Source organism: Pseudoalteromonas sp. SWN29 (assembly GCF_015864465.1).
Classification (GTDB): Bacteria; Pseudomonadota; Gammaproteobacteria; order Enterobacterales; family Alteromonadaceae; genus Pseudoalteromonas.
This window is the reverse complement of the sequence record NZ_JADYXE010000039.1, coordinates 1-48924: the sequence shown is the minus strand read 5'-3', so window position 1 is coordinate 48924 and position 48924 is coordinate 1. Positions and strand designations below refer to the sequence as shown.

The window sequence follows — 48924 nt, the reverse complement described above, 5'->3', positions numbered from 1 at the left end:
TCTCCCTTTGATTATTGTAACTACTTTAATCATGGCACATAGATGCCGTATAGGGAGGAGACCATTACATCAGGTTAAACACTTAAACTTTAAAGTAGCTAATATACTTTTTAAGCGTGTTTGAAAGGTCAGCTAATGCAACCGCTTCTTGTGCGTTACTGTTAAGCGACATACTGGTTTCTTTAGACATACTGGCAATTTCTTCAACGCCGGTACTAATTTGCGCCACAGTGGCTACTTGGTTTGATGTTGATTCAACAATTTCAAGCACGTTACTTAATGAGTCGTTAGCTTGTTGCTGTATTTGATGCAGTAGCTGGTTTGCCTCGTGAGTAAGCGTTAAGCCATTTTCTACTTGTGGTACTGTGGTTTCCATTGCTGTAACCGACGCTTGCGTGTTTTCTTGTACTTGCAAAATCATCTTTTCAATATCGCCAGTTGCATCACCGGTACGTTGGGCAAGTTGCCTTACCTCGTCAGCAACTACTGCAAAACCTCGACCTGTTTCGCCTGCTCTTGCAGCTTCTATTGCCGCATTGAGTGCAAGCAAATTTGTTTGATCAGAAATACTGCGGATCACACTTAAAATATCGCCAATGTGTTTTACATGTTCTTGCAATACGTTTACTTGGGTAACCGTTGCTTTTACCGTTACTGAAATTTGCTCAATTTCGGCCGCTACTTTTTGCACTGCAATACTACCTTGCTGCGATAATTGCGCGGTTATTTTTGAGTTATCTTCTGTTTGCCTAACCGAGTCAGCTACAGCATGAATACTGCGGCTCATATCCTCTAGGCTGCTTACAGCAGAGTTTGTATAAGTTACTTGTGCGTCAGCGGCACTAAGTGCTTGTTGCGAGCCAGACGCTACGCTTGCAGAGTGCGTAGAAAGCTCTTCAGATGAGTTAATAATGCTATCTACAATAGTTTTTAATTTAGATTGCATAACCCCTACAGAAGCCATCATGCTATTTGGGCAACACGATTGTACATCACCTCTTAAATCGCCTTGGGCTATAAGGGCAATAACTTCGGCGGCTTCTTGTGGTTCGCCACCTACTGAATTTCTGATCAGTTGGCTAATAACATACGCAACGCTTGTGCCTATTAAAACAGCAATTACAGTAAGCGCAATCATCCAGATTTTAAACGAGCTAGCTACTTCGCGGGTATTAATTGTTGTTATTTGGTTTGCTTGCTCTTGCAGGTTTATAAATTGGTTTATAACATTTAGCCACTGGGTAAACGCAGGGCGTGCATCAGTTAATAAAATGCGTTCTGCTTCGTTTAGGTTCCCAGTACTTTTAGTGTTTATAACACCTTGAATAAAAGGCTGAGTGCGTTGCTCTATTTGATTAATTTTATTAAGTAAGGATTGCTCTTCACTCGACATTTTGTCGGTAAGGTCGCGCATTGCGCGGCTAGATGTTTGGTAAAAAGCATCTAGCTCTTTTATGTCATTTAAAACAGTGCGTAAATTGTTTTGGTCGGTAATTAAAACTACATCGCGCACGGCTATGGCTCTGTCGTGTACGCTGCCTCTAAAGTTAATAGCGTAACGCTGCTTTACCGAGTTTACGTCGGTCATGTGGGTAATGTTATTATTAATAAGGCTAACGCGCGAAATACCAATGATGGTTAATATAAGCATCATTGATAAAATTACGCCAAAACCGGTCGCTAAACGCATGTTTATTGTCATGGATGGTCCCAAGTTTGAATTAATACCAGTAAGGGGAGCCAGTATTATTAGTGATTATTCTAAAATAATAGCAGCATTATGCCTTATTAATTAAAGTTTTATTAGCAATAAGGGGTTGTTTGTTAATTTAGTTTACAAGCGTAACTTTAGTGGGGTTGTTTTACAGGCATATTTTACAGACATGTTTACAGGCATAAAAAAGGGGCTAAATGCCCCTTAGTGTTACATAAAAAGATTATATAAAAAGATTATATAAAAGTAGTTAGTCGTACTTTGCTTCTAGCTCATTAGCTGTATGAAACTTCTCATGACTTTGTAATTGCTCGTCGTATTTAACGAGGTTTTTAAAGTGCGCTAATTGACCTGAGTTTTTAACAATTTCAACAATAAACGACATCATAAAATCAGCGCCCGTTAGGGTATCGCCCACTAAATAACGTTTACCTTCAAGGCGGTCGTTAAAGTAGCTAATTACTTTAACTGTTTCAGCGTCGGCATAGCCTTCTAAAAACTGGGTTTTAGCGCCGTCTTTTAGTACAAACATTTTAAGTAAAAGCGGTAAAATTGCTGAGCTTTCTGCAAAGTGTAGCCATTGCTGGTAATCAACGTATTCAGCTGTATCTACTTTTGGTGCAAATTTACCGTTACCATATTTAGTAATAAGGTAGTCGGTAATCGCGCCTGATTCGGCAATAATTAGGCCGCCGTCTTCAATCACTGGCGACTTACCAAGTTGATGAATATGCTTTAGTTCGTCAGGAGCTAGGAAGGTGTCTTTATTGCGCTGGTAAGCCACAATTTCGTAATCAACATTTAGCTCTTCTAAAAGCCAAATTACGCGTTTTGAGCGTGACTTATTTAAATGGTGTAGTTTGATCATGTCAGTCCTTTTGAGCTTATAAGGGCTAAGCCCTTATAAGCTATTTAAATTAAAGAGGGTTATTAATTTTAACCACTGTTTTACCAAAGTTTTTACCGCATATCATATCGTTGAACGCGCCTACTGTATTTTCGATGCCTTCTACCATGTGCTCACGGTATTGAATTTTGCCCTCTTGTAGCCATTTTTGCATGTCTTGAGCAAACTCGTCGTAACGGTCGCCGTAATCATCAAAAATGATAAAGCCTTGCATTTTAATACGCTTAGTAAGCAACTGACCCATTAGCATACCTAAACGGTCTGGGCCTTCTGGCAAGCTAGTGGCGTTATATTGCGATACTAAACCACACAGTGGTACGCGTGCTGCGGTATTTAGTAGTGGTAATACGGCGTCGAATACTTTACCGCCCACATTTTCGTAGTAAACATCAATGCCTTTATCACAGGCTTTTTCTAGCTGTTCTTCAAAGTCATCAGCTTTGTGATCAATACAGGCATCAAAGCCTAGCTTTTCAACTGCATGTGCGCATTTTTCACTACCACCAGCAACACCGACTACTTTACAGCCTTTAATTTTAGCTATTTGACCAACCGTTGCGCCCACCGGGCCTGTTGCGGCTGCAACTACAACTGTTTCACCTTCTTTTGGTGCGCCAATATCAAGTAAACCCATGTAAGCGGTAAAGCCAGGCATACCCATAATACCTAATGCGTAAGAAGGATTAGCAGGCTCTTTACCTAACTGCATTAAGCCTTCGCCATTGGTAATGGCGTAGTCTTGCCAACCTGTGTAGGCGAGTACCCACTCACCCTTGCTAAACTTATCGTTTTTAGACTCTTCTACTTGGCACACTGTAGCGCCAACCATTACATCACCAATGTTAACTGGGTCAGCGTACGACTTAGCATCGTTCATACGACCACGCATGTATGGGTCTAGTGATAGGTAAATAGTACGTAGTAGTACTTCGCCATCTTTTAATGCAGGAAGCTCTACTGTTTTAAGTTCAAAGTCTTTTTCGGTTGGAGCACCGTGTGGGCGTGATGCTAACGTAAGTTGACGACTAGTTGCAGACATAAAAATCTCCTCTTTAGGGTGAATCTACTTACCGAATGTTTACGCTTTTAAAATCGTGATCAGCTAAACAATAATGCGCGCTAAGTAGTATAAGTATGTACAAATTTGTACCTTATAACAGGAGTTTTGGGCGAGGGACTGGTAATTCAACCCTTATAGGCAGAGTATTTATTCTAAATACTTTATTTAAGCTTGCTAAAAATGTGACTACTGTAAAATTCTCCATTTTTATAAATAGCTTGTTTTAGGATGGCTTCTTGCTCAAAACCACTTTTAGTAAGTGCTTTTATAGAGCCGGTATTACCAGCAAACACAGTGCCAAAAATTCTATTTAGGTTAGATTGGGCAAACGCTTCTTCGCAAATAAGTGCAATAGCGCGAGTAATAATGCCTTGTCCCCAGTAGGTTTTATTTAGCCAATAACCAATTTCGCCACTGCGGCTGTATTCAAACTCTCCTGGGGTTATGCCAATACAGCCTGCAAATTGCTCATTTACTACAATGGCCTTAACCGTTGCATCAATTACGTCATTTTTAGAACCTTGGTTTATCCACCAATCAGCGTCGGCTTGCGTATACGGAAATGGAATTTTTGACGATAAATACCGTGTTACCTGCTCATCGTTTAAGGTTTCAATAATGTGTGGCGCATCGTGCGGTTGAAAATCTCTGAGCGTGATCATAGCGATAGTTAATTATTAGTTGAATACACACTAACTTAGCAATCATTTAAACCTTGTACAATCATTAAGATTAAACGGTTTACGGCTATTACTTTGTTTTAAAGTACTCTAATATAAGCAAAATATTACACCTGTTTAGATGCCATTATGCACCCACATATAGCCGCCCTTTATAATAGTGCCCAAAAGCCAAGCCGTTTAATTATTGGTTTAATGAGCGGTACCTCGTTAGATGGGCTCGATGTTGCACTCTGCAAAGTAACGGGCGCAGGCTTAAATACACACATTGAGGTTTTAAATTTTACCACCGTTGACTACAACGACGACTACAAAACCAAAATAAAGCAGGTATTTGCTAAGCGAAAATGCGATTTAGAGCTAGTTACCTTACTGCACCCTTGGGTAGGTAAGCTGCACGGTAATATGGTTAATCAGTGCTTAGCTAAGTGGAATATAAACCCAGCAAATATTGATGTAATAGCAAGCCACGGGCAAACCATTTACCACTGCCCGCAGTCGCAGCATAACCACAAAAGCTTTACTAATGGCACCTTACAAATTGGCGATAGCGACCAAATAGCCGTTACTACCGGTATTACTACCATTGGTGATTTTAGGCAAAAACACATAGCCGCAGGAGGCGAGGGCGCACCACTGGCGGTGTATGGCGATTATTTATATTTTTCAAGCGCTGCTGAGAACCGTATTTTATTAAACATGGGTGGCATTGCTAATTTAACGTTTTTACCTAAAAGCGGTGATGCAAGCAGTGTATTTAGCTCCGACATTGGCCCCGGTAATACCATTATGGATGCCTACGTACAGCAACACTTTGCAGGGCTACATTATGACGACGGTGCAAAAATAGCAAAAGCAGGCAAGATAAATACGCCATTATTGAATGCATTATGTAATAACGCATTTTTTAAACTCCCAATGCCTAAAACAACTGGCCCTGAGGTATTCAACTTAGCGTATTTAAACGCCGCACAGCAGCAAACACATACTCAGCATTTAAGCCATGAAGATGTTATGGCTACCTTAAATACCTTTACAGCCACAGTAATAGCAAATGCATTAAATGAGTGTGCGGAGCGCGCACAAAATTGTGTGGTGTATGCAAGTGGTGGCGGTATTCATAACCCGTTACTAATGGCGCAACTTAAAGCGCTTTGCCCACGTATTAAGGCTTTTAAAAACACCGACGATTTAGGTATAAATCCCGACGCAAAAGAGGCTGTGTTATTTGCTATTTTAGCAAACGAATGCCTAGCAGGAGAGCAGCAACACCTAAGTAATACTGCACAAGGTATTGCGGGAGTTACTATGGGTAAAGTAAGTTTTGCTGATTAAGGTTTTATAAGTAGCGTCGCGTAATTTAAGTACAGCCAGCACTAAAACAGTGATAAAAACGTAGATCCCATACTCGCAAAGTAACCACGAATACCTTGAGGCTTAGCATGTTCAGTTGTTATGTGCTCAGGAATATAGCCTTGCTCAAATGCTTTAATGTACACATCGAGTTGTTGGGTTTCTTTTAAGGTCGTGTTTTTTCCGTGCAGCATCATTTGCACTACAAAACACTGGCTTTGTGTAATGTTACTTAAAGTTAGGTTTACAGTACCTGATTCAAGGTCTGCATTGCTCAGCGTTTTTTCAGTAAAATACTGCGCCCCACGGGCACTGGGTTGCGTAGCACTTAGTGAAATAACATCGCTCTCATTTGCGCCATCAGGCAACACACATTGCAGCGTAACATTATGCGCAGCACAGGCTTTTAGTGATAGTTTTTCATATTCCATAGCGTGGCTCATCGCCGCAGACATAGAATCATCAAATGATTGCTGTGCAAATGTTAGTTGCACTAGTGGTGTACTCATTTTACTTAGTCTTCTTGATTATAAAAAATACAGTTCGAGTTTGAATTATCATCTATTTTGATTGCACTTTTATGACAAATTGCACTTAATCGGATAATCACTGTTTTTTGATCAAAAAAGATCGCTATAAGCAAAGCTGTTTTAGTAACTTATGAGGAACAAGAGAATTGTATCGAGCGGTTTCAATAGCGATTACTTTATATAAAACAAAGCAGTCATTAAAACAGTTAAGAAGTATTTAGCTGCTTAGAAATAATATTTAAAAGCTCTTCAGCATCACTATATTCAATTTGAACTGCTCTGCTTATATCTAGTACTAAATTGTCTACTTTGGACTCAACATTGAACAATTTTTCATTAATGAACGAAAGAACTTCTGCGTTAGCGATGTTGCAAGCATCAGTGGCTAGTTTCATTGTGCTCGCTTTATGTTCATCATAGTCTTGTGCGTCCATAAAATCATCTTCATAAAGTGAGTCTGCGATAGTAGGTATTTTTGAGTAGTGCCTAGTAAGATAAAAAATATCCATTGCGTCTTTACGTCTAACGCCATGCTCCCTTTCTAGCCATGAGATTAACTTCAACAGTAGCATTCCAGCAGGCGATGCAACTTTAATATTAAGGCTGGGGCTATTGGCAATTTTTACGTCAAGTGCATGTTTAAATGCCTCGTTAAAGCCTGTTACTGACATTCCAATATCGTGCTGTGGCGGCCAAGTAATAGAGTTACCATCACCAGCAATATTTCCAAATGGAATAATATCAATTTCCCACTTTTCACCGCTAGGAACGGTAGTTACTAGTTGGTGTACTTTTGTTTTATCAGGTGTAAAACCATTTTTTAAGAGATGCTCCTTTAACTGTTCAAACTGATCCCAGTTTTGGACTTGTATACCAAAATCAATATCTCTTGTACCTCGCTCAATTGCAGCACCGTAACCATGATGGAGTATAATGTCTCTGGCGGTAGCACCTATGACTAGGTAAGGGATCCCTAATGCTTCAGTTTGGACGTTTATTTTTTGATAAAGGCCAACTAACCCTTGTGGTAATTTACCAACGACATTAAGCGATGTGCTTTTCATAAAACCTCGTTGCGGCATCTATGTTTCTTGCATCTCTACTAGCTAATAAATTGGCATAGATTAAATACGGGTGTACTAAATTAACCTTTGGGCCGACAAGTTTTTCTATGCCTAAAAATGGCTCCACTAAAACTACTTTTGTTAGTGCATCGTTTATATCATCTTCTGCTTTTACTTTTCGTAATCGTGCGGTTTTTAAAATGACTTTTTTATGTTCAGGGTTTACGTAAATTAGATAATTTTTTGCATTTAAATAATTGTCATATTGTTGAACAGCATATTCGCCTCCCCACATCGCTTTTACATTATTTAGTTTAAGTTTTTGTAGTAGCTCTGTGTTATCAGTGGTGAAGATTTCTTGTTTTAATTTAGCTTCAACAGTTACAGGGTAAGCGTCTAACCACTTATCTAGTAAAGCTTTTGAATTGTAGATTATTTTAGTGTGTTGGTCTTTTTGAACTATAAACTCTTGATATATTAAATCGTCAATTACTTGTTTAACCGTTCCCAGTGCAACTTCGGCCACCTTTGCAATTGTGCGCATGGGTTTATTTACTAGCTCCGGCTGCACTAAAAACATAAATACTACTTTCATGCCCTTAGGTTGAAATGCCTTACCTAATTGTTTAGCCAAGGCTATTTTATTATGGGCTTTTTCGGGCTTATTTCCCTGAATATCAATATAAATTGGAGGGCAATTAATATACGTGTTACCAACACAGTCTATAAAAGATATTTTTTGCTCTTTTAATAAGGCTGCTTGATTTGGATTGATGTACTCAGTAATTAATAGGGCATCGGTTATCTGATTCTTTATTTTGAATTCAGCAATATACTTTTGTAAGGTGGTTGTATGTAGGTGTTTTTTGCATTTAATAATTAAATTGCTTTTAACATTAGGCAAAGTGAGTTCGCCCTCAACACACTCTTTTTTAAAAGTTTTATACTCTGCGCCTAAACCTGTTTGCAAGTTTAGTTTTTCAATAGTTGCCTGTATTAGCTCTTGGTTTATCATTTGTTCACTAAATTAGACTGTTCATTATTTATGAACATAGGTAAAAATTGAACGATAGTCAAGTTTTGTTCACTAAACTAATATGTTCATTATTATTGAACAACTACTTTTAATGAACTCGGAGTATGGTAAGTTCTATTGTTTATAAAAGCTCAATATAAATAGCCCCGTGTTAAACGTAAAAAAGCAGATACCTAATTAGCATCTGCTTTTATATTTAAAAACCACAGTGCTAAGCGCTGTGGTTTTTAATTTTTAACGAAGAATATTTACTTAAGCTTGAGGTTTAATTAAGTACTTCTCGCCGGTAGCTTGTTTAGAATAAGCGGCAATTGACTGTAAATGTAATACCTCAGCTAATGACACTTCGTGCGTGTAATTGCTCGCAAATGTTGTGGTGATTTCGTCTGCAATACGTTTGCGCATTTTTATTACTGTATCTGTGCCTAATTTACCTAAGGCATTAAATAACAAGAATCCGTTTACACCCCATGCAAAACCAAAGTTACGGTTTATTGTGATAGGGCCTCGGTTTAATGCACCATAAATATACACTTGTTTGTAAGTGTCTGAGCCATAAACGCTGTGCTCTTTCATATCGCGTGCAGCTGTAACTTCCATACAGTTAAGAATATCACTTGTTAGTTGGCCGCCACCGATTGGGTCGAACGCTATAGTTGCACCCGTTTCAATTATTGCAGCTGTTAGATCAGCAAGAAAAGTGTCGTTGCTTGAGTTAACAATATATTTTGCACCCATATCGCGCAGTAACTTTTCTTGTTCTGGTTTGCGAACAATATTAATTAAATCAACGCCATCAGCAATACAAATACGGTTTAGCATTTGGCCAAGATTAGAGGCTGCAGCCGCGTGAATAATAGCTTTATGGCCTTCAGCGCGCATGGTTTCTACCATTGCTAGTGCGGTAAGTGGGTTAACAAAAGATGATGCACCTTCTTTAGCGGTAGTCCCTTCTTTTAGCTCTAGGCAACTTTGTACATTGGCACAAATAAATTGACGATACGTACCACCGCCAATTACAGCAACGGTTTTACCCATTAATGCTTGTGCGGCTGGTGATGAACCTGCTGCTACAACGGTGCCTGCGCCTTCATTACCTACTTGTGTGGCTTTACCTACGCGTGTTTTAAGTGATGGCATAAATTGAGCTGGAACATCGGCAGTAATTACTGGGTTTTCATCAGTACCCGATTGCTCTGCAGTAGACATATCAGCTGCGCTGAATAAAACGCCTAAGTCTGATGGGTTTAATGGTGCAGCTTCAATACGAATAACCACTTCATCGGCATTCGGCTTTGGCATCTCGATGTTTTTTAAGGCAAGTGTTAGTTTATTGTCTTCGCTGATAGTTGAAGTAAGTTGGATATTTTTATCTGTCATTATGTTTGCTCCTACAAAAATGAGTATTGATTACTGTTATAGCTAAGGGCTGTTATAGCTAAGGGCTATTTAGCGCTTGCTGCTTGAATTTGAGCTTTCACTTTTTGCATAAAGTCAGCCATATTTGCTTGGCGGTCGGCCTCTATGCTTTGTGCAATGGTTAATTGACTCATTGATTCGTTCCACTCTTTCATGCCAGGAACTTGTGCTAGTACATCCCAATCAAGCTGGCTTGAGCCAAAGGCGCTAACAATGGTGTTTACGTAATAAACGTAAATGTCTGCCATAGTGAATTGCTCGCCTGCAATCCAAGGTGAAAACTTACCTAGTTTGCTTAATGCAGTAACGCCGCGAGTTAATACTTGGCGTACTTCTGTTTTAAGAGCCTCAGGAACTTCATTACCCGAAAATACATAAGGGATGAATCGTCTGCTTGGCAGTTCAAAATAAAGCTCTGCTATTTTCATAATTTGACGAACAACTGCGCGCTCACCTGCACCTTTAGGGTATAGCGGAGTTTGTGGGTACGACTCTTCTATAAAGTCGCAAATAACACTCGACTCAGAAATATTAAGGCCATTAGCTGTTGTGATTGCAGGCACTTTGCCCGCAGGGCTGATTGCTAGTAACTCTTTACTACCGCCGTAAACAAGGTGTTCTTTAAATGGCAGTCGTTTGTGTAAAAGTACATGTTTAACTAGGTTGTAATAATTGCTAGCAGCAAAACCGTGCAAAGTAATCATAAGTCAGCTTTCCATTATTAACGTGAGGATACGCATTGCCAAATAATGCAATTTTGGTCCCCGTGTTTAAGTTGAACCTATTATTACTTGTTTTAATTTGCTTATATATAAGGGAAAATGCGAATCACTTTTGTCTTTAAGACAATAAAGAATTTTATTTAGTGGAGAAGCGACTTGGATCAACTAAAAGCCATACGGTATTTTATTAAAGTGGTTGAAACGGGCAGTTTTACCAAAGCCGCAAAAGCATTTGGTGTGCCGCCTTCGTCGTTGTCGAGGCGAGTTGCCGATTTAGAAAAAAGCTTAGGAGCAACACTTTTAAAACGCTCAACCCGCATAGTTAAGCTGACCGAAGTAGGACAAATTTACTACAGCGATGTACAAAAAATAGTGAACCAGCTTGAACAAAGCCACGAAACTGTACGCAGTTACCAAACAACCCCAAAGGGGCGTTTATCTATAAGTTGTATGGTAGGTTTTGGCGATAAAATGCTCATGCCGCTGCTTGATGAATTGAGCGCGCTATACCCTGAAATAATACTCGATGTAAGCTTAAGCGATGAGCTATCGACACTTGGCCGTGACGATGTTGATATTGCTATTCGTGGTGGTTATGCACCCAATGAGCGCGTGATAGCAATAAAACTTATGGATAATGGTTTTATACCTGTGGCGTCGCCCTGCTATTTACAAAAACACGGAGTGCCAAGTAACGCCATGGAATTAAAGCACCATAATGGGCTTTATTTTAAAACGCCTTCAGGGCCAACGCCGTGGTTATGTAAAGTAGATGAGCAATGGCATGACGTTTCTGGGCCTGCGGTCGCTATTTCAAATAACGGATCGTGGCTTGCTAAAAAAGCATGTAACGGGGAAGGTATTTTAATGTCAACTCGATGGGCACTGGCTTCATACCTTGAGTTGGGTGAGTTACAAGAGCTTAAGTTTGAGCATGAGGTGGCAATAACTCAAAATTCTAATATGGCTGTTTATTTGTTGTATCAAAAACAACGTTATTTGGTACCAAAGGTAAAAGCGGCGGTCGATTTTTTAGTACAAAGAATAAAAGAAACAGGTGAAGGTAGTAAGCAAATAAAATAGCCCTTAAGAGTAAGGCCGATTATTTGTATAAATAATAGGTAAAAAATGCGCCTTTAGACTAAAGCTTTTAACTAAGCGCCCGATAAGTTACTTAATAGGGTTTAGCGATTAAGGATAATCATGGTTAATAATATATTAGGGAGTCAGGCTAATCTAAGCACTATGATTGCCCAATCAGTTAATAACGCCAACCAAACATCTGCGACACCTTCACTGCATAGCAGTGGCGACCCTCAAGCTATTAATGATTTACAAACTAACGCGGCTAAAATAACCGACGAGTTATTAAGCCAGCTAAATGATGAAACGATTTACGAAACAATAAGTAGCAATCAAAAAGTAGGGGATATTTTACAGCAACAACTTACCTCGCTATTTACTATTTAAAGCACGCCTAGCACGCTTAACTATAAACTCTCCGATGAAGAACTTGCCCTGCGCACCGTAATAAGCTCTCAGCATGAGGGATTATTAAAAAACGAAAACAGCACCCAATTAACTGAGCGATTAAATACATCCGTTAAAAATATTCAGGGTGCTTATGCTAATACCAGCGATATTTTATCAAGCTTGGGGCAACTTGGGCATGAGCAAAAAACGTTTTTAGCCTCAAGCCAGCAACGTGTTGAGCGCACGCTTAATCCATACATGGAAAGTGCTAATCGTAGCAAGTACGAGGATGACGATAATTATTTATTTGAGCTCTCGGTAAAAACCAAAGAGGGTGATGTAATAAATATCACTTTTAATTCGTCACAAGGCTTTGATGAAAAAACGGGTGAAGCCGTTGATGGCTTTGGCATAAGTTACGAAGTAAATGGTGATTTATCTGAGGCTGAACATGCGGCTTTAACGCAGGTTATGGCGGGTGTTGGCGAAATGGCCGATGAGTTTTTTAAAGCGAGTGAAAACTCATTTAATCCTATTATAGTGCCAAACCAAACAGATATGAGTTTAGATTTTTTATCAGGCTTTAATAGTGAGCAGCTAGCGGGTTTTAATGTGTCGTTTTCAACAACGCAAAATGATGCGCTTGATACAGGCGAAAACACGCTTGATTTAAGTTACTCAATAGATGAAGCGACAAATCAACAAGCACTTGTGTTTAAGGCTGAGAATGGGAAAAACGAAATCGACTTTGCACTCGATATATCGACCATTGGCGCTAAAGACACACAGCAAATGCAGCAGTATTTAGCGTCGCTCGATCAAAGCTTAGAAGATAGCCGAGTAAACAGTACCGAGGATAGTAAAGACTCGGCATTTGGTCGTAAAGGGGATGAGACAATGCAGCAAGGTTTTGCATTATTTAAAGGCGCTTTTACAAGTATGTCGTCAGCGGCAGAGCGTTATAGCAATATTGAGTCGCTTGCAGATAAGCAATTTAATGACGGGCGCGCTATGGTTGCCGATTTAGTTGATAACATGGTCGCAAACGATCCCCGTTACCAAGGGCTTGGTAATAAAGCACCCAATACATTGGGGGCGGGTGTGTCTAAGCTCGCTGATTTTGATGCTACCTTTTCGTATGCACTGGATAGCGGTGACTATCAGCCTAAAAGTACCATTGAGCTAAGCCAAGCGACTGAGCAAACCCAATTAGGGGATCTTAGCGGTTTAACACAAAGTAAAAACGTAAGTAGTCACTTTGATTATCAATACAGTCGCCTCGACTACTACGACAAAGAAGAGAGTTATAACGTAGGTACCGCAGTTAAAAATAAAGAACTTGTGGGGCTTGATCAGTCTCACGAAGTTGATGTTGATACAAAAATGTATGCGTTTAACCCTCAAACAAATCAATACGAGCTGCAAATGGCGATGCAAGAGCAAACCATTAGTAAAAGTGACATTCGCTTAATTGACGATATTTGGCTTGAAGAAAACGAAAACAGCTACAGCATGAATAAAAAAGAGCGTGTTGAGAGCGACGAAAAGCAAGACGACTTTAAAACAACCAGCAGTCATTCTCATAATAAGTTAGTTACCTTAATTGGTGACTTAGATAAGCTAGCTGAGAATAAAGACGTAAGGCGAGAATATTTAACTAACTTATCGCAAGTTAACTTTTTTATGGATAAAAAGTAACGGTCTTGAGTTGTTCACTCCACGCTCAATATTGGGTATAGTCATTTAATACCAAAATTAATACCTAAATTAAGAGTAACCTTATGTTTAAACAATTAATTTTACTGTGCGCTTTAAGCATGCCGCTTGTAAGCTGCGCTGCTGATGCACCGTTTTCGGGCGGAATTACCACTGATGTACTGCTAAGCGACTACGACAAGTTTAACGAACAATACAAAGCGTTTACGCCAACAGCACAAGACATTGCCCTAATGCAAAAACTAGAAGGCAAAGAGCTAATTGTATTATTTGGAACGTGGTGCCACGACAGTGAGCGCGAAGTTCCAAAACTCATTAAGTTAATTGATGCATCGAAAGTACAACTTACAAGCATTGAATATGTGGCCGTAGGTTACAACAAGCAAGACGATGCAGGCATTGCAGAAGCTAACGATTTACAATACACACCTACGTTTATTGTTAAACAAAATGGCAAAGAGTTAGTACGCGTAATTGAAAAGCCAACGGGTACATTGGCACAAGATTTAACGCAGGGTTTGTAAATAGAGCTTGTTCGTATTTGGGGTTAACGATTTAGCAAATAGGTTTATAAGTTAGCAGGTGTGCTGCTATGAGTAGCCCATGAATACTTTAATGTGTGAAGTCGAGGTTTGGTTTTTTCCATGATGGGTGTGATCTCGCGAACATAAGTGAAGTATATCAGGCGCCGCTTGGAAATTTGCTCACTGGCGTCGTAGTGCGCTACATCAGATGCCTCATGGCATGATATGTAGCGTATTGGTAATATTTAAAGTAAAATAGAATTATAAAACATTATTTTGGGGGCGTTATGAAAGCTTTGTTAGGTAGTTTAGCTAAGAAAATTAAAGGCGATCCTTTAGGAAGCGAGCAGTTAAGGGCTTTTATTTCTAGTAGTTCAAAAGATAGTGAAGTTATTACTTTGTCAAATGGCAAGAAGTACCGTGTTTCTACTTCTCCTAAAGAGAAAGCAGTTGCATGAATATAGCTTTTCCTGCTTTTTTTATTTTAGTACTAATAATTCCAGGTTTTATATTCCAAAATTCTTATGAAAAAGTAGAAAATACTAGCATAGAAAAAAAGCCATTTGATGTATCTTCATCCTTGGCTTTTTTTTATGCCTTAATTTTACATACTTTCTTAATTTATATTTTAGTACCTTTATTAGGCAACGAAATTAACTATGAAATTTGTCTAAAATTACTAACTGGTTCTAAATCTGTGTCGGAATCTGATTTAGAAATTGTAAGTGCTAGTATCCCTAAAATCATTTTATATTTTTCTAGTTCATTTTTACTTGCATATATTTTGGGAAAAATATTTCAAAAGCTAATTTTTCACTTTAATCCATATAAATCTTCCAGATATGCCTTCGATACGCCATGGTACTATGAGCTTACTGGAAAATTATCTGAAACTCAGGACGCAGAGTTAATCAAGTTATCTTGTTTAGTGGAGTCTAAAAATGTTTCCTTCTTATATTATGGTGTACTTGAAGATTTTTATCTTGATTCTAGTGGACAGCTAGATCGTGTTGTTTTATCCGATGCCATGAGAAGACCTATAGAGTCAGACAAATCTTCATCTACAGCTTCCCCAACTACGCGTTTTTACGAGATTAAAGGAGATAGGCTTATTCTCAAGTATGAAGACATTAAAAATATAAATATTGAATATCTTTATATTATTGAAGAAGAATAGGCAACCAACAAAACGTGTAGTAGCGCTGCTCCTTATTGGAGCACAAATGCGATTTATATATCGCGTATATACTTACTCATATAAACGTTATTCACAAAACAAACTTTTTTCGAATGCTTGCGCGGCATGTGAAGAGGGTCTGTCTTTATAGTGTAATTGGTATAATGGTCTTGATAACTCGACGTTATTTGGCTGTTCTAGCCGTGTTAATTTACCTAGCTGTACTAAATCCTCAGTGACTACGTTTGGCAATAAAGCGACCCCCATACCTTGTGCTACCGCCCTTGCTATCGCTTCATTACTTCCGAGCTGCATATTATTTTTTGCTGTAATGCCATGTTGCTGTAGTAATTTAACCGAGACCTCTAAAGTGCCCGAGCCTGGTTCGCGCAGTAGCCAAAACTGTTTGTTTAACCATGGTTTTAAGTCTTTCGTGGGCTTAAAGTTACTGGGTATAACTACACTCATTAAATCGTTTTGCCAGTGCTTACTTATAATATGTGGCTCGGTTGGTGTGCCCTCAACCAGTGCTAAATCGATGGTGCATTCAAGTAGTGCGTGCTCAATTTGCGCAGTATTAGCCACTTGTACTTCTACTTTTATATGTGGGTACTGCGCGCAAAATTTAGCTAAGTAAGGAGGCAGCCAATAGCTGGCAATGGTGGTGCTGGTGCCTATAACCAATGTGCCGCGCTTAAGCCCTGTGCGCGATTTAATATCTTCAATGGCGGCTTTTTCTATGGCAAAAATACTACGCGCATGTTCAAAAAGCGCTTGCCCGCCTTCACTTAAAGTGAGTTTTTTGCCTTTAGATGCACGTTCAATAAGTTGAATATTTAGTTGATACTCAAGCTCTTTTAAAGCCTTTGATACCGCAGGTTGGCTTATAAAAAGCGCCTCGGCTGCGCCTGAAAAACTACCAAGCTTTGCTACCGTATAAAACACCCTAAGTGCATGTAAATTCATTGCGCCTCTCAAATTACATAACCTTAAGTTATCGAATCATGATTTTAATATATTGGAGTTATATTTTGGCCTTTATTAAAATGAAGTCAACTAATTAGAGTTGTTTGATTGAGGGAATATTATGCTTAGCGCTATTAAAAATGGGTTACAGCCTTTAGGTGTTAACACTAAACAGTATGGTGACTCTCGCTGGTGGATTGGCATGTTACTGGTTATTGTACTTGCGGGCGTTTCTGTTGCGCTTAGTAAACTACCAATAATGCAAACTGCGCAATTTAGCTCACTCACCATTGGTATTGTGGTTGGTATTATTGTGGGTAACAGTATTTTTTCGCGTATAGCGACTCATACCGATGTGGGTGTTGATTACGCTAAAAGTATTTTGCTCAAAGCGGGCGTTGTGTTGTTTGGTTTTAGAATAACCTTTACGCAAGTCGCTGGCGTTGGTTGGAGTGGCTTACTAACCGACATTGTTATGCTTGTTGGTACATTTATATTAGCAATTCAACTAGGCAAACGTGTATTTAAGCTTGATGAGCAAACAACTATATTAATTGGCGCGGGTAGCTCTATTTGTGGCGCTGCAGCGGTGATGGCAACCGAGCCTGTTATAAAAGCACAGGCGCATAAAGTATCAGTAGCGGTAGCAACGGTGGTGGTGTTTGGTACGCTAAGCATGTTTGCCTACCCAATAATGTTTGAGTACATGGGATTGAGCGAGCACGCGTACGGTATTTTTGTAGGGTCAACCATTCATGAAGTAGCGCAAGTGGTTGCGGCGGGCACTGCGGTAAGCGCTAACGCGGCTGACACCGCAGTAATAGAAAAAATGCTAAGAGTGATGATGCTTGCGCCATTTTTAGTAGGTTTATCGTTTTGGCAAAGTAAAAAAAGAGCAAAAGCAGGTGATGCAGCAAGCAGTGAGGGCGATAAATCAGGTATTACTATCCCTTGGTTTGCGGTGTTATTTATAGTGGCAAGTGGTGTGCATTCACTCTCTATTATTCCTCAAGTGACTACAAACGCAGTTGTTTGGTTTGATAATATATTACTCACTATTGCGATGGTAGCTTTGGGTTTACGTACACATGTTGGGGCAATTCGCCAAGCGGGTATTAAACCGCTGTTACTGGCGCTGTGTTTATTTTTATTTTTAACGTTAGGCGGCTTTGCCATTAATATAGGTATTGCTGAGCTGTTTTAAACGTTATTTGGTAAAAGTTGATTGGCGGCTTAAATTGGCCAATCAACTTCGTTTAAGTTATCGAGTTGTGTACTTGTGTTTTTATTACCTTGCCACTTATTCGTGTAAATACCGTGCGGATCAAACTGCGCGGTTTGTTTTTGTATATTAAAATGCCTACCGCCACGCGGATCTACACCTACGCCCACTATGTATTGCCAGTTGCCCCAATTTGCGGCTACGTCGTAATCAATCAGTTGCTGTTCAAAATAAGCCGCGCCATAGCGCCAATCAAGGCAAAGTTCGTTAACTAAGCAGCTCGCTGCAACTTGCCTTGCTCGGTTTGATATATAACCAGTGGCATTAAGCTCATTCATAATGGCATTGACCAATGGGAAGGGTGTTGAGCCATTACACCATGCAGCAAATCGGTTTGGCATAAACGTTGTTAGGGGTTTGGTTTGCTTTTGACCTTTAAAGCTAAACAGCCTGTTGCCCGCATTGAGTGCATGCCATTTAAAATACTCTCGCCATAGCAATTCAAACTTAATCCAATAAGTAGATTCGTTTGCGATATGTTTATGTTCGTACTCTTCAACCGCTTTATAAACTTGCTGTGCACTTACACAGCCAAAGGCAAGCCAGGTACTAAATTTTGTGGTGTTATTAAAGCCATCAAGCTCGTTTCGAGTTATTTTATAGGTACTTGGCAGTAAGCCCGAAAAGTACTGCGCTAAATGAGCTTGCGCACTTTTAAATCCGCCGTGCATTATCGCGTTGTTGTCATCAGTATGTTCAGTAAGCTCAATTGGTTTGGCCGCACATAATGTTATAGGTTGAGGGAGTAAACCTTCAGGTAACATTGAGAGAGTTATAGGTATATTGGCTGCCTCTACCTTTTTACGAAACGGCGTAAAGCTTTTAGGCAGCTCGTTTAAATTAAAAGGTAGGTCGCTTTGTTTAAATAGGGTGTCTTGCAGCACGCCTGTAAATTCTGTATTTGGGCAATGCGCTTTAAGTAAACTTATTTGGCGTTGCTCGTACAAACCGATTTGCTTGCTAAATACAACTTCATCAATGTTTAGATCATTTATACGCGCTTTTAAAAGCGCTATTGGTTCACCTTCAAGCACGTGCAGTGTTTGTCCGCGTTCAATAAGCGTCTGCTGTAGCTCAAATAAGCTTTGCATTAAAAACTGTTGTTTATGCACGCCATATGGTTTTTGTTGGTAGTTATTATTTTTGAACCAATGCGGATTTATTACAAATACAATATCGAGTGCGCATTGCTGCGACGCAAGGTCACTAAAAATAGTGTTGTCAGTGAGGCGTAAATCGTTTTGTAGCCAATATAAAATGCGTTTGCTCATAGGTTTGCTCAGGTTTTTTTAATCATTAACTTTACGAAGCAAAAGCGGGTAGGGATTAGTTTTGAGATGGTTAATAGACTTTTAAAAAGAGGCGATTATTAAACCGCCTCTTAGCTTATTGAAGTATTGTTTTTAAATAGCTGATTTTTGCTCTGCTATCCAATCGTTTATTACATCCTCAAGTACTGACATAGGCAATGAACCTTGGCCAATAACGGTGTCGTGAAAGCTGCGAATATCAAATTTAGCGCCTAGTTCTTTTTCAGCTTTTGCGCGTAGTTCGCGTATTTTTAGCTCCCCCATTTTGTACGAAAGCGCTTGGCCAGGCCATGAAATATAACGATCTATTTGATCCTCCACCGCGCTTTGTGGCAATGCAGTGTGATCTGCTAAGTAGTCTATTGCCTTTTGGCGGCTCCAGCCAAATGCATGAATACCTGTATCAACCACTAAACGCACTGCGCGCCACATTTCGTAACCTAAACGACCAAAGTCGCTGTATGGGTTTTGATAAAAGCCGGCTTCTTTACCTAAGCGTTCAGTGTAAAGTGCCCAGCCTTCGCCAAATGCTGAGTGGCTAAGTGTGCGTCTAAACTCAGGTACGTCTAACTCCATTGCAATGGCGTTTTGTAAATGATGCCCTGGTATTGCTTCGTGAAGGCTAAGTGCTTCTAAATTATATAAGGGCTGTAGTTTAGGTGTTGAGGCTAAAAAGTAAGTACCCGGTGAGCGATTATCAGACGGTGGCATATAAAAAGCGCCACGACTCGCTGAGCCTTTTATTGTAAAGGTGTTACGCGGTAAATGATTAAAGTAGGTTGGTAATTTGCCATACATTTTTTGCGTAATAAAGGCTGTTTTTTCAAGCAGGTCTTGTGCGTCTGTTGCGTAAAATTGCTCATCGGTTGCTAAAAACTCTAAAAATTCAGCATACGTGCCATCAAAACCTACTTTATCAATGATGTTTTGCATTTGCGTTTTTATACGCGCCACTTCTTTTAAGCCAAGCTCGTGTATTTGCTTGGGTGTTGCATTGGTTGTGGTGTAATAATTTACCGCATATTTATAATACTCAAGCCCACCTTTAACGCTTGAAATACCTGGCTCTGCTCTGCAGTTAGGCATGTAATCGTTTTCAAAAAAGTCGTAAAAGTGCTGATAAGCCGGGACTACTTTTGAGCTAATTAAGGCTTTTGCTTTGTTTTGGTATGTGGCCTTTTGCTCTGCTGTAAACGTATTTGGTATACGTGTAAAAGGCTCGTATAAGGCGCTATTTTCAGGTTGCTTAACTATATGAGCGTTAATGCTCTGGCTGTAATTTTCAAATGTTTTGCAGTAGTGGGTGTAACCCTTTTCAATGCCTTCCTTCATCAAGTTAATGTTTTCTTGATTAAAGCGAGGATAGTCGGCAAGACTTACTAAAAATGCGTTGTAATCATCAGGCGTTAAAAATGCCATATTAGCCGGTGCTTCGGCAAAGTAGGTATGCCAGCCACTTAAAAAGTTAACCTGAAAATACTTATCTTGAAAAAGGTAACTTTGCTGCTCTGTTTCACGCTCGTATTTAAATAAGCGGTAGTTCATTAGTTGCGAGCAGCTCAGCGTTTTAGGATCTATTTTACTTAAGCTTTTTAATACATTGTTATTGTAAGCTTGGCGCTTTGCAATGGCTTGCTCGCTCCAACTTGGTAGTGTGCCACTGGGTTTCCAACCGTCTGGGTCGGTACGAAAGAATATTTTTTCGGCTTTTGCATTTTGCCAGTGGCTATCAATAATCGTTTTTAAGTCACTGTTACTATCGGCAATGCTTGGCAGTGATGTAACTGCTAAGCAAATAGCTAAAATACTTTTTTTAAACATAGTCATCCATTTATTGCGCGTTAATTTTTATTAGTTTTCGCGTATTTATCGTTTTTGTTTTTAATATAGTACCAAGTTAACTTTATTAATGCGCTTAATTTTATAACCTGTAACTATTGGTTTTTCTTTTTGATTGAACAAATTTCACCGCTGAAGTGAGTGGCGCACTAGTTTATTGTTTTATCAGCGTTTAGAATGATTAAAACTAATTATATAAAGGTCGTCATGTTTAATAAAGTAATAGCGCTGATTGATGAAGCGAATAATCAAGATCCTAATAGTGAACAACACAATGGCGAAAATTTCCCAAAAGAAAGTTTATACGCCTTACGCATGAGCGAAATGCTAACTCGCTTTAAACCCGATGCCGATGAACTTATGCAAATTGCAGTGCGCGGGCAGCATATTCAGCGTTGGAAGTCGCCACGTAGCGATTTCGAAATGAACAAGCAGGGTTATCATCAGTGGCGCAGTGCTCTTTATATATTTCATGCAAGTAGTGTTGTTGCGCTTATGCAGCAAGCTGGTTACGGTGAGACTGAGCAAAACCGTGTTTACGATGCGGTTGCTAAAAAAGATATTAAACGTAACCCAGACAGCCAATTAGTAGAAGATGTAGCAAGCCTTGTATTTATTGAGCATTACATGCTTGGTTTTGCCAATGCAAAGCCAGATTACAATGAAGAAAAATGGATTGGTATAATTCGTCGTACTTGGCAAAAAATGTCTGATGAAGCGCATGAGTTTGTACTTGCAGGTAATATTACATTACCCGCACCTTTAGTTGGGCTTATTCATAAAGCACTTGAATAAATAATAAAAGTATAAAAATAAAAAAGGAATTTTAAATGTATTGCCCTAGAACTAATACGCCACTTGAGCCTTTACTTGTTGGCGGTTTTACTGTTTTTACGTCAGCTCAAGGCGGCGTATTTTTTGATAACAGCCAAATTTTTAAATTTAGCTCGCCAGAGTTAAAGCACGGTCAGGTGTTGCTAAAGCATTTGAGTGAACATAGCGAGAGTGAATACGATGTATCGCTACGAATTAATTGCCCAAAGTGCAAAAAAATTGTAATGATGCGCAGGTATTTTTCGCCAGTAAAGGCCGTCGAAATAGACGAATGCCCAGGCTGTGCGGGCATATGGCTTGATAGTGGCGAGCTGGCAAAAATACACGAAAACCACCTAACGCCCCGAGAGCGAAAGCTATTAGCACATGAAATGGCAACCAATCATGGCTTTATAACTATTAAATCACCTACTTCTAGGTTTATGCCAACTAATAAAAATAAAAGTGCACATGAAGCCACGGTGGAAAACTTAGTGCGCTTAGCTTTACTTGGTTTGTAACTCTTAATAACATATTAAAACAAAAACGGCGTACTAAAAAGTATGCCGTTTTTATTGTAATAAACTAACTCTTAACGAATTTATTTATTACGGTTTTCTTTAGCAAATGCACGTATTTTACGTTTTTGCGACAGTGTTACTTTATTAACACGACCAGCAAATGGGTTTTCACCTTCTCTAAATTCAATTTTGATTGGGGTGCCCATAATTTTAAGCGCTTTACGGTAATAGTTCATCAGGTAGCGTTTATAGCTATCTGGTAAATCTTTAACTTGGTTACCGTGAATAACAATACGTGGTGGGTTATAACCACCGGCATGTGCATATTTGAGCTTAACACGACGACCTCGAACAAGTGGCGGCTGGTGATCGGCTTGAGCCATGTCCATAATACGGCGTAACATTGCTGTACTAATACGTTTAGTCGCTGATTCATACGCTTCGTCAACAGACTCAAACAAATGACCAACACCTGTACCGTGTAGTGCAGATATAAAGTGTAAGCGTGCAAAGTCAATAAAGCCTAAACGGCGATCGAGCTCTGATTTAATACGATCTTTAACGTAATCGTCTAAGCCATCCCATTTGTTCACGGCAATAACCAATGAACGACCTGAGTTAAGAGCAAAGCCAAGTAAGCTTAAATCTTGATCTGAAATACCATCGCGAGCATCAACAATTAATAACACAACGTTACAATCTTCGATTGCTTGGAGCGTTTTAATTACTGAGAACTTTTCAACAACGTCGCTTACTTTTTTACGCTTACGAACACCTGCGGTGTCAATTAACACATACTCTTTTTCATTTCGAGTCATCGGAATGTAGATAGAGTCACGTGTTGTGCCTGGCATATCGTATACAATTACACGCTCTTCACCTAATATGCGGTTTGTAAGTGTAGACTTACCAACGTTAGGACGACCAATAATTGCAAGCTTTACAGGTTTGTCTGCAAATGCTTGGTGATCGGTATCGCTGTCTTCATCTTCTTCGTAAAGATTAATAAGCTCTTCGTCATCGCCTGTTACGTCTTCGTCTTGTGCAGCTAATTCAGCAATAAGCGGCTGAAGTGTTTGCTCAAGTAATAACGTAATACCACGGCCATGCGATGCAGCAATATGATGTATTTCACCTAATGATAATTGGTAAAATTCAGCACAGTTTGAATCTGCATCAATACCATCGGTTTTATTAGCAACAACAAAACACTTTTTATCTTGCTTGCGCAAGTGATTAGCAATTGCTTGGTCAGCGACGGTCATACCTACACGAGCATCTACTAAAAACAGAACAATGTCGGCTTCTTCAATGGCTAGCAGAGATTGATCTGCCATTTCGATTTCGATGCCTTCTTCTGAGCCATCAATACCGCCCGTATCTACCACGATAAATTCATAGCCATCGTAACTAGCTTGGCCATATTTTCTATCTCGTGTTAAACCTGGAAAATCGGCTACGAGTGCATCACGAGTACGTGTTAAACGGTTAAATAATGTGGACTTGCCCACATTGGGTCGCCCAACTAGAGCGATCACGGGAAGCATAAACTACCTCTTTAAAAAACAACAAAAGGCTTCGCAGTGCGAAGCCTTACAAAAAACCTTTTAGTGTTAGTGACTTAGTTTGGTATTTTTACCACACTAACTTCACCATCACGGGTGTATAAAATTAACTTGTCGTCGGCAACAACGGGCTCAACAAAAAAGCCTGAGCTGTCAAAGTCTTCACGAGATACTAGCTCGCCAGTTTCTTTATTTAGCCAATGCAGGTTACCTTCTTGGTCGCCTATAGCCAAATGGCTACCTGCAACAGTAGGGCCTGTTAGGTACCAACCACGTAGAGCGGGTTGGCTCCAACGTTCAATACCTGAATCTTTATCTAATGCGTAAATAACACCATCGCTATCTACTAAATAAATTGTTTGTGCATCCATCGCAAGGTCGCGGTAGCTGCTGTATTCACGTTTCCATACAACATTGCCAGAGCGAATATCAACAGCAGCTAAGTTGCCGTTATACGCAATAGCGTAAGCATATGGGCCACTAATAAGTGGTTGAGTGTCTACGTCAACTAGGCGTTCAAATTCTGATGCGCCTTTGGCAACCGCAATTTCTGCGCTCCATGCTGAGTAACCACTGTCTGAAATTAATACGCTTAGCTTACCTGTTTCTAGGCCAACTAATACACCACCGTTAGCAACGGTTGGCGAGCTTTGTCCGCGTAATGTTAGTGGTGGAACTTCTTGTTCAAAGTTCCAACGCTCTTCGCCTGTATCTGGGTGAAGTGCTAACAGTTTACCTGAGCCTAAATTAGCAAATATTAAGCCATCGCCAGCTGTCGGTTTAGACAGTGATTCGCCTGGTACATTTTTACGCCAAACTTCTTCACCGGTTTCGCGGTCAAGGGCAATAATAAAGCCGTGTTCAGAACCTATATAAATTTTACCATAGGCTTGCAAAATACCACCTGATAATTTTGCATTACCGTTATCAGCCCATGGCCAAAACGATAAATCTTGGCGTACGTCGGTTTCCCACTTGGTATCGCCATTAGCAAGCGAAAACGCTTCTACTTGGCCTTCGCGGCTAGCAACGTATACGGTATCTTTATAAACAGCGGGTGTTAAACGAGAAAAATAATGCTCTACGCCATCACCTACAGATTCTTGCCAAACAACGTCAGTTTCAAATTGGTTTACAATTTCAGGAAGTACGAGCTCTTCTTCATCATCACTCGATGAACAACCCATCAATGTTGCCATACATAGGGCAAGGGCTGCTGTTGTTAATTTTTTCATGCCTAAAACCTTATGCCGCTGGGCTAGTTACTGCTAGGTCATCTAACTTAATTTGTAATAGTGGATTACTTGTTAATCCACCCGCATCTATTGCTGCTTGATATGCAGTACGTGCTTGATCTTTATTACCTTGCTCAGAGTAAATATCGCCTTTAAGTTCGGCAACGTTTGCGTTGAATGCTTCAGGTAATGGTGCATTTAATGTCGTTAATGCATCGTCATATTTAGTTTGCGCAATTTGAATACGCGCTAAACGTGTAATCGCAATTGCTTTTAATTCTGTGTTTGATGTATTAGACACTATCCAGCTTAGCTTTTCGCCAGCTACGTCTAGCTTTTGTGCTTCTACTGCATCTTTTGCTGCTACAAATGCTGCAAGTGTTGCGTAGTTTGTATCTTTATTTTCGCTAATAAACGCATCAGCTGAAGATAATACATCATCGCTTTGAACAAGTGTTGTATATGAATCTGATGCTTTTTCAGCTGTCGTAATTTGGTTTTGGTTATATGCTTTCCAGCCATATAAGCCACCTAGGCCAACAAGTATACCTAGCGCAAGTGAAATGCCGTTTTCACGGAAAAAGCGTTTAATGGCTTCTGCTTGTTGTTCTTCTGTTGAATAAATGTCCATTCTTACCTCTAATGTTCGCTTAGCCGTTAATAAGCTCAGCTAATAGCGCTTTAGCTTGTTCTAATTCTAATGTGACTTGTTCTTTACGCTCGCGTAAATACTTGATGGTCACAACGCCTTTTTCTAATTCATCTTCGCCAATAATCACTGCAACAAGTGCATCGCTTTTATCAGCACGTTTTAATTGTTTTTTAAAGTTGCCGCCACCCGCATGTACCATAACGCGCAAACCTGGTACGTCTTTGCGTAGTTGCGCTGCAATTGCAGGAGCTTGAATACTTGCTTTGTCGCCCATTGCTGCTAAATATACATCAGCATTGCGACGAATGTCACCTACGCACTCAAGTGCTTGTAGTAATAACACTAAGCGCTCTAGACCCATTGCAAAACCAACTGCTGGCGTTGCTTTACCACCAAGTTGTTCAACTAAGCCATCGTAACGTCCGCCAGCACATACAGTGCCTTGTGCGCCTAAACTGTCGGTTACCCATTCAAATACAGTGCGGTTGTAGTAGTCTAAACCACGTACTAACTTTTCATTAACCGTATATGAGACGCCAGCCGCGTCTAAACGTTCACATAAATTTTCAAAATGTTCTTTTGATTCAGCATCTAAATTTTCAGACAATTTAGGCGCGTCAGTTAAAATTGCTTGTACGTCTGGGTTTTTGCTATCAAGTACGCGTAATGGATTTGAATACATACGGCGTTTTGAATCTTCATCAAGCACATCAAGGTGTTGCTCAAGGTAGGCTACTAGCGCATCACGGTAATCTGCACGCGCTTCGTTAGACCCTAAAGAATTTAGCTCTAAACGAACGTGGTCAGTAATACCAAAGGCTTCCCATAGCTGCGCGGTTAATAAAATAACTTCTGCGTCTATGTCGGCTGTAGCAATACCAAATGTTTCTAAACCAAATTGGTGAAACTGACGGTAACGACCTTTTTGCGGACGCTCGTGACGAAACATTGGACCCATGTACCAAAGGCGTTGTTCTTGGTTGTATAGTAAGCCATTTTGGTTGCCAGCACGTACGCATACTGCGGTGCCTTCTGGGCGAAGTGTTAATAAGTCGCCATTGCGATCGGCAAAGGTGTACATTTCTTTTTCTACTATATCGGTAACTTCACCAATAGAGCGTTTAAATAAGTCGGTTGATTCTACAATAGGAAAACGAATTTCTTGATAACCGAACGATGCTACTGTCTCGCGTAAAATGTTTTCTACTTTCTGCCAAACTTGTGTATCGCCCGGCAGACAATCGTTCATACCGCGAACTGCCTGAATTTGTTTTGCCACTGCTAAATCCTAAATGCTGTTTTTGTGTAATAAAAAATGCTTACACAACAAGAATGCTAAAAATTGACCTGACATTATAGCGTTTTGGCTATAAAGGTAAACGCCAAACACCGCTGTTTGGCGCTTTATGCGGTATTTATTCGACTATTTTTATGTCAATCGGTGTTTGGCTCTGCTTTTTCTCTATAAAGTCGCGTACATAACCCTCAAGCTGGTCAACAATGTTGTTGTTATCAATGCGCGCTTTTTGGCGTTCGCCATTTATATACAAACCAGAACGACGGTTTGCACCGGCAAGCCCTATATCACTAACCAGTGCTTCACCTGGTCCATTTACAACGCAACCAATTACCGAAACAGACATAGGTTCGATAATATCCTCTAAGCGCTCTTCAAGTTGGTTCATGGTGCTTACCACATCAAATTCTTGGCGTGAGCAGCTAGGGCAGGCAATAAAGTTAATTCCACGCGAACGAATGCGCAATGAATTTAAGATATCAAAGCCGACTTTAATTTCTTGAACAGGATCGGCAGCAAGTGATACACGCAGGGTATCGCCAATACCTTCGGCAAGAAGCATACCTAAACCTACTGCAGATTTAACAGAGCCTGAGCGCATGCCGCCCGCTTCGGTAATACCTAAATGCAGTGGTTGGTCTATTTCTTTAGCGAGTAAGCGATATGCTCCTACAGCTAAAAATACGTCAGACGCTTTTACTGATATTTTAAATTGGTCAAAATCAAGGCGGCGCAATATATCTACATGGCGCATTGCTGATTCTAATAAGGCTTCTGGTGTTGGTTCGCCGTATTTTTCTTGTAAGTCGCGCTCTAGTGAACCGCCATTTACACCAATACGAATAGGAATGTTATGCTCGCGTGCTGAGTCTACTACGGCTCTAATACGCTCTTCACTACCTATATTACCCGGGTTTATACGCAGGCAGTCAACGCCGTATTTTGCCACTTTTAAGGCTATACGGTAATCAAAGTGAATATCAGCTACTAGCGGAATAGTCACTTGTTCTTTAATACTTTTAAACGCCTCAGCAGCGTCCATAGTCGGTACTGATACGCGAACTATGTCGGCACCGGCAGCTTGTATTGCCTGAATTTGTGCAACAGTTGCATCAACATCCATGGTGTCGGTGTTAGTCATTGATTGCACAGCAATAGGGGCGCCGTCGCCAATAGGGACGTTACCTACATTGATACGGGTGGATTTTCTGCGTTTAATTGGAGATTCTGAAAACATAGCGACTACTCTGCTAGTGGTAATGTAAATTTGGCTAAACGGTTTTTAGGAAATGCAGAAACATCTACAGGTTCGCCGTTTAAAGTAATGTCTACAGCGTCATGCTTACCAAGCACAACTGAAAAAGGAGGCGTGCCACTTACGGTCATAATGTAGCCTGCTTTTTTAACACCGAATGCTATTTTTTCGCCTTCGCCGTCGTAAATTTCAACCCAACTTTCGCCGTTAAAGTTCATAACAATTGTACTGCTTGCATCTTCTTGGCTTGCGTTGTTAGAAATAACAGGAGCAGTTTCTGTTACTGCTTCTGGGCCTGTTGATATTTCAGTAGGCGTATTTTGCGATTCTAATAATGATTCGTCGTCAATGTCGGCTTGTTGCTGTTGCTCTGAAATACTGGGTTGAGCGGCTTGGCGCTCGCTCATTTTTGAGTTGGCAACATTTATGTTACTGGTTTGCTCTTCAATAGGTGTCGCGTTTTGCCAAAACCATAAAGCAGATGAGCCAATAACAATCGCTAAAATTAAATAGCTAAAAAACATTAAGCGACTGTCGTTTGCTTCTTTTTCTGTTCGGCGTGAAAAGCTCTGCATATTAGCGGGCTTAGTCGGCTCTGGTGGTGCGGGCATCATCGCTAAAATAGGTGTGCTATCTACTTTTAATTCACGGCAATAATTTTTTATATAGCCTTTAACAAAAGTGATAGGGCCGAGTAATGCAAATTCATCATTTTCAAGGCGTTTAATTTGAAGTTCAGACAGCTTTAACGGTGCAGCAATAGTCGCTATGCTAACGTTCGCTTGCTCTCTATGATTTTTTAATATTTGGCCTACAGTTGGCTGTTCGCTCTGTGTTTGCGTATTTTCTTCATTCATAATTTGTATGAGTCTGGATCCACTAGTAAAAGTCTATGCCCTGGTTTTAGTGCTATATCAGGACTTAATTTATTCCATCGCATTAATTCATCAATTAATACATGCCGCTGGGTAGCTATATCGTAAAGGGAATCGCCAGCTTTAATTTCGTAATAAACATTTGGATCGTTTAGGTATATTTTACTTCCATTCATTACCCGATCCGACTCTTTTAAACCATTCCATTGCAGGAGTTTTTGTAGTTTAACATTGTATCGCACCGAAATGCTAAATAGGTTTTCACCAACAGCAATTACGTGAAATGGCACGCGTAAAGGCGATACTTTAGGGTTAAGCATTGGGAGCTCTGTTTTTTGAACTGCCTCGTAACTTTTAAATTCAATATCAGCATCATTTTTATAGTTGCTGTTTTCAAATACGGTTGTATTTTTAGTCGCCTCGTAGAATACCACGTCGCTACTATTTTTTTGATTAGTAACTGCCGGAGCCGGTGCCGAATTACTGTAGTTACTAGTTTGCTGCGAATTAAACTGACCTGTTTTAGGTGCGCCAAACGAAATTATTGTAACTTCGTCATCGGCTTTAGTTGGTTGCTTTGCTACTACAGGCGCTTTTTGAGGTTTGTTAGCGGGCTTCGCTTTTTCAGGCACGGTTACTATAGAATCAGCAGAGTCGTGTTCAGTAGTAAGTGCAAGCATGACAGCTGATGTATTGGTAGGTTTGCTTGGTGCGATAGCTTTAGGAGTCACTACTTCAAGAGTGTCTACTTTAGAGGCGCTCACTTTAGGTGCATCTACTTCTTGATCTGTTACTTGTTTTGCTACTACGGCTTTTTCGTCGGCTTGCTTAGTGCCTGCGCTTTGCGCTGCCTCAGCTAGCTGTTCTCTTGCTATAACTGGGTTTACATCTTGGCTATTTACTGCTGCGATTTTTGTATCTGTTTTTTGCTCAGCTTTTATTACTAAGCTTGTTGAGCCATCTTGCGATGAGCGCTTTTTTCTAATCACTTTTATTTTTGGCTTTGAACTAACGTGTGCACCGCTTTCGTCATTTTTTAGTTCTTTTAACTGCGCTTTACGGTATTTTTCGCGGAGTATTTCAAACTCATTAAAACGTGTTCTTTTTTCTTTTAGTGCATAGGCTTCGTCGCTTGTAGAATAAGTTTGTAAAATAGTGCTGGAGATTTTTTCAGCCTCTTCTATTCTGCCCATTCTGTTTTTTACAAGGTAGCTAAGCATTAATGCACGAGAAGATACTCGACCTGTGCTTTCGTAGCGTTTTAAAAGTTCACTGGCTTTGTACAAGTCGCTTTTAGCGTAATACAAAGCAGCTAAGCTTATTAATGTAGATGTACGCTGAGAGCTATGATTAAGTGCTTGTTGAAAGTAGCTTTCTGCATTTTCAAAGTCATCAAATTCAATGGCACATAAGGCTAAGTTCTCATAGCTTTCGGCAACGCGAATATAAGTAGGTACTTCAATGGCTTTTAAAAACTGATCAGTAGCGCGATCGTATTCATCAATACCACATAAAAACACACCGTAGTTATTAAGGGTATTAGGATCGTCTGGTTTGATTTCAAGTGCTTTTTGGTAGGCTTTATCAGCTCGCGGGTTTTCGCCCACTTGTTGATAGTAATAAGCAAGAGAGTAATGTACTTCAGGTAGGTCAGGAGCAAATGCCGCTGCGCGTTCTAAATTGTATTTGGCTTGAGAGTTATTACCCGTTTTTAAATACTGTAGGGCTAAAGCAATTCGTGTGCGTGCTGCGCCAGTATTATTAATTTTATTTTCGACGACGGGTTTATTGCTGCCGTTATAACTACTTTCGCTAACACAGCCACTTAGGGCAAGTGTTGATAGTGTTATAGCAAGTATAGATTGCATTACCTTATCTCTTTATTTTTAGTCCATGGCGCCTATCTTACCTAAAACCTTTATTCTTGCATCATTTATTTAAAAATAAACAACTTAACTGCCCTATATGACTTATTCACATAGGGCAGTTACAGATTATGCTTGGTGGATATTAACGCTAATTGCGTTATCGTCACGCATTTTCTTTTTAGCTAAACGTTTAGTACGGTCAACTACGTCACCTACTAATTGTCCGCAAGCGGCGTCAATGTCGTCACCGCGAGTACGGCGCACAATACAGGTAACACCCGCTGCTTGTAATACTTTTGAAAAACGGTCGATACGGCTATTGCTTGAGCGAGTGTATTCGTTACCCGGAAACGGGTTAAACGGAATAAGGTTGACCTTACAAGGTGTGCCTTTTAACGTTTGCACTAATGCATGCGCCTGATCGGTGCTGTCGTTAATACCATTAAGCATAACGTATTCAACTGTTACATCTTTATTGGCTTTTGAACCGTCGATATAACGACGACACGAGGCCAAAAACTCTTCAATAGGGTACTTTTTATTAACCGGTACTAAAATATCACGCAGGGCGTTATCTGGTGCGTGAAGTGATATAGCCAGTGCTACGTCAATTTTCTCTTTTAATAAATCAAGAGCAGGCACAACCCCTGAAGTACTTAATGTTACGCGGCGCTTAGATAAACCAAAGCCCCAATCGTCCATCATTAGTTCCATTGCTGGCACTACGTTTTTAAGATTAAGTAAAGGCTCGCCCATACCCATCATTACAACGTTAGTTACTGGGCGCTTTTCGCTATGACCATCAAGGCCAATATCTTTAGCTACACGCCAAACTTGGCCAATAATTTCAGATACTTTTAAGTTACGGTTAAAGCCTTGTTGCGCAGTAGAACAAAAAGTACATTCAAGCGCACAACCTACTTGTGATGATACACATAAAGTAGCGCGCTCTTTTTCAGGGATCCAAACAGCTTCTACTTCTTGGCCGCCTTCAAGAATAAGTGCGTACTTAATAGTACCGTCGCTTGCTTGTTGGCGAACGGTGATTTCTGGCGCAACAATTTCGCACTCAGCTTTAAGTTTTTCTTTAAGCTTTTTGTTTACGTTGCTCATATCGTCGAAGTTGTCTACGCCAAAATGATAAATCCATTTCATCACCTGGTCACTACGAAACGGCTTTTCACCGAACGATGCAAATAACTCGCGCATTGCTTCTCGGTTTAAATCTAATAAGTTAATCTTTTTTTGCTCGGTCATGAAACAACCTCAATCGGTGACGGTGGAGATAAAATTTACGAGGACGAATTGTACACAATTCACTCAGTTTAATCATTAAGTAAAACATCAACAAATACACTGACAAATACTTTACGTAATGACTAAAAAAGGGCCCGAAAGCCCTTTTCATTTTGTTAACGAGTTCGAATTAACGAGTACGTGAACAAAGCTCTTCGTCAGCGAAGAAGTACGCGATTTCGCGAGCAGCAGATTCAACAGCGTCAGAACCGTGAACAGCATTTTCGTCGATGCTATCAGCGTAGTCTGCACGTAAAGTGCCAGCTAGTGCTTCAGCAGGGTTAGTAGCACCCATGATTTCACGGTTTTTAAGAACAGCGTTTTCACCTTCAAGAACTGTAACCATTACTGGACCAGATGTCATGAAAGATACTAAAGCACCGAAGAAAGGACGTTCGCTATGTTCTGCGTAGAAACCTTCAGCTTTCTCTTGTGAAAGGTGAACCATTTTAGCTGCAACGATTTTAAGGCCAGCAGACTCGAAACGGTTGTAGATAGCGCCAATGTGGTTTTTAGCTACTGCATCAGGTTTTACGATTGAAAAAGTACGTTCTAAAGCCATCTTTATGCTCCAATAATTTTAAGTAAAAGTGTGAATATTAACGGGCGCAAATTATACGCGTTTTAAGTGAAAAATCCTAATTTTATTAAAAACCAGTTTGATTGCAGTTTTGTGATCTCGATCAAAAGCAAATTGCTAATCGTACTTATACTGCCGCGCTTATAAATTAATTAATCATACAACTGGCTTAAAGCCAGTTCGCTGTATGGAGCGCACATGTTACCAGCTATCTCTTCAACGCCTTTTATTCCTGAATTACTATGCCCTGCCGGCAGTTTAAAAAACATGCGCTACGCGTTTGCTTATGGCGCAGATGCGGTTTATGCAGGGCAGCCTCGCTATAGTTTGCGTGTGCGTAATAATGAATTTGACCTAGACACTCTGCAAATAGGCATTAATGAAGCTCATCAGCGAAATAAGAAGTTTTATGTGGTATCAAATATTGCGCCGCATAACGCGAAAGTTAAATCGTACTTACGTGATATAGAGCCTGTTATTGCAATGAAACCTGATGCGCTAATTATGTCAGACCCTGGTTTAATTATGCTTGTTCGTGAAAAATGGCCTGCTATGCCTATTCACTTATCAGTACAGGCGAATGCGGTAAATTATGCGAGTGTACAATTTTGGGCAAAGCAGGGGATTGAACGCGTTATTTTGTCAAGGGAGCTATCACTCGAAGAAATAACCGAAATACGGACACTCTGCTCAAACACCGAACTTGAAGTGTTTGTACATGGTGCGCTTTGTATGGCGTATTCAGGGCGTTGTTTACTTTCGGGCTATATTAACAAACGCGATCCAAATCAAGGTACGTGTACTAACGCATGTCGCTGGGATTACGATGTAAAACCAGGGGTTGAAAACGAAACGGGCGAAATGGTGCATAAAATTGACCCCAAACAGGTGATTCCTACACTAGGCCAAGGCGCGCCAAGTAGCGAAGTATTTATGCTTGAGGAACAAGGCCGCCCTGGCGAGTATATGCCTGCGTTTGAGGATGAACACGGCACGTATATTATGAATTCAAAAGATTTACGCGCCGTACAATACGTAGAGCAGTTAACAAAAGTGGGTGTACATAGTTTAAAAATAGAAGGGCGTACTAAGTCATTTTATTATGTAGCGCGTACTGCACAGGTATATCGCAAAGCAATCGACGATGCTGTTGCGGGTAAACCATTTGATACTAACTTATTTAAAACTCTCGAAAACCTAGCGCATCGTGGTTACACCGAAGGCTTTTTAAAACGACATGCTCACCAAGATTATCAAAACTATGAATACGGTCATTCGGTATCAACTAAGCAGCAATTTGTGGGAGAAGTACTTGGGCGCTGCGAAAATGGTTTAGTTAAAATAGACGTTAAAAATAAATTTTGCACAGGGCATTCACTCGAACTCATGACACCGCAAGGTAATATTACTTTTAAGCTTGAATATATGGAAAACAAAAAGGGTGAAAGTATTAACGATGCTAAAGGCTCTGGTCACATTGTAAAAATCCCCTTAGATGATGCCATTAACTTAGAACACGCTATTTTAATGCGTAACCTTGAGACACACCAAGATACCCGTAATCCATTTAAACAAGCTGTTTAGCTACAGCTTAATATAGTTTTTTAAAAAAACTCGGGATTATAAAAACCCCGAGTTTGCGACTTTATTTAAAATAATATTAATTACTTTTCAAGCTGCTTTAGCTTATCTCTTCGCTCTTTACGTTTTTGTTTTAATGTTTTGCTTGCATGTTTTTTAGGTTTTTCTTTACTCATTACAAATAACTCCAATTAAATATATAAAATTAATAAATAAAAATTGAAATGATTTACTCTATATTTCCTCCTTAATATTTATGGCTATTATTTCCCAAAGATAGGATTCCCCAGCTTCTTTATATTCAATAATATGATTTATTTTATGCCCTAAAAGAGCGACCCCAAGAGGAGAGTGAAATGATACGTCACTAATAAAGTGCCTTCGTTGGCTTGGAGGCACTAAAGTTATACGGCGTTTAAAACCGGTGGTTATATTTTTAATAACCACCGTGCTATTAATTTGTACATGCGGATTGAATTTTGACCAAGGCCGCTGTGAATACTCGACTTCTTGTAGCAAATACGCAAGCTTTAACGGCTGTACTAGTACCGCTGCATCTGAGAAGTCATTTTTAGACAGGAAAGGTTTTTTACGCTCGAACAGAAAAGAAAGCACGGACTAATCCCCACAAAAACTAAATCGAATTTAAATATATAAAGGTACAGTGTAACTGCCGAGTGTAAGGGTTACACTCGGCTTAAATTCCGAAGATGGTATTTGTTTTTAGCAGGTATGTGATTAAAGTAAGCATATTATCCTCTTTGTTTAAATCAATCATATTGAGTTAAAAAATAAAGTCAATTGAGTTTTAGGTTAAAAAACATTTTGACGGTAAAATAATAGTTTAATAGCTATCTTTTATGCTTTTATAAACTCGTTTTTTCTCACTAAAATGTTGTAATGCCTGCGTGTTAATTTCTCACTATGAATTGAAGCTAAACGACTAAATGATTAAGTGCTATTTATGGGATCTATAGTGTCATTTATGCCTGTTTATAATATTTATAGATTAAATATACTGGTGCTGTTGTTTATTAAAGTGTGATTATGTGAAGCTTAAGCTGTTTATTTTATAGAGTGAAATTAGGTGTTGGGTAACAGTTTTATAGTGGCCACGTTCTCTATCACTTAACCTTTATGTAATAGTCATTGCATTCAACAATGTTAAATAACCACTTCTTATTCGGGTTTATCAAAGTAAATTATAAAGGGTCTCATTTATATGTGGATAATTTTTGCATTACTCGCCACTGTTTTTTTTGGTGCACGAGGAATAATGTATCAATGGACGTCGCAGAAAAAAATTAACCGTAATCTATTATTGTTCGGTGTTTTTTTTGTGGGGTTTATAATTAGTGCGCTAGGTACTGTGGTTTTTGAGCACACATGGTACGGCTGGGCAGATATTACGGTTGGACTTGCTTTAGGTTTTGGATCTTTTGCGGCCAATGGGTTTTTGCACAAAGGGTTTTCGGTTGGGAAAGCATCTTTAATTAGTATTCTATCGGGGTTAACGCCTTTATTTGTGCTTTTATTTGCCTTTTTACTATGGCATGAAACCTTAACAACGATTCAATTAATTGGCTTTTTTATTATTTTTGGCGGCCTTTATATTATTCGCTACTCCAGCGATATCTCATTGAGTAACTTACAAGGCGCGCAATGGGGGTTACTGGCTGCACTATCCTTTGCATTTAATGATTTAATGGGCAAGCAATCAACGCTCCTTGAAGCTGATACGTTTGCAACTTTAACGTCTATGTTTGGGTTTGGTAGCTTCCTTTTTGCTGTTAGTTGGTTAGTAAAACGCAAAAAGATGTTAGTAGAGCAAGGTACTTCTCAAGCATATTGGTCTGCGAGTAAAACATTTTCGTGCGGGTTACTTATTGGTTTAACTAATGTGGCTGGCATGGTTGCTATAATATCGGCTTTTGCAATCGGTAATACAGGGCTAGTTTCGGCAATTTCAGGAATGAATATTTTAATTATTTTATTGTATTCGCGCATCGTTCTAAAAGAGTCTTTTACACGCCAAGAAGTTATAGGATTAACAACTGCATTTTTAGGTGTAATTGTACTAAGGCTTAGTTTTTAAAGTTTAGCTAACTTAAAGTTTTGTTGTTGAAAATAATTCCGTTTAAGTGCTAAAGGCATACGCTGCTACACTTTAGAAAAGTGTTGCAGTGTATGCTCTATAAGTAATCGCACACGATAAGGGATTTGTTTTCTGTCGCGATAAAGCATAGAAAAAGGCTGCCCTTCGCTTTGCCAGTCAGGAAGAATACGTTTAAGCTTTCCGGCTTCAATAAGAGGCAATGCTATATAATCAGGAATGTAACTAATACCTACGCCAGACTCAACTGCTTGTTTCATCATTTGAATTTCATCAACTTCCAATCGAACATGTGTGTTTGGATTAAAACTGTATTCTTCGCTCGTGTGCTGATTTTTTAACTGCCACGGAACTAACCCAACGCACGTAATTTTTGGGTGCTGCTCTAATTGTTTAGGATGAGTGATAGATTGACAATCATGGTGTGGGTGAGCACACAACACATTATGAGTAAGCTTAAGCTCCCTAATAATCCAATTATCAATGGCAGGGTTTCTTACTCTAAATGCTATATCAATCCCTTCTTTTTCAATATCAATAAGGTTATTTGAAAAGCGTAAATCTAATTGAATTTCGGGATACTGTAGTAAAAAATCACAAAAAATAGCACTTAAAAAATGTTTACCCATGTAAATGGGTGCAGAGATCCTAATTTTCCCTTTAGGTTGGTCTTTCTCATCACAAAGTGCTTGCTCTATACACTCTACTTCATCGAACAGTTTACGATAGCGATCGTAATATAACTCGCCAGTATGCGTAAGTGTTACCCGATGAGCATCTCGATTTAATAGCGTTAATTGAAGAGCTTGCTCTAATAGGCGTATTCTACGGCTCAAAGTTGATAGTGACATACCAAGGTCTGCTGATGCTTTTTTAAAGCTACCTAGTTTTACTATGGTGCAAAAGTAACGTAAATCATCGAGAGAATAACTAGCTGCCATCAGAACTACTTTATTGCTTAGGAGGTAGACAATATTAACAGCGGCGCTTTAAAATTTCATTAGAGATTAAGAGTAGAGAAGACCGAGGTTTTTATTGTAGAAGCAGGTACTGTACTTTTTTTAGCTAACGCTTCGCGTGACATTTTTGCTTTTTTGCGACGTTCTTTTAGATGCTCTGCAAAAGCTAGCTGCACATCACCTTCGCTTAATAGTAGGTAATTAATAATGTAACCCCCAAGAAAAAGAGACACAGCTGTATCTAAAATGGATTTAAAATAAGATTAATGGATACTATAGTGTCTATTCTTTGCGAGTAAAGCGTTCGAGACGTGTTAAAGCCAAGCAAAGTAGATATTGGCTAATCTCATTTAGGTTCCTTATACAATAGAGTGTAAATCTAATTAAAAGCGTCAATAAAATAAAGCGCACATTAGCGTTTTTTACTCCTCACCATAAAGTGCCTTTTAGGGATCATTAAGCTGCATTTAAGGTGTTAAAATAACTTATTTGTCACTTTAACTACCATAGGTTATACCCAATAAGTTAAGTATTGTTTTATTTAATCTATTTTTTAGCTTGTTTATTTGCCCTACGATTAAAGATAAAGGCAGGCAATGGCTTCCAGGGATATTTTGTGGCGTGTTACTCGATGGTGCGGATCACGGGGTTAAAAACTTTACAAACAATGAATTAAAATTATGTTTAGTTTTTGACTTTAATCGAACAGGCCAAGAAACGATTAAACATTCAGAGAATTATAAAAAATTTAAAGAGGGGCTTAAATCGTTTGTTAATGATTGGGATTACATAGATACGGCTGTAGAGGCAAACGCAAAACATAATAAATGGCACCCAATTATTATTTTAAAGCCAATGCTTCCTCTGTTTGAAAGTACCAATACTCACCAATAACAGATAAATGTCGTGCTTGAGGTGTTTAGCGAATTACAGAAAAATCTTATTGAGAGACCCGAATTTATAAAATTAGTAGAAGAGCTCACAGTGGCAAAATCAAGTGTTATTAAATAGGCTTTAACAACCCCGTTTTGTAGCACTTAAAAATTAGTAATGGGGTGAAACTCAGGTTGTTCGTCAAATTTGCTAAGCCACTACAGCCAACAAATTAAATGGTATACGGGAAATTTTATTGCTAAAGCCGAAGTTTCTCTTTACTTGTACAAAGCATATTTTTAATACCAATTTATTACTAATTAACACTCAAAAAACCACGACCTTTGCGGTATGATAAGCCAATAATTTATATTGATATTCTTGCCTAAGAGAGACCACATGGACGCTGCATCAAAAAAGCCTGCACCTAAAAAAGCTGCAAAAAAAACACAAGTCGGGTTTGAAGAATCCCTTTGGGATGCCGCCAATAAACTGCGCGGCAGTGTTGAGTCAGCCGAATATAAGCACATTGTTTTAAGCTTAATCTTTCTTAAATTTATTAGTGATAAGTTTGAAGGGCGTAAAAAAGCCATTGTCAGCGAATACGGTGATGAATACATAGACATGGTCGACTTTTACGCGATGGATAACGTGTTTTATCTACCAGAAGACGCCCGTTGGTCACACATTCAAACCAACGCCAAACAAGGCGATATTGCCGTAAAAATAGATACCGCACTGCACGGCGTTGAAAAAAACAATAAATCACTCGCCGGCGCATTGCCCGATAACTACTTTTCACGCTTAGGGCTTGATGCCAGTAAGCTCTCAGCGTTAATCGATACCATTAATAATATCGACACCATCGCCAACCAAAACGAAAAAACAGAAGAAGACTTAGTTGGCCGTGTTTACGAATACTTTTTAGGTAAATTTGCCGCCTCTGAAGGTAAAGGCGGGGGCGAGTTCTATACGCCTAAGTCAATCGTTACCCTTATTGCCGACATGATCGAACCATTTGAAGGTAAAATTTACGACCCATGTTGTGGCTCGGGCGGTATGTTTGTGCAATCGCTTAAGTTTATTAATAGCCATAACGGCAATCAAAAAAATGTGTCTATTTATGGGCAAGAGTACACCAACACCACCTATAAACTAGCTAAAATGAACCTTGCCGTGCGCGGTATTTCGGGCAATTTAGGCGATATAGCAGGCGATACCTTTTTTAAAGATCAACACCCTGACCTAAAAGCCGATTACATTATGGCAAACCCACCGTTTAACCAAAAACAGTGGCGCGCCGATAACGAATTAGTTGACGATGCGCGTTGGGCCGGTTACCCAACACCGCCAACCGGTAATGCCAATTATGCGTGGATCATGCATATGATCTCAAAACTTAGCGAGCATGGCACCGCAGGTTTTGTATTGGCTAATGGCTCAATGAGTTCAAACACCAGTGGCGAGGGCGATATACGCCAAAAAATAATCGAAAACGATTTAGTTGATTGTATGATAGCCCTACCAGGGCAGTTGTTTTACACCACGCAAATTCCGGTGTGTTTATGGTTTATAAGTAAAGATAAAAAAGGCAATAACGAAAAAGGCCTACTAAAGCGCCGCGACCGCCAAGGCGAAACGCTCTTTATAGATGCCCGCGAAATGGGCTCTATGGTTAACCGTACCTTAAAAGAACTCACCAACGACGACATAGCTAAAATTACACAAACCTACCATATTTGGCGCGGCGAAGAGCTAACTACAGCAAGTACCGAGCGAGAAAGCGCACAAAAAGAGCAAAGCGCAGATAAAGAGCAAAGCGCAAATAAAGAGCAACGTGAAAATAAAGAGCAAGAACAAGAGTACAAAGATGTAGCCGGTTACTGTAAATCAGCCACCCTTGCTGATATAAAAGCGAACGACTACGTACTAACCCCTGGGCGCTATGTCGGCGCTGCTGAGATTGCAGACGACGGTATCCCGTTCGAGACCAAAATGAGCGAACTTAGCCAAACCCTTTATAGCCAAATGAGTCAAGCAACGCAGCTTGATACAGCCATTCGCACTAACTTAGCGGCCTTGGGTTATGGTGAAGAACGTTATGGTGAAGAGCGTTATGGTGAAAAAAGTAATGACTAATCCTCCCAAAAGTAACAGCGCTAGCGTTTTAACTAACCCCGCACTGTTAACCAATATTAAAGCCGTCATAGCGCAAGCGCGTACTCACGTTAAGCAAGTTGTTAACAGCACTATGGTGCACGCATATTGGCAAATTGGCCGCCTAATAGTAGACGATGAGCAACAAGGGAGCACGCGGGCTGAATATGGAAAAAGCGTATTAAAAGGCCTTTCTGCTCAATTAACGGCAGATCTGGGTAAAGGATTTGATGTAAGTAACTTACGTAATATGCGCCGCTTTTATCTTGCGTTTGAAAAACAAGAGACACTGTCTCTCGAATTAAGTTGGTCGCATTACAATGTACTCGCGCGCATTGAAAATCCAGCAGCACGCTTGTGGTATATGCAAGAGTCGGCACAGCAGCACTGGAGTGTACGCGCGCTAGAACGCCAAATTGGTACGCTTTACTACGAGCGTTTGCTCTCAAGTAAAAACAAACAACCCGTAGAGCAAGAAGCCCAACAAAACACACAAGTATTGGCAGAGTCCGCAAAAGACTATCTGCGCGACCCCTACATTTTAGATTTTTTAAACCTGCAAGACAAAAGCTATCAAGAAAACGAGCTAGAGCAAGGCATTATAAATAACCTACAACAGTTTTTATTAGAGCTTGGTAAAGGCTTTGCTTTTGTAGAGCGCCAAAAACGCATTCGCTTTGACGACGAAGATTTTTATATCGACCTCGTTTTTTACAATTTTAAACTCAAATGTTTTTTATTGCTCGACTTAAAAATTGGCAAACTCAAACACCAAGATATAGGCCAAATGGATACCTACATTCGCTTGTACGATGACTTACATACCAGCAGCGACGATAACCCTACTATTGGCTTGGTCTTATGCAGTGAAAAAAGCGAAGCCGTTGTTAAATACTCCGTACTGAGCGACCAAAAACAGCTGTTTGCTGCAAAGTATTTAGCCCACTTACCCAGTGAAGAAGAGTTGCGCATAGAACTCCAAAAAGAACGCGAGCGCGTACAAGCGCAATTGCTTAATCAGCAAGTTAAAGGCAAAGATAATGAATAAACAAATAGGGTGTGAAGTTTGTAGCCAAATGAGCCAAAGCGATGAGCTTGATAAAACTATTCGTGAAAATGCGGAGGCGTTGGGATATGGATGCTAATTTACTTAGCTTGCCAAAACACTGGGAGATAAAAACTCTTGTTGAACTCACAGTTCAGAAGAATGTTTCTTACGGGATAGTGCAACCCGGTAAGCATGAAAATGACGGCATACCAATTATTAGAGTTAATAACTTTACTTCTTCTGGACTTGATGTTTCAAATGTAATGAAAGTTGTACCTAAAATTGCTAATAAATCACTTAAAACAAGCCTGAAAAAAAATGATTTATTGTTGACTTTAGTCGGTTCAACAGGGCTTACCTACATTGTGCCTAAAGAGTACGAAGGTTGGAATGTTGCTAGAGCTGTTGCTGTGATAAGAAGTGATAACACAGTAAGTGCTGATTGGATAAAAATCTGTTTAGATTCCACTTTTACAAAATACTTTTTGGACTCACGAGCAAATACTACAGTCCAAAAAACTTTAAATCTATCAGATGTAAAACAGGTACCTATTCCTATACCGCTAGCGCATGAGAGAGCATTCATTGAGAAAAATATTGGCAACCTAAACGAAAAAATAGAACTTAACCATAAAACCAACCAAACGTTAGAACAAATGGCGCAGGCGTTATTTAAAAGCTGGTTTGTTGACTTTGATCCTGTGTTCGACAACCTACTTGCTAGTGCTGATTTTAAATTAGACAACCTTGAAAACCGCTTGCCTGACGAGTTAAAACAAAAAGCACAGCGCCGCTTAACGGCACTGGACAGTTTAGAAAATGCAGTTGAAGTAAAAGCCTCACTCATTGCGCTCGCTCACGAATTACAAGCACAGCTACCAACAAAAGAAGCAACACAAGCAGCAGAGCAAGTATCAGAAGAAGCCGCTGAAACGCCCGTTAAACCAAACTTTAACGCCAACCCTAACATATTAGCGCAACATGCCAACACCCACGCCCACTTCCCTAATGAGTTTGAACACAACGAACAACTAGGCTGGATTCCAAAGGGCTGGGAAGCAAAAACTATTGATGAACTATGTAAAATAAACCCAGAATCTTGGACTAAAAAAAACGCACCTGAGGTAGTTAAATATGTTGATTTGGCTAACGCTAAAAATGGGTCTGTGGGTGAAGCTTTAGAATATAGTTTTTCTGAAGCACCAAGCCGAGCAAGAAGAATTTTGCGACCGCATGACACAATCATTGGTGTAGTTAGACCTGCAAATAGATCCTTTGCTTATGTGAATGAAGATAATTTAACGGGTAGTACAGGGTTTGCAGTAGTTAGAGCAAATAATCAAAATTGTAGAGCTTTTGCATATTTTTCTTTAACTAATGATGATTGCATTCAAGAGTTCACGCGCATTGCAGATGGTGCTGCTTACCCTGCAATAAAACCAGAAGATGTAGCGAAGGCATATTGCGTCTTCTCAAATAATAAAATCTTGGACACATTTGAATCTATCGTTGGGGAATTTATGACTAAAGTTGCAAAAAATGAACGACAAAATAGATACTTAACCAAACTTCGCGACACTCTTTTACCTAAACTCATATCTGGCGAGCTGCAAATACTCGATGTAGCCACCGACGATGAAATAGCCGATTAATACATAAGCTGAGCGTTTAAAGGCAAAACAACAAGAATAAGGTTGTTTGATGAAATTGACTGAAGCCAAATTAGAACAAGCGGTGGTTGAGTTATTAGCCGAACAAGGCTACTCGCATTTATTGGGCGGGCAGCTTACCCGCAGTAATAGTGATGTATTAATTAAAGAAGACTTACGTGCTTTGCCAATTAACACAATGAGTGAATAAGAATTAGTATGTTTGATTTAAATAAAATAGAGCAACGCGTGGCCAGCAAAACTTACGATTTGGGTTATGGTTTGTACGCATCAAATAATGTGAGTAAGTTACTTATTGTGGGTGAGCAAGCAATGGCGAACGTGGCGGGGCAGCATAAATACAAAGTCACTTTAGAAAATAGTGCAGGTGCGCAATGCGTGGCAAGCTGTACGTGCCCCGCAGCCGATTATCAAGAGGTATGTAAACATGCCATTGCCGTGGCGCTCAAAGTAAACAGTTTATCAGGTACTGAATTAGCCAACGCAAACGCCGATGCTACAACACAAGGCAACGAACGCGGGGCATTAATGGCGTGGTTTTTAGATAAACCGGCTAATGAACTTACCGATATAATCATGGGTTTTTTAGATGAGTCAGAGCATGAATACGATAAATGGGTATTTATGATGTCAAACGACAAGCAAGCCATGAGTACAAGTGAGCTAAGCAAACTTATCACTAAAGCTTTGCCTAAAAAATCAGTATGGGGCTGGAATGAAGTACGTAGCTATTTTGCTGATGCTGACTCACTGTTTGAAATGATATTTCCTGCGATAGAAAAACTGCCCGTTGATCAGCAATGGCAGTTGAATTTTAAAGCCGTGGTGCGTTTAAACACCGTACTTGAAGAAATTGATGACTCCGGCGGCTTTCGCTTTGATTTAGAAGGGCAGCTTAACCAAAACCTGACCGAGCTTTTTAATCAACTGCCTTGGTCTGATGAGCAAAAAGCGCAGTGGATTTTTGAGCATTTTGAAGATTACAAATACGATGTATTCCCGAGTGTACCGCATGACTTTGACATAACACCCAGTGTAAATACCTTGTTTTTAGCACTGTGTACAACTGCAATAGAAAAGCGACTACACGCGGGCGTTGACTTTAGTGATTGGAAGCAAAAAAGCGCGCTCACACGCCTTACGTCGATATTAATAAAACAAGCGCAAGGGCAGGATGATTGGCAAGCGCAATTGCGTTTAATTAAACTAACAGCCCATGACTCGTCGGACTATTTAAAAATAGCTGCACTTTGCAAAGACCGTAATGAGCTGTTAGATGCCGAGTACTATTTAAAGCAAGCGTATCAACGGGCAAGTAAGCCGCATGAAGTGTTTGCATGTAAGCGTGATGAGATAGACATTCGCCTTGAGTTATCAGAATTTAAAGCCGCATGGGCAATCGCGTGGCAGTTATTTGTAGATAACCCGAGTTTTAATGGCTTTAAAGATTTACAAACGCTACAACTAAAAACCGGCATAATTGATGCGCAGTTTACGCAAAAAGTAGAGCAGCTATTGCTTTCTTTGTCAGAACAAGCGGCTAAATCAAGCCAAGGGGCTTATCGCTTTACTAATTACCCGAGTGAATTACTGGATTTTTATATTGATCAAAATGACATTGAAAAAGCACGTTCATGGGCTGCAAAACATGAGGTTAAGTCGAATCAATTGATAACGTTGGCTGGTTTAATTATGGCGCAATATCCACACGAGTCGATTGACTTGTACCACAAATCACTTAGCAACATAATTGGACAAACCAATAATGACGCTTATCGTGAAGCAACTAATTTATTAATTAAAATAGAAAAAAGCTTAAAAGACAAAAATGCCGACTGCACGCTATTATATGAAATGATTACTACATTGGCTAAAAAGTTTAAGCAAAAACGAAATATGCTGAAGTTGTTGCGAGAATACTTCCCGCATTGTAGCTAAGAATAAACGTTTAAAAAATAATAACTAACATGAATAAACCAGCGGACGGTGCTAAATAGATGAAATTTACTGAAGCCAAATTAGAACAAGCGGTAGTTGAGTTATTAGGCGAGCAAGGCTACCCGCATTTATTGGGCGGGCAGCTCACCCGTAGTAATAGCGACGTATTAATTAAAGAAGACTTACGTGCTTTTTTAACTAAGCGTTACGCTAAAAATAATATTACTACCGGTGAAGTAGACTCAATTATTGCAAAGCTCGAAAAACTCCCTGCTAGTGATTTATACGAAAGTAATAAAACCTTTTGTAACTGGCTAAGTGATGGCTTTTTACTTAAACGAGAAGTATTGAGCCGCGAGCGAGGTAAAGTAGCAGGTAGTGCGGCGCAAAAGGATTTGTATATTCAACTACTTGACTACGACAACGTTGAGCAAGGTATTAAAAGTAGCTTAGTAGCAGGCCGTGCGATGGCTGCTTTCGATAATGTAAGTGAAGCGAGCGTTACTTACCTGCAAGACGACAACATTTACCGTTTTGTTACTCAGTTAGAAATACAAAGCCCCACAAGCTACGACAATATTGAAATGCGCATTCCCGATGGCATTTTATACATAAATGGTTTGCCGCTGGTGGTGTTTGAATTTAAAAGCGCAATACGCGAACAAGCCCCTATTTTTGAAGCCTTTGAGCAGTTAACGGTGCGGTACAGGCGCGCTATTCCGCAGTTGTTTGTGTTTAATACCTTGTGCGTTATAAGCGATGGCATAAACAACAAAATGGGTAATTTATTTGCGCCTTATCAGTTTTACTCGTGGGGAAAAGTAACGGGGCAAGAGCTAACAGCGCAAGAGGGCATAAATTCGTTACATACCTTATTGCAGGGCTTGTTTGATAAAGCGCGCCTGCGCGATGTAATGCGCAACTTTGTATTCTTCCCTGATTCTGATAATAAAAACGCGGGCAAAAAAGAGATAAAAATTGTACCCCGTTACCCGCAATATTATGCGGCTAATAAGTTGTTCGAAAATATCAAACGGCATTTAAAGCCACAAGGCGATGGTAAAGGCGGTACGTACTTTGGCGCAACGGGGTGCGGTAAAAGTTACACCATGCAATTTTTAACACGCTTATTGATGAAAAGCGTTGAACTTAAAAGCCCTACCATTATTTTAATTACCGACCGCACTGATTTAGACGATCAGCTTTCGCAGCAATTTGGTAATGCAAAAACCTACATTGGCGATGACACGGTAAAAACAGTCACCAGCCGTACTCACTTACGCGAGTTACTAGCGGGCCGTAACAGTGGCGGTGTGTTTTTAACGACTATTCATAAATTTACCGAAGACACTGCGCTTTTAACTGAGCGCGCTAACGTTATTTGTATTTCTGATGAGGCGCATCGTAGCCAAGTAAATCTTGATCAAAAAATTACCATTACCGAAAAAGGCGTGAAAAAAACCTTTGGCTTTGCAAAATACCTGCACGACTCACTGCCAAACGCTACTTATGTTGGTTTTACTGGCACGCCTGTTGACGCCACGCTAGATGTGTTTGGTGAAGTAGTTGACTCGTACACTATGACTGAGTCGGTCAAAGATGAAATAACCGTACGCATAGTTTACGAAGGCCGCGCGGCCAAAGTGTGTTTAAACAACAGTAAGCTGGCCGAAATTGAAGCCTATTACAAAAAATGCGCCGATGCAGGCAGTAACGAGCTGCAAATAGAAGACAGCAAAAAAGCCACCGCTAACATGAATAGTATTTTAGGCGACCCTGATCGCATTAAAGTGTTAGCAAAAGATTTTGTGCAGCACTACGAAAAACGTGTTGAAGAATGCTCAACGGTTGCAGGTAAGGCAATGTTTGTGTGTAGCTCGCGCGGGATTGCTTATCAGTTGTATCAAGAATTAGAAGAACTACGCCCAGATTGGTTTGAGATTGTAGATTCTTTAAACGAGAAGGATAACGCTCAAAACTTATTAGATACCGAGCGAAAGCGTGCTATTAGCGAAGGCCGTATTGCAGCCCCTTCTGAAAAAGTAAAAATGGTGATGACGCGTGGCAAAGACGACGTCGCACGCTTATATAATTTACTTGGCAGTAAAGACGAACGTAAAGAGCTTGATAAGCAATTTAAAAACAAACATTCAAACTTTAAAATAGCCATAGTGGTAGACATGTGGCTAACCGGTTTTGATGTGCCATTTTTAGATACCATGTACATTGATAAGCCACTGCAAAAGCACAGCTTAATACAAACTATTTCGCGCGTTAATCGCCAGTTTGAAGGTAAAAATAAAGGCTTGGTAGTTGATTACATTGGTATTAAATCTGAAATGAATAAAGCGTTAGCGCAGTATTCAAAAACAGACGAAACCAATTTTGAAGACATTACCGCCTCGGTTATTGAAGTAAAAAACCACTTAGCGTTGCTCGCCCAGTTATTTCATAAATTTGACAGCAGCCCTTATTTTACAAGTGAAGCGGTTGCTCAATTAAACTGTTTAAACCACGCCGCTGAGTTTGCACTTATTACCGAAAAACGCCAAAAGCGCTTTATGGATTTAGTAAAGCGTTTAAAAGCCGCTTACGATGTATGTTGTGGCAGTGAAAAAATTAACGAAAATGAGCGGAACCACATTCATTTTTACCTTGCCGTTCGCTCTATTATTTACAAGCTAACCAAAGGCGAAGCGCCCGATAGCGCGCAAATGAACGCCAAAGTACGTGAAATGATAGCCGAAGCCCTACAAAGCGACGGCGTTGAGGAAATATTTAAGCTAGGTAATGAAGACAGCGGCGAAATCGACATTTTTAATGACGATTACATCGCCAAAGTAGAAAAAATAAAACTCCCCAATACCAAAATAAAAATATTGCAACAAATGCTAGCCAAAGCCATTGGCGAGCTAAAAAAAGTAAACCAAACCCAAGGTATCGACTTTACTAAACGCTTTGAATCGCTAGTACAGCGCTACAACGAACGCAAAGAAGATGATGTACTGGTAAGTAGCGTACTTGATGACTTTTCAGAAAGCATGGTTGATATGATTTACAGCGTACGCGACGAAATGAACGCCGGCGATGAGCTAGGTATTGATATTGAAGAAAAAGGCTTTTACGACGCCTTAAAAGCACTTGCAGTTAAATACGACTTTGACTACCCCGAAGATAAGCTCATTGAGCTTGCCCAAGCGGTAAAAGTGATAGTGGACGATAAAGTTAAGTTTGTTGATTGGAACTACCGCGACGATATTAAATCATCACTTAAAGTAGAGCTGATTTTAATACTCGCTAAATTTAAATACCCACCAATCAGCCGCGATGAAGTGTATAAAGATATATTTGAGCAAGCGCAGAGTTTTAAAGCGAACAAAGAGGCTTAAATTTATATTAAAATCTAAGCTATTAAGAGCTTATTTTTCACTGTTCCACATTAAAATCTGGCTTAATACTTGAATTCAAGACTTGTTTAATGTGTAAATATTTTGGGAAAGTGGTCATTAGAATGAATACAAAGGAAAGAAAATGTTCAAAATAGATAAAGTTTCAAATCGCATTTCTCCAATCGAGAGTAAAAGTTTTGCTGAATTAGGATTTAGAGAACGGGATCATTTACAGGAATGGTTAGCAAATCAACCAGATGCATTTGGTGAAGATCTATTGATTATTCAGAAAGAGTTTGCCGGGTTTGAAGATACCCGAGAACGTTTAGATTTATTAGCACTAGATAAAGATGGTAACTTAGTAATTATTGAGAATAAGCTGGACGATAGCGGCGTTTTTCAAGACAGTTGTCGCCTAAATTGTTAAGCAGCTTCTTTGTGTTGCTCTGGATTTAACTCCACAGCGC

Annotated in this window: 43 protein-coding genes; 20 read left to right on the top strand and 23 right to left on the bottom strand. The window is 39.8% G+C overall.

Going from position 1 to position 48924, the window contains the following annotated elements; genetic code table 11:
* Positions 1-82: 82 nt before the first annotated feature.
* The 4 genes from I6F53_RS14820 to I6F53_RS14805 all read right to left on the bottom strand — a co-directional run bounded on the left by I6F53_RS14820 (position 83) and on the right by I6F53_RS14805 (position 4343).
* Positions 83-1702: a methyl-accepting chemotaxis protein gene (locus I6F53_RS14820; RefSeq protein WP_197240060.1), complete on the bottom strand. Its 1620-nt coding sequence runs from the start codon at positions 1700-1702 to the stop codon at positions 83-85.
* Positions 1703-1964: 262 nt separating this feature from the next.
* Positions 1965-2582, bottom strand: a complete 618-nt coding sequence (locus I6F53_RS14815) for a glutathione S-transferase family protein (RefSeq protein ID WP_197180431.1) — start codon at positions 2580-2582, stop codon at positions 1965-1967.
* A gap of 49 nt (positions 2583-2631) precedes the next feature.
* Complete coding sequence (locus tag I6F53_RS14810) at positions 2632-3660, bottom strand: NADP-dependent oxidoreductase (protein ID WP_197240059.1); 1029 nt, start codon at positions 3658-3660, stop codon at positions 2632-2634.
* A gap of 182 nt (positions 3661-3842) precedes the next feature.
* Positions 3843-4343 carry a GNAT family N-acetyltransferase gene (locus I6F53_RS14805; protein WP_197240058.1) on the bottom strand — a complete coding sequence of 167 codons (501 nt, stop codon included), beginning with the start codon at positions 4341-4343 and terminating at the stop codon, positions 3843-3845.
* Between the two features lie 147 nt (positions 4344-4490).
* Between I6F53_RS14805 and I6F53_RS14800 the strand changes: the two genes are divergently transcribed.
* A complete protein-coding gene (locus tag I6F53_RS14800) occupies positions 4491-5696 on the top strand; it encodes an anhydro-N-acetylmuramic acid kinase (protein ID WP_197240057.1) in 1206 nt (401 codons plus the stop codon).
* A 41-nt stretch (positions 5697-5737) separates the two neighbouring features.
* On the opposite strand, the gene I6F53_RS14795 is transcribed toward I6F53_RS14800, so the two are convergent.
* From I6F53_RS14795 to I6F53_RS14775, 5 genes are all read right to left on the bottom strand, one after another.
* Complete coding sequence (locus I6F53_RS14795; RefSeq protein WP_197180423.1) at positions 5738-6223, bottom strand: hypothetical protein; 486 nt, start codon at positions 6221-6223, stop codon at positions 5738-5740.
* A 227-nt stretch (positions 6224-6450) separates the two neighbouring features.
* Positions 6451-7308, bottom strand: coding sequence for a nucleotidyl transferase AbiEii/AbiGii toxin family protein (locus I6F53_RS14790; RefSeq protein WP_197240056.1), 858 nt, complete (start codon positions 7306-7308; stop codon positions 6451-6453).
* The gene (locus I6F53_RS14785) at positions 7289-8278 is read right to left on the bottom strand and encodes a type IV toxin-antitoxin system AbiEi family antitoxin (protein ID WP_197180420.1); all 990 of its coding nucleotides are present in this window, start codon (positions 8276-8278) and stop codon (positions 7289-7291) included. Before I6F53_RS14785 ends, I6F53_RS14790 begins: the two co-directional genes overlap by 20 nt.
* A gap of 318 nt (positions 8279-8596) precedes the next feature.
* Positions 8597-9724: a zinc-binding dehydrogenase gene (locus I6F53_RS14780; protein WP_197240055.1), complete on the bottom strand. Its 1128-nt coding sequence runs from the start codon at positions 9722-9724 to the stop codon at positions 8597-8599.
* A 65-nt stretch (positions 9725-9789) separates the two neighbouring features.
* A complete protein-coding gene (locus I6F53_RS14775; RefSeq protein WP_197240054.1) occupies positions 9790-10467 on the bottom strand; it encodes a glutathione S-transferase family protein in 678 nt (225 codons plus the stop codon).
* 174 nt (positions 10468-10641) lie between these two features.
* Here I6F53_RS14775 and I6F53_RS14770 point away from each other — a divergent pair, with 174 nt between their 5' ends.
* The 6 genes from I6F53_RS14770 to I6F53_RS14750 all read left to right on the top strand — a co-directional run bounded on the left by I6F53_RS14770 (position 10642) and on the right by I6F53_RS14750 (position 15375).
* Positions 10642-11568, top strand: coding sequence for a LysR family transcriptional regulator (locus I6F53_RS14770; protein ID WP_166419857.1), 927 nt, complete (start codon positions 10642-10644; stop codon positions 11566-11568).
* Positions 11569-11688: 120 nt separating this feature from the next.
* A complete protein-coding gene (locus I6F53_RS20860; protein WP_231616606.1) occupies positions 11689-11955 on the top strand; it encodes a hypothetical protein in 267 nt (88 codons plus the stop codon).
* Positions 11956-12138: 183 nt separating this feature from the next.
* Positions 12139-13656: a hypothetical protein gene (locus I6F53_RS14765; protein WP_231616605.1), complete on the top strand. Its 1518-nt coding sequence runs from the start codon at positions 12139-12141 to the stop codon at positions 13654-13656.
* An 83-nt stretch (positions 13657-13739) separates the two neighbouring features.
* The gene (locus I6F53_RS14760; RefSeq protein WP_197240052.1) at positions 13740-14198 is read left to right on the top strand and encodes a thioredoxin family protein; all 459 of its coding nucleotides are present in this window, start codon (positions 13740-13742) and stop codon (positions 14196-14198) included.
* A gap of 287 nt (positions 14199-14485) precedes the next feature.
* The gene (locus I6F53_RS14755; protein WP_007377426.1) at positions 14486-14656 is read left to right on the top strand and encodes a hypothetical protein; all 171 of its coding nucleotides are present in this window, start codon (positions 14486-14488) and stop codon (positions 14654-14656) included.
* Entirely contained in the window at positions 14653-15375 is a 723-nt protein-coding gene (locus I6F53_RS14750) for a hypothetical protein (RefSeq protein WP_182768614.1), read from the top strand. The genes I6F53_RS14755 and I6F53_RS14750 overlap by 4 nt, the downstream gene beginning before the upstream one ends.
* Positions 15376-15462: 87 nt before the next feature.
* Here the strand turns inward: I6F53_RS14750 and I6F53_RS14745 are convergent, their stop codons facing one another.
* On the bottom strand, positions 15463-16341 hold the full coding sequence (locus I6F53_RS14745; RefSeq protein WP_197240050.1) for a LysR family transcriptional regulator: 879 nt from the start codon (positions 16339-16341) through the stop codon (positions 15463-15465).
* A 121-nt stretch (positions 16342-16462) separates the two neighbouring features.
* Here I6F53_RS14745 and I6F53_RS14740 point away from each other — a divergent pair, with 121 nt between their 5' ends.
* A complete protein-coding gene (locus I6F53_RS14740) occupies positions 16463-17545 on the top strand; it encodes a YeiH family protein (protein ID WP_197240049.1) in 1083 nt (360 codons plus the stop codon).
* Between the two features lie 29 nt (positions 17546-17574).
* On the opposite strand, the gene I6F53_RS14735 is transcribed toward I6F53_RS14740, so the two are convergent.
* Together I6F53_RS14735 and I6F53_RS14730 are read right to left on the bottom strand one after the other, a co-directional pair.
* Positions 17575-18894, bottom strand: coding sequence for a DASH family cryptochrome (locus tag I6F53_RS14735; protein WP_197240047.1), 1320 nt, complete (start codon positions 18892-18894; stop codon positions 17575-17577).
* Positions 18895-19026: 132 nt separating this feature from the next.
* Positions 19027-20754 (bottom strand): DUF885 domain-containing protein, encoded by a 1728-nt coding sequence (locus I6F53_RS14730; RefSeq protein ID WP_197240045.1) that lies wholly within the window; start codon positions 20752-20754, stop codon positions 19027-19029.
* Positions 20755-20979: 225 nt separating this feature from the next.
* Here I6F53_RS14730 and I6F53_RS14725 point away from each other — a divergent pair, with 225 nt between their 5' ends.
* Together I6F53_RS14725 and I6F53_RS14720 are read left to right on the top strand one after the other, a co-directional pair.
* Complete coding sequence (locus tag I6F53_RS14725) at positions 20980-21567, top strand: DUF4202 domain-containing protein (protein ID WP_197240044.1); 588 nt, start codon at positions 20980-20982, stop codon at positions 21565-21567.
* Between the two features lie 35 nt (positions 21568-21602).
* Complete coding sequence (locus I6F53_RS14720) at positions 21603-22106, top strand: TFIIB-type zinc ribbon-containing protein (protein ID WP_197240042.1); 504 nt, start codon at positions 21603-21605, stop codon at positions 22104-22106.
* Between the two features lie 80 nt (positions 22107-22186).
* Here I6F53_RS14720 and der read toward each other — a convergent pair whose 3' ends face one another.
* From der to ndk, 9 genes are all read right to left on the bottom strand, one after another.
* The gene (gene der, locus I6F53_RS14715) at positions 22187-23653 is read right to left on the bottom strand and encodes a ribosome biogenesis GTPase Der (RefSeq protein WP_033017497.1); all 1467 of its coding nucleotides are present in this window, start codon (positions 23651-23653) and stop codon (positions 22187-22189) included.
* A 74-nt stretch (positions 23654-23727) separates the two neighbouring features.
* The gene (bamB, locus tag I6F53_RS14710) at positions 23728-24906 is read right to left on the bottom strand and encodes an outer membrane protein assembly factor BamB (protein WP_197240041.1); all 1179 of its coding nucleotides are present in this window, start codon (positions 24904-24906) and stop codon (positions 23728-23730) included.
* Between the two features lie 10 nt (positions 24907-24916).
* Positions 24917-25537, bottom strand: coding sequence for a YfgM family protein (locus I6F53_RS14705; protein ID WP_197240039.1), 621 nt, complete (start codon positions 25535-25537; stop codon positions 24917-24919).
* Between the two features lie 19 nt (positions 25538-25556).
* Positions 25557-26837 (bottom strand): histidine--tRNA ligase, encoded by a 1281-nt coding sequence (gene hisS / locus I6F53_RS14700; protein ID WP_197240038.1) that lies wholly within the window; start codon positions 26835-26837, stop codon positions 25557-25559.
* 136 nt (positions 26838-26973) lie between these two features.
* On the bottom strand, positions 26974-28092 hold the full coding sequence (gene ispG / locus I6F53_RS14695) for a flavodoxin-dependent (E)-4-hydroxy-3-methylbut-2-enyl-diphosphate synthase (RefSeq protein ID WP_197240037.1): 1119 nt from the start codon (positions 28090-28092) through the stop codon (positions 26974-26976).
* A 5-nt stretch (positions 28093-28097) separates the two neighbouring features.
* Complete coding sequence (locus I6F53_RS14690; RefSeq protein WP_197240035.1) at positions 28098-28967, bottom strand: RodZ domain-containing protein; 870 nt, start codon at positions 28965-28967, stop codon at positions 28098-28100.
* Complete coding sequence (pilW, locus tag I6F53_RS14685; RefSeq protein ID WP_197240034.1) at positions 28964-30853, bottom strand: type IV pilus biogenesis/stability protein PilW; 1890 nt, start codon at positions 30851-30853, stop codon at positions 28964-28966. Before pilW ends, I6F53_RS14690 begins: the two co-directional genes overlap by 4 nt.
* 126 nt (positions 30854-30979) lie before the next feature.
* A complete protein-coding gene (locus tag I6F53_RS14680; protein ID WP_007583420.1) occupies positions 30980-32110 on the bottom strand; it encodes a bifunctional tRNA (adenosine(37)-C2)-methyltransferase TrmG/ribosomal RNA large subunit methyltransferase RlmN in 1131 nt (376 codons plus the stop codon).
* A 169-nt stretch (positions 32111-32279) separates the two neighbouring features.
* Positions 32280-32711: a nucleoside-diphosphate kinase gene (gene ndk / locus I6F53_RS14675; RefSeq protein ID WP_007377442.1), complete on the bottom strand. Its 432-nt coding sequence runs from the start codon at positions 32709-32711 to the stop codon at positions 32280-32282.
* Between the two features lie 216 nt (positions 32712-32927).
* On the opposite strand from ndk, the gene trhP reads away from it, so the two are divergent.
* Positions 32928-34313 carry a prephenate-dependent tRNA uridine(34) hydroxylase TrhP gene (gene trhP, locus I6F53_RS14670; RefSeq protein WP_197240033.1) on the top strand — a complete coding sequence of 462 codons (1386 nt, stop codon included), beginning with the start codon at positions 32928-32930 and terminating at the stop codon, positions 34311-34313.
* Positions 34314-34544: 231 nt separating this feature from the next.
* Here the strand turns inward: trhP and I6F53_RS14665 are convergent, their stop codons facing one another.
* On the bottom strand, positions 34545-34925 hold the full coding sequence (locus tag I6F53_RS14665) for a GreA/GreB family elongation factor (protein WP_166419841.1): 381 nt from the start codon (positions 34923-34925) through the stop codon (positions 34545-34547).
* Positions 34926-35532: 607 nt separating this feature from the next.
* On the opposite strand from I6F53_RS14665, the gene I6F53_RS14660 reads away from it, so the two are divergent.
* A complete protein-coding gene (locus I6F53_RS14660; RefSeq protein WP_166419840.1) occupies positions 35533-36405 on the top strand; it encodes an EamA family transporter in 873 nt (290 codons plus the stop codon).
* Positions 36406-36470: 65 nt separating this feature from the next.
* Here I6F53_RS14660 and I6F53_RS14655 read toward each other — a convergent pair whose 3' ends face one another.
* Positions 36471-37364, bottom strand: a complete 894-nt coding sequence (locus I6F53_RS14655; RefSeq protein WP_197240032.1) for a LysR family transcriptional regulator — start codon at positions 37362-37364, stop codon at positions 36471-36473.
* Between the two features lie 639 nt (positions 37365-38003).
* Here I6F53_RS14655 and I6F53_RS14650 point away from each other — a divergent pair.
* The 8 genes from I6F53_RS14650 to I6F53_RS14615 all read left to right on the top strand — a co-directional run bounded on the left by I6F53_RS14650 (position 38004) and on the right by I6F53_RS14615 (position 48884).
* On the top strand, positions 38004-38276 hold the full coding sequence (locus tag I6F53_RS14650) for a hypothetical protein (RefSeq protein ID WP_197240030.1): 273 nt from the start codon (positions 38004-38006) through the stop codon (positions 38274-38276).
* Between the two features lie 378 nt (positions 38277-38654).
* On the top strand, positions 38655-40394 hold the full coding sequence (locus tag I6F53_RS14645) for a type I restriction-modification system subunit M (RefSeq protein WP_197240029.1): 1740 nt from the start codon (positions 38655-38657) through the stop codon (positions 40392-40394).
* Positions 40387-41460 (top strand): PDDEXK nuclease domain-containing protein, encoded by a 1074-nt coding sequence (locus I6F53_RS14640; protein ID WP_197240027.1) that lies wholly within the window; start codon positions 40387-40389, stop codon positions 41458-41460. The genes I6F53_RS14645 and I6F53_RS14640 overlap by 8 nt, the downstream gene beginning before the upstream one ends.
* An 86-nt stretch (positions 41461-41546) precedes the next feature.
* Positions 41547-43112, top strand: coding sequence for a restriction endonuclease subunit S (locus I6F53_RS14635; RefSeq protein WP_197240026.1), 1566 nt, complete (start codon positions 41547-41549; stop codon positions 43110-43112).
* A 49-nt stretch (positions 43113-43161) separates the two neighbouring features.
* Positions 43162-43320 carry a hypothetical protein gene (locus I6F53_RS14630; protein ID WP_197240024.1) on the top strand — a complete coding sequence of 53 codons (159 nt, stop codon included), beginning with the start codon at positions 43162-43164 and terminating at the stop codon, positions 43318-43320.
* An 8-nt stretch (positions 43321-43328) separates the two neighbouring features.
* A complete protein-coding gene (locus I6F53_RS14625; RefSeq protein WP_197240022.1) occupies positions 43329-45068 on the top strand; it encodes an SWIM zinc finger family protein in 1740 nt (579 codons plus the stop codon).
* A 59-nt stretch (positions 45069-45127) separates the two neighbouring features.
* A complete protein-coding gene (locus tag I6F53_RS14620) occupies positions 45128-48457 on the top strand; it encodes a type I restriction endonuclease subunit R (RefSeq protein ID WP_197240021.1) in 3330 nt (1109 codons plus the stop codon).
* A 142-nt stretch (positions 48458-48599) separates the two neighbouring features.
* Positions 48600-48884, top strand: coding sequence for a hypothetical protein (locus I6F53_RS14615; protein WP_231616604.1), 285 nt, complete (start codon positions 48600-48602; stop codon positions 48882-48884).
* Positions 48885-48924 lie beyond the last annotated feature (40 nt).

Bases quoted from the DNA above. Each gene is read 5' to 3' on its own strand.
- I6F53_RS14820 (WP_197240060.1), bottom strand. From the start codon at position 1,702: ATGACAATAAACATGCGTTTAGCGACCGGTTTTGGCGTAATTTTATCA.
- I6F53_RS14815 (WP_197180431.1), bottom strand. From the start codon at position 2,582: ATGATCAAACTACACCATTTAAATAAGTCACGCTCAAAACGCGTAATT.
- I6F53_RS14810 (WP_197240059.1), bottom strand. From the start codon at position 3,660: ATGTCTGCAACTAGTCGTCAACTTACGTTAGCATCACGCCCACACGGT.
- I6F53_RS14805 (WP_197240058.1), bottom strand. From the start codon at position 4,343: ATGATCACGCTCAGAGATTTTCAACCGCACGATGCGCCACACATTATT.
- I6F53_RS14800 (WP_197240057.1), top strand. From the start codon at position 4,491: ATGCACCCACATATAGCCGCCCTTTATAATAGTGCCCAAAAGCCAAGC.
- I6F53_RS14795 (WP_197180423.1), bottom strand. From the start codon at position 6,223: ATGAGTACACCACTAGTGCAACTAACATTTGCACAGCAATCATTTGAT.
- I6F53_RS14790 (WP_197240056.1), bottom strand. From the start codon at position 7,308: ATGAAAAGCACATCGCTTAATGTCGTTGGTAAATTACCACAAGGGTTA.
- I6F53_RS14780 (WP_197240055.1), bottom strand. From the start codon at position 9,724: ATGACAGATAAAAATATCCAACTTACTTCAACTATCAGCGAAGACAAT.
- I6F53_RS14775 (WP_197240054.1), bottom strand. From the start codon at position 10,467: ATGATTACTTTGCACGGTTTTGCTGCTAGCAATTATTACAACCTAGTT.
- I6F53_RS20860 (WP_231616606.1), top strand. From the start codon at position 11,689: ATGGTTAATAATATATTAGGGAGTCAGGCTAATCTAAGCACTATGATT.
- I6F53_RS14760 (WP_197240052.1), top strand. From the start codon at position 13,740: ATGTTTAAACAATTAATTTTACTGTGCGCTTTAAGCATGCCGCTTGTA.
- I6F53_RS14755 (WP_007377426.1), top strand. From the start codon at position 14,486: ATGAAAGCTTTGTTAGGTAGTTTAGCTAAGAAAATTAAAGGCGATCCT.
- I6F53_RS14750 (WP_182768614.1), top strand. From the start codon at position 14,653: ATGAATATAGCTTTTCCTGCTTTTTTTATTTTAGTACTAATAATTCCA.
- I6F53_RS14745 (WP_197240050.1), bottom strand. From the start codon at position 16,341: ATGAATTTACATGCACTTAGGGTGTTTTATACGGTAGCAAAGCTTGGT.
- I6F53_RS14740 (WP_197240049.1), top strand. From the start codon at position 16,463: ATGCTTAGCGCTATTAAAAATGGGTTACAGCCTTTAGGTGTTAACACT.
- I6F53_RS14735 (WP_197240047.1), bottom strand. From the start codon at position 18,894: ATGAGCAAACGCATTTTATATTGGCTACAAAACGATTTACGCCTCACT.
- I6F53_RS14730 (WP_197240045.1), bottom strand. From the start codon at position 20,754: ATGTTTAAAAAAAGTATTTTAGCTATTTGCTTAGCAGTTACATCACTG.
- I6F53_RS14725 (WP_197240044.1), top strand. From the start codon at position 20,980: ATGTTTAATAAAGTAATAGCGCTGATTGATGAAGCGAATAATCAAGAT.
- I6F53_RS14720 (WP_197240042.1), top strand. From the start codon at position 21,603: ATGTATTGCCCTAGAACTAATACGCCACTTGAGCCTTTACTTGTTGGC.
- der (WP_033017497.1), bottom strand. From the start codon at position 23,653: ATGCTTCCCGTGATCGCTCTAGTTGGGCGACCCAATGTGGGCAAGTCC.
- bamB (WP_197240041.1), bottom strand. From the start codon at position 24,906: ATGAAAAAATTAACAACAGCAGCCCTTGCCCTATGTATGGCAACATTG.
- I6F53_RS14705 (WP_197240039.1), bottom strand. From the start codon at position 25,537: ATGGACATTTATTCAACAGAAGAACAACAAGCAGAAGCCATTAAACGC.
- ispG (WP_197240037.1), bottom strand. From the start codon at position 28,092: ATGTTTTCAGAATCTCCAATTAAACGCAGAAAATCCACCCGTATCAAT.
- I6F53_RS14690 (WP_197240035.1), bottom strand. From the start codon at position 28,967: ATGAATGAAGAAAATACGCAAACACAGAGCGAACAGCCAACTGTAGGC.
- pilW (WP_197240034.1), bottom strand. From the start codon at position 30,853: ATGCAATCTATACTTGCTATAACACTATCAACACTTGCCCTAAGTGGC.
- I6F53_RS14680 (WP_007583420.1), bottom strand. From the start codon at position 32,110: ATGACCGAGCAAAAAAAGATTAACTTATTAGATTTAAACCGAGAAGCA.
- ndk (WP_007377442.1), bottom strand. From the start codon at position 32,711: ATGGCTTTAGAACGTACTTTTTCAATCGTAAAACCTGATGCAGTAGCT.
- trhP (WP_197240033.1), top strand. From the start codon at position 32,928: ATGTTACCAGCTATCTCTTCAACGCCTTTTATTCCTGAATTACTATGC.
- I6F53_RS14660 (WP_166419840.1), top strand. From the start codon at position 35,533: ATGTGGATAATTTTTGCATTACTCGCCACTGTTTTTTTTGGTGCACGA.
- I6F53_RS14655 (WP_197240032.1), bottom strand. From the start codon at position 37,364: ATGGCAGCTAGTTATTCTCTCGATGATTTACGTTACTTTTGCACCATA.
- I6F53_RS14645 (WP_197240029.1), top strand. From the start codon at position 38,655: ATGGACGCTGCATCAAAAAAGCCTGCACCTAAAAAAGCTGCAAAAAAA.
- I6F53_RS14640 (WP_197240027.1), top strand. From the start codon at position 40,387: ATGACTAATCCTCCCAAAAGTAACAGCGCTAGCGTTTTAACTAACCCC.
- I6F53_RS14635 (WP_197240026.1), top strand. From the start codon at position 41,547: ATGGATGCTAATTTACTTAGCTTGCCAAAACACTGGGAGATAAAAACT.
- I6F53_RS14630 (WP_197240024.1), top strand. From the start codon at position 43,162: ATGAAATTGACTGAAGCCAAATTAGAACAAGCGGTGGTTGAGTTATTA.
- I6F53_RS14625 (WP_197240022.1), top strand. From the start codon at position 43,329: ATGTTTGATTTAAATAAAATAGAGCAACGCGTGGCCAGCAAAACTTAC.
- I6F53_RS14620 (WP_197240021.1), top strand. From the start codon at position 45,128: ATGAAATTTACTGAAGCCAAATTAGAACAAGCGGTAGTTGAGTTATTA.
- I6F53_RS14615 (WP_231616604.1), top strand. From the start codon at position 48,600: ATGTTCAAAATAGATAAAGTTTCAAATCGCATTTCTCCAATCGAGAGT.